Consider the following 57,671-nt stretch of genomic DNA (forward strand, 5'->3'; position numbering starts at 1 on the left):
GTCAAAAGTCGAAAGACTTTACAACTTTAAGACTTGTGACTTTAGACTAACAACCTTAAGGTGGTTATTGCGGCGGGGCTCACCTCTTCCCATCCCGAACAGAGTAGTTAAGCCCGCCTGCGCAGATGGTACTGCAGTATTGTGGGAGAGTATGTCGTCGCCTTTCTTTTGAAAACCCTGTTTCCAAGAAACGGGGTTTTTTATTCTAAATTTTACTTATTAGTTTAAGTAAATAAGGTACCTTAGCTCAGATGGTAGAGCAATGGACTGAAAATCCATGTGTCCCTGGTTCGATCCCTGGAGGTACCACATAATGCTCGGATGGTGAAATTGGTAGACACGCTGGACTTAAAATCCAGTGAACAGCAATGTTCGTGCGGGTTCAAGTCCCGCTCTGAGTACTAAAAACTTCAATTGGCTTTGCTAATTGAAGTTTTTTTTTGCCATAAAACGTATTTTAGTAGTAAATTTTATACTTTTACTTTAATGTTTTTACCTTATAATTAAACTATGCAAAATATTTTTCAAAGAGAAGACTGTGATCAATTTATAAGCCGCATTAATCAGCTTAAAATAGATTCACAACCACTTTGGGCTAAAATGTCTGTTGATCAAATGCTGGCGCATTGCAATGTAACGTATGAAATGGTTTATGACAATATTCATGCTAAACCAAATGTCTTTATAAGATTAATTCTAAAGTTATTAGCTAAAAATGCAATTGTAAGTGAAAAGCCTTATGCAAGAAATATTCATACAGCTCCACAATTTATTATTGCCGGAGATCGTGATTTTCAACTGGAAAAAAGCAGATTGATCTCTTATATTCTAAAAACACAGGAATTAGGTGAAAGTGAATTTCAGGGAAAAGAATCTCTTTCTTTAGGAAAATTAACTACAAAAGAATGGAATAATATGTTTGCGAAACATTTAGACCATCATTTATCTCAGTTTGGCGTTTAATTTAAAATTATGATATGAGAGTTTATTTTATTCTATTTTTTTTGCTTTTAGGATTATCATCCAATGCACAGAAACAAGAAGTTCAAAAAGCTATTGAAATATTCTTTGAAGGATTTCATCAAAAAGATTCTGTGAAAATAAAAACCGTTTGTGCGGATAAAATGATTTTGCAATCGATTAGTGAGAGTTCAGTAAAAGGAAACAAATTATCGAATGAAAGTGCAGATGAATTCTATAAATCTATTGCTATGATTCCGTCAACAATGAAATTTCAGGAGAAAATTTTGAATTATAATATTCAAATTGATGGTACTATGGCTCATGTTTGGGCACCGTATGAGTTTTATTTAAACGATAAATTGAGTCATACCGGAGTAAATACTTTCACATTATTTAAAGAAAAAGATTCCTGGAAAATCATTTACCTAATTGATACCCGAAGAAAATAATTTAGTTTTTAAGAACTACAGTGTTGTAATACAGACAGATATCTGTTAAAAGGCATTCTTCACATTTAGGTTTTGGTCTGCAGATTTCGCGTCCTAAAAAAGAAATCGCCATTCCAATTTCTGACCATATACTTTTTGGTAAAACTTCCATCAAGTCTTTTTCTGCTTTATTTCCGTCTTTGGCTTCTTTTATTATGCCAATTCTGGGCGCAACTCTTATTACGTGTAAATCAGCAATAATTCCTTCTGCAGGTTTATTTGTTTCTCTTAAAATCACATTTGCAGATTTTCTTCCAATGCCTTTCAAAGCAGTCAATTCGGACATTGTTAAAGGAATATCTTTATCATTTTGAATTGTTTTGGCTATTTCCAAAAGCCAATTAGCTTTAGTGGCATGATTACGAACCTTGCTTATATAAGGAATAAAAGTTTCGAAATCGGTTTTTGATAAACTTGTAAGAGTTGGATATTTTTCAAATAAAGCTGGAGCAATGTTATTAATATTGGCATCAGAATCCTGAGCAGATAAAACAACCATAACCAAAAGCTGATAAGTGTTTTGATAATCTAAAGGATGTTTTTTGTCTTTATATTTTTTTAAAATTGGTTTTAATTTAGTTTCCCAATCCATTGTTTCTCCAAATAAATCCATTTTTATTATTCTTTAGTGTTTGATATTGAAATAGTTATATATAAAGTTAACTATTTTTAATGAATTCTAAAGTTTTTTTAATAACAGTTTGATTTCCAAGTATCTTTCGGTGGCCTAATCGGTTAAAAATAAGGATCCGTTTTGAAGATTTTCATGAATATGAATTCCAGCTTTAACAGGAACTTCCGGATCATCGTTATCATGAATTACTAATACAGGAATTTCGATTTTTTTGGCAGCTTTATAAGCCGAAAAATCATCCATTTTTAATTGATATTTATCTTCAAAAAATAGTCTTAAACGATCGCTAAATTCCTTTTTAAGTTTTAATTTAAAAATAAATTCATCTAAAATATCCTGTACAATATCTCCGCTTCCAATTATAACGGCTTTATTTACTTGTAAACCATCTTTAATGGCATTTAATACAGACATTCCGCCTAATGAATGTCCAATTGCAAATTCAAAAGGACCAAATTCTTTTTCAATTTCCAGAATAGAAGCAATAAATTCAGACATTATGGTTGTTTTTCCTTCTGATTTTCCATGTGCAGGCGCATCAAAACTTACAGTGGAAAAACCATTTTTCAAAAGCTCATCGGCTATTTTAAATAACTGGGTTCCTCTGCCTGACCAGCCATGAACAAGTAAAACTTTACGTTCACTTTGGCCATATTGATAAGTCACAACATTTTATTAATAGCAGAAACGTGAACAACTTTTTGAATGCTTTTGTTGTCCATTTCAAGTTCACGTTTGGGAACCTTATGTTTTATAGGCGTTGTAAATAGCCTCGCTGCAAATTTAGTTGCTAACTTAGTGGATACAAATGCGCAAATTTTGGCAGATAGTATAATTATCTGTGGAATTTTTAATGATTTAGTAGGATTAATTGCCTTTTTTGCCATTTCAATAAATCTGATTTTTAAGCAGTACTTTGCCTATTTTTTTGCTAAATTTAAAAAAAGATAAAAATAGCATATTAATGATTGTTTCTTGAAAAATAATCACAAATTAATTTCTGAAATGGAGATATTTCATATTAGTGCAGAATGTTATCCAATGGCAAAAGTCGGCGGTTTGGCTGATGTAGTTGGTGCTTTACCCAAGTATCAGGAAAACGCAGGACATAACGTTAGAGTTGTTGTTCCCGCTTATGATACAAAATTTAGAAATGAAAATAATTTTGACTGTGTGCATTGGGGAACAGTTAAATTAGGAAATTTCAATTTCCCTTTTAGTGTTTTGAAAGAGAGCACAGATAAATTAGGCTACGAATTATATCTCATTGAAATCAATGAATTATTTAATCGTCCGAATGTATATGGTTATGAAGATGATATTGAACGTTTCTTATCTTTTCAAATTGCAGTTTTAGATTGGATTATCGCCCGAAATAAAATTCCGGATATAATTAATTGTCACGATCATCATACAGGATTAATTCCGTTTCTGCTTCAATTTGCTTATAAATATGAAACATTAAAGGACGTTAAAACTGTTATAACAATTCATAATGGTTTATATCAGGGCTGGTTTGGTTTTGATAAATTGTATTATCTGCCAGAATTTGATTTAAAACATGTTGGATTTTTAGAATGGAGTAATTCGATTAATTCATTGGCAGTTGCTGTAAAATGTGCGAACGCTGTAACAACAGTTTCTCCGAGCTATTTAAATGAAATTAATTATAGCGCAAATGGTTTAGAATCCTTGTTTCAATCTGTTAGAAATAAATCTAAAGGAATTTTAAACGGGATTGACATCGAAGTCTGGAATCCGTTAAAAGATCAAATGATTGCTGAAAATTATTCGATAGAAAACTTTGAAATTGGAAAACAGAAAAATAAAGAAAAATTATGCGACCAATTTGATTTAGATCCTTCAAAGCCATTATTTAGTTTTATAGGGCGTTTGTTTGAAGAAAAGGGAGGAGATTTACTACCTCAGGCTTCGGCACTTGCATTATCAGAACATTTTGAAGAGATCAATATTTTAATTTTAGGTTCGGGAAATGCTGAAATTGAATCGCAGTTAACCCAATTGCGTAATGATTATAAAGGAAATTACAATGTTTTTATTGGTTATAATGAAGAATTAGCGCATTTGATTTACGCAGGTTCAGATTATATTTTAATGCCTTCACGAGTAGAACCTTGTGGTTTAAACCAAATGTATGCCATGCGTTATGGAACAATTCCTATTGTTAGGAGAACCGGAGGTTTAAGAGATACAGTTATTGATTTTGGCGATGAAGGAAACGGAATCTGCCATGATCAGGCTTCCGTTGGGGATATTTGTTATTCTATAAATCGTGCGTTTAAATTGTACGATGACAAAATAAATTTTAATACCGTTTTAAGAAGAGGAATGGCTGCAGACCATTCCTGGGAAAGTGTTTGCCAAGAATATATCGAGATATACAACCTAATAATTGAGAAAAATGAAATTTAAAAAGAAAAATGTAGTTGCTATTATTTTAGGAGGAGGACAAGGATCGCGTTTGTTTCCATTAACAGAAACGAGATCAAAACCGGCTGTTCCAATTGGAGGAAAATATCGTTTGGTCGATATTCCAATTTCTAATTGTATCAATTCTGATATTTTTAAAATATTTGTTTTGACACAGTTCAACTCCGCATCTTTAAATGCGCATATCAAAAACACTTTCAATTTTAGTATTTTCAGTCAGTCATTTGTTGATATTTTAGCGGCAGAACAAACTCCGGATAATCCAACTTGGTTTCAGGGTACGGCAGATGCTGTTAGACAATGTATGTCACATTTTTTGAAACACGATTTTGATCACGCTTTAATTCTTTCGGGCGATCAATTGTATCAAATGGATTTTAATGAAATGCTCGAAGCACATATTGCTGCTGATGCGGAAATTTCGATTGCAACTTTACCTGTAAATGCTAAAGATGCACCAGAATTCGGGATTCTTAAAACTGATCATGAAAATAATATTCATGCTTTTATAGAAAAACCAAATGCTTCATTGTTGCCTGAATGGGAATCTGAAGTGAGCGAGCATATGCAGGAAAAAGGTAAAAAATACCTTGCTTCAATGGGAATTTATATTTTTAATAAACCATTGTTAGAAGAATTAATGGCGAATCAGGAGACAAAAGATTTTGGAAAAGAAATCATTCCGCAAGCCGTTGGAAAACATAAAATTCTGAGTTATCAATATGAAGGATATTGGACAGATATTGGAAACATCGAGTCATTTTTTGAAGCCAATATTGGTTTAACGGCTGATATTCCGGAGTTTAATTTGTTTGATAACGAAAACAAAATCTTTACAAGACCAAGATTATTACCGCCATCAAAATTTAGAAATTCAATTATTAATCAATCTTTGATTTCTGAAGGCTGTATCATTAATGCAAAAGAAATTAAAAGTTCGGTGATTGGAATTCGTTCAAGAGTAGGCGTTGGAACCGTATTAGAAAACTGTTATGTTATGGGGAACGATTTTTATCAGGATCTTGACGAAATGAATCATGAAAGCAGTATCAATAAAATTCATGTTGGTATTGGTGAAAATTGTTTTATCAAAAATGCCTTAGTGGATAAAAATGTTCGAATTGGAAATAATGTTCATATTAACGGCGGAAAACATTTAGACAATTTTACGAATGAATTATACAGTATAAAAGACGGAATTGTTGTGATTAAAAAAGGAGTTACATTATCGGATAACTTTAGAATTGAATAAAATTTGAAAAATTCCAATAAAAAAAAATCCAAATTCCAATTTTAAATTATTGCCTTAAAAACCAAATATGACTAAAGTAATCACACATTCTCTATTTACTGATTTTGATATAGATTTATTCAAAGCGGGAAAACACTTCAAATTATATGAAAAATTAGGAGCGCATTTAATTGAAGTTAATGGAGTTAAAGGTGTTTATTTTGCCGTTTGGGCACCTACAGCACATTCTGTTTCGGTTGTTGGCGATTTTAATTACTGGAATCAGGGAGAACACCTTTTAAATGTTCGCTGGGATTCTTCGGGAATTTGGGAAGGATTTATTCCAGATATTTCAAAAGGAGCTCTTTATAAATATAAAATTCAATCGAATATTGAAGGAATTGTAACCGAAAAAGCAGACCCTTTTGCTTTATATTGTGAAAAACCTCCACATACCGCTTCTGTAGTCTGGGATTTAGATTATAAATGGAAAGATGAAAACTGGATGCAGAACCGTAAGGATAATAATGCTTTAGACAAACCTTATTCTGTTTACGAAGTTCATTTGGGTTCCTGGAAACGAGCAGAACATAATCGCTTTTTAAGTTATTTAGAACTGGCAGATGATTTGGTGAAATACGTTAAAGAAACCGGTTTTACACACGTAGAATTTATGCCTATTATGGAATATCCTTATGATCCTTCATGGGGTTATCAGTTAACAGGATATTTTGCGCCGACTTCACGTTTTGGAAAACCTCAGGATTTTATGGTTTTGGTGGATAGACTGCATCAGGAAGGAATTGGCGTAATTTTAGACTGGGTTCCGTCGCATTTTCCAGATGATGCACATGGTTTAGGATATTTTGATGGATCACATTTATACGAACATCCGGATCGTAGAAAAGGATATCACCCGGATTGGAAAAGCTTGGTTTTTAATTATGGAAGAAATGAAGTCCGCGCTTTTTTAATTAGTAACGCTGTTTTTTGGCTCCAAAATTATCATGTTGACGGATTAAGAGTTGATGCTGTAGCTTCAATGTTATATCTCGATTATTCCAGAAAAGAAGGTGAATGGGAAGCTAATATTTTTGGCGGAAGAGAAAATTTAGACAGTATAAGTTTTCTTAAAGAATTTAATGAAGTTATCTATGCTAATTTTGATGGAGTTCAAACTATTGCAGAAGAGAGTACTTCGTTTCCGATGGTTTCAAGACCAACATTTACAGGCGGATTAGGTTTCGGAATGAAATGGATGATGGGCTGGATGCACGATACTTTAAAATATTTTCAAAAAGAAACCGTTTATCGAAAATACCATCAAAACGATTTGACCTTTTCGATGACGTATGCTTTTACGGAGAACTTTATGCTTCCGTTTTCTCATGATGAAGTAGTTTACGGCAAAAAATCCCTTATTTATAAAATGCCTGGCGATGAATGGCAGCGATTTGCCAATTTGAGATTATTATATGGATATATGTTTACGCATCCCGGAACTAAATTACTGTTTCAGGGAGCTGAATTTGGTCAAACTGGCGAATGGAATTTCGAACAAAGTTTAGACTGGCATTTATTGCAATTTGATTTTCATTCGGGAATAAAAAGATTAATTACAGATTTAAATCAATTGTATAAATCTCGTCCAGCATTGTATGAAAAGCAATTTACGGGAGAAGGTTTTGAATGGATAAATTATTCAGATCATCAAAATGCGGTTTTATCTTATATCCGAAAAGGAAATAATGCAGATGAAAATGTAATTGTAGTTTGTAATTTCACGCAAGTAGTACGGGAAAATTATAGAATTGGGATTCCGAAAAAAGGTCAGTTAGAAGAAATTTTTAATAGCGATGCTGTAATTTATGGCGGAGGCGGCGTTGGAAACGGGAAATCATTAAAAATTGAGTTAACGCCTTATGACGGAAGGGATTTTTCTGTCGAATTAATTTTACCGCCATTAAGCGTAACCGTTTATTCTTTCGTTTAAATAAAATCTGACAAATATTTTAAGCGGTATTGTTTTGTCATTTTATCGTTTTTAAATTATCGAATTGTTGGTTTTTTGAACTCTAATTTAAGACTCAGTCAGAAAAAACGTTTTCGTGAATAAACCTTTTATTCATAGCCCTTTACTAACTTTTTTTGTATGTTTGAAATAGAGATTATTGTTATAATTAATTCATTGGCGATATGATTACAAACACATCATTAGAATACAAAGGCGATTTATATCCATCAAAGATAGTTTCGTACGAGCATGAAGGAGATTCTATTTTTTTCAATACAGATAATAAAGTAATCTTAAAAGTCACTGTTCTTAGAGACAGTTTAATTCGATTTCGCTTTACTACAAAAGGATATTTCAGCAATGATTTTTCGTATGCAATAGACAAAAGCCAGCTTCACGGCTATAATTTTTTGGAACTTACAGAAGAAGAAACCTATTTCCAGATCAGAACCAGCAAAGTAAAATGTAAAATTCAAAAGGCAGATCTTCGTGTTTGGATTTACGATTTAAACGATTTCCTGATTCTGGAAGATGAACTTGGTTTTCATTGGGAAGAAAGCTATGAATATGGCGGAAATATTGTAAAAATGAGTAAATCTTCTAAAGACGGTGAATGTTTTTACGGTCTTGGAGATAAAGCCACTCAAATGAATTTAAAAGGCAAAAGAGTCGAAAATTTTGCTACAGATCAATACGCTTATCAAAAAGAACAAGATCCTCTTTATAAAGTAGTTCCATTTTATATTGGTTTACATAACAAACAATCTTACGGTATTTTCTTTGATAATACCTTTAGAACTTTTTTTGATTTTTGTCAGGAAAGAAGAAATGTAACGAGTTATTGGGCAGAAGGAGGAGAAATGAATTATTATTTCATTTACGGCCCTCAAATGCAGGATGTTGTAACAACTTATACTGATTTAACTGGAAAACCGGAATTACCGCCGCTTTGGGTTTTAGGATATCACCAATGTAAATGGAGTTATTATCCTGAAAGTAAAGTCAAAGAAATCACTTCAAAATTTAGAGAACTTAAAATTCCGTGTGATGCCATTTATCTGGACATTGATTATATGGAAGGATTTCGATGTTTTACCTGGAATAAAAACTATTTTCCAGACCCAAAAAGAATGGTCGCTGAATTAGCTGAAGATGGTTTTAAAACCGTTGTAATCATCGATCCGGGAATTAAAATCGATAAAGATTACTGGGTTTATAAAGAAGCTTTAGAAAAAGATTATTTCTGCAAAAGAGCCGACGGACCTTATATGAAAGGAAAAGTCTGGCCGGGAGAATGTAATTTTCCAGATTATACAAATCCCGCAGTTAGAGAATGGTGGGCTGGTTTATTTAAAGAATTAGTTTCAGAAATAGGAGTAAAAGGAGTTTGGAATGATATGAATGAACCTGCCGTAATGGAGGTTCCAAATAAAACTTTCCCGATGGATGTTCGTCACTTTTACGACGGAAATCCTTGCAGTCATAGAAAAGCGCATAATATTTATGGAACACAAATGGCAAGAGCCACATATCATGGCGTAAAACGATTTGCTTATCCAAAACGTCCTTTTGTTATTACAAGATCGGCTTATTCTGGTGCACAGCGTTATACATCTTCCTGGACAGGAGATAACGTAGCAACTTGGGAACATTTGTGGATTGCAAATATTCAGGTGCAAAGAATGTCAATTTCAGGAATGGGATTCACAGGTTCAGATATCGGCGGATTTGCAGAACAGCCAACAGGCGAATTATACGCACGCTGGATTCAGTTAGGTGTTTTTCATCCGTTTTGCAGAACGCATTCTTCTGGAGATCACGGAAACCAGGAACCTTGGGCTTTTGACGAAGAAGTAATTAATATTACGAGAAAATTTGTCAGCCTTCGTTATCAATTATTGCCTTACTTATATACCATGTTTTGGCAGTATATAGAAGAAGGACTTCCTATGTTGAAACCTTTGGTTTATTACGATCAAGAAGATACACAAACGCATTATCGTAATGATGAATTCATCTTTGGAAATCAAATTTTAGTATGTCCAATACTTGAACCTAATGCTGTAGGTAGACGTATGTATATTCCAAGAGGTGAGTGGTATAACTATTGGACAAATGAATTATTTATTGGTGGAAAAGAAATCTGGGTTGATACTAAATTTGATGAAATTCCGGTTTTCGTAAAAGCGGGTGCGATCATTCCAAAATATCCGGTGCAGCAATACGTTGGTGAATTAGAATTTGATGAATTAACGCTGGATGTTTACTATAAAAATGGTAAAGAACAATCTGGAGTTTATGAAGATGCTCAGGATGGTTACGATTATAAAAAAGGCCGTTACAGCCATTTATCATTAAGATCAATTGGAAAAGAAAAAGAATTAATTATTCAGCTTCATAAAGAAGGAAAATACGATACGCCATACAGCAAGTATAAAATTAATTTAATTGGACTTCCTTTTAAAGTAACGGAGATTGAAATCGACAACGAAAAAATAGAATTTGATAAAATTAGCTTCGAATCAAACAATTTTTTAATTGTTGATAAAGAGTTTAATGAGCTTCATATTATAGGTGAATAAGTAAAATTCTGATAGCAATTGAAATAATTGTGTAAGATTTTAAGTAATATTAATTGTATTTTTGTGTATGTTTAAATCTTTAAAATCATGAAAAAACATTTAATTTCAGGCCTTTTTGCAGTTGTTTTGGTATGCAGCTGTGCAACGAATCCTATAACTGGAAAACAAAATTTAAATTTTGTTTCAAATAGTGAATTATTTCCATCTTCTTTTCAGCAATACAGCCAGTTTTTATCTGAAAATAAAGTAATAACAGGAACTGCAGACGCAAAACGCGTAGAAACTGTTGGATTTAAAATAAAAGCTGCGGCCGAAAAATATTTAGCCTATTTAGGACAATCACAATATCTAAAAGATTATCGCTGGGAATACAAACTTGTTGATAATAAAGAAGTCAATGCCTGGTGTTTACCTGGAGGAAAAATTGTAGTTTATTCAGGAATATTACCAGTGACACAAAACGAATCTGGTTTAGCAACGGTAATGGGGCATGAAGTTTCACACGCATTAGCTAATCATGGAGCGCAAAGAATGTCGGCGGCGCAATTACAGCAAATTGGCGGCGCGGCTTTAGGAGCAGCAACAAGCGGAAAATCTGAAGCAACACAGCAAATTTTTGCACAAGCTTATGGAATTGGATCCGAAGTAGGAGTAATGCTGCCATTTAGCAGAAGTAACGAAAGCGAAGCTGATAAAATAGGATTAACTTTAATGGCTATTGCCGGATATAATCCAGATGATGCTGTTGCGTTCTGGACCAGAATGTCGGCTAAATCAGGAGGTTCAGGAATACCGGAATTTATGAGCACGCACCCGTCTGATGCTACGAGAATTGCCAATATAAAATCATTAATTCCCGAAGCTAAAGCGATTGCACTTAAAGTTGGTACAATTAAATAAGATACTATTTCAAAAAATATAAAGATAGGCTGCTCAAAAGTTGGAGCAGCCTTTTTTATTTTATATATTTCTCTGTTCCATAGCAACATTTCATCGGTAGAGAATTATATTATTATCATTGTTTACGTTCCGTAGGAACGTTTGATTTTGAAATCGTTTTTTAATAATCAAATAATCAAATGTTCCAATGGAACATATATACAGCGGATCATTATTTTTTCTACCAATGAAACATTCCTAACGGAATGAACAAAATAATTATAGTAAATGAGTTTCCTTTGACTTTTAAGACAACTTTTTTTATGCTCTAAATTCTTTATAATTTAATAATGCATGAATTCGATAATTTATATTTGATTATCATAAAAATTGGATAAATTCGTAGCGCAATAACAAAACCATTTCTATGAAAAACCTACAAAAAGGAGATAAGAAATTATTAAATGCCTGGGCATTTTATGATTGGGCAAATTCAGTTTATACACTTACGATTGCATCGGCAGTATTTCCAATTTTTTACGAAGCTTTATTTGCGAAAACAAACAATCATTATATTGATGTTTTCGGACTTCATTTAAAAAACTCTGCCCTAATTAGCTTTATAACTGCTGCGGCATTTTTAGTCGTTTCTTTTATTTCACCATTATTATCAGGAATTGCTGATTATGTGGGGAATAAAAAATCCTTTATGAAATTTTTCTGTTATTTAGGAGCGCTTTCGTGTATGGGATTATATTGGTTTGATCTCGCAAATATTTATGTTGGATTGGCTTTTTATTTTCTTGGATTATTAGGGTATTGGGGAAGTTTGGTTTTCTATAATTCATATCTTCCGGATATTGCTTTTGAAGAACAGCAGGACAGAATTAGCGCAAAAGGATATTCTTTAGGATATATAGGAAGCGTTATTTTGCTGATTATCAATTTAGCAATGATAATGAAACCAGACTGGTTTAATATTTCTGGTCCAGAACCGGCAATGAAAGCAATGCGCTATTCTTTTATAATGGTAGGAGTTTGGTGGATTTTATTTAGCCAATACACGTATTATTATTTGCCAAAAGGAAGTAAAGAAACAACTCAAAAATTAACTAAAGATGTTTTCTTTAATGGATTCAAAGAACTTAAAAAGGTTTGGGCTTCCTTGCAGAATATTATTGCTTTAAAACGTTATTTAGGTGGCTTTTTTGTTTCTAGTATGGCAGTACAGACTGTGATGCTGGTTGCAACTTATTTTGGAGCTCAGGAAATTCAATGGTCATCGCCTGAAGAAAGTCAAAAAGGATTGATTATCTGTATTTTGCTAATTCAATTAGTTGCCGTTGTTGGTGCTGTTTTAACTTCAAGAGCTTCTGAAAAATTTGGAAATATACCAACATTGATTTTTATTAATGCAATTTGGGCAGTATTTTGTGCTTTGGCTTATTTCATCACATTGCCAGTTCATTTTTATGTTATGGCTACAGTTGCCGGATTTGTAATGGGTGGAATTCAGGCTTTATCACGTTCTACGTATTCAAAATTATTGCCTGAAACAGAAGATACAGCATCATTCTTTAGCTTTTATGATGTTGCAGAAAAAATAGGAATTGTAATAGGAATGTGTGTATACGGAATTATCGATCAAATAACAGGAAGTCCGCGTGCGGCAATTGTTATTTTGGCAGTATTCTTTGTTACTTCTATTTTTCTATTAAGAAGGGTTCCAAAAAAGACAGTTTAAAAAAGTTTTTTAAAATTATATTTAAAAGCCGGACATTGATTTTAAATCATTTGTCCGGCTTTTTTATTTTATAAGATTAAGTCTAATTTTTGATAATAAATAAAAGCTCAATAATAAACAAGAAGCTGTTCTGTTATTTGATAGATGATAAAAGTAAATTTATTATTGAGCTTTTCTATAAAAATTAGGCTTTAGTAATGTTTCCTGAGCCCGAAACTTTTACATCGCGTTTTTCAGGATTTCCTGCATATTTAATGTTTCCAGAACCTGAAACTCTTGCAGTTAATTTTTCATTGCAGGTAACTTTACTATTTCCTGAGCCCGAAACATTTACATCTACATTTTTAGATTTCAAACTTCCTGCATCAATATCTCCAGAACCTGAAAGTTTTGTTGTGAAATTGTCGGCAGTTCCTTTTAGGTTTACATTTCCTGAACCGCTCAAATTAAGTTCGAATTCATTTGAATCAATTGCTAAATTAAAGTTTCCTGACCCAGATAGTTTAGCTTGAAGTTTGTCACTTTTAATAGCATCTTTAGACTGAATATTTCCTGATCCTGACAATGCTATGTTAGAGATTTTTTCAAACGGAACGGTGATTTGTATGTATTTTCCGCTGCTTGGTCGAATGTTTTTGAATGATTCAATATAAATTTTTAAAGTATTGTCTTCTACTTCTACTTTAATGGATGACAGTAAGTTTTCTTCTCCTTTAATGGTAATTTTCCCTTCTTTTCCGGCAACAAGGTTTACATCAAAAAAGCCCGAAATTTTAATACCGTCATAATCTCCTGTAGTTCTGGTTTCAGTTACAACTTTACCGTTTCCTTTAATTTTATTTTGAGCGTTTGCATTAAAACTCAAAAGAAATACTGCACAAACAAATAATAGAATTGATTTTTTCATAGTCTTGATTTTTTTAGATGATTAATTTTTTAATACTGACACGCTGCCGTAATTTGTAGTGATGTTGATTTTATTTTGTCCTTTTTTCTTGTAAAAACCGCTTATTCTTTTGGTATTGCTTTTAATTTCAGAAACCGAAATATCTAAAGCACTGTCAGGTTTAATATTGCTGTATCGTCCAGATATATCAAAATCAAAGGCATAGTTGGGATCAAATCCAAGTGATACATCTGTATATCCTGAATTTATGCTCACATTTCCAGCTTTTTCACTAATGTTTTTTACACTGATTTTGCTGTAATTGGTATCGAAATTAAAACTGCTTGAAATTTCTCCAATCAAAATGGTTAAATAATTTCCGGAACCTGATAATGAATTGATTTTCTGAAATTTAAAAGTACCGTAATTACAGCTGTATTTAATATTCTGACCATCATTTAAGGTAACATCAGTATAATTGGCATCAAGGTTAAGATTTCCCGAATCATTAATTTTTAGACCCGAATATCTGGCATCAATATTTCCGTTTTTAATATACTCAATACTTGAATTTTGACAGTATGCAATTTCAATTCGGTTGCTTGAACCGTTTAATCTCCCTAATATTGTTTTTCCGTATTTACAGCTAATATCCGTTGTCGATTCTAAATTAAGCGTTGTAATGTTTCCATATTTGTTAACCAGCTTTACTGAACCATTTTTAGGAATTTTAATAACATAATTAATTTCAAAACTGTTATTGCTTCCTTTACTTTTAAAAGTCGAGTTTCCAATATTAGTTATCGCAGTTACTAAGCTTTTCAGCGCTGTAATTTCAATGTCAATACTGTTTAGTTTTTCGTTTACCCAGTTTTCGTTTGTACCGTTAACTTTAATGGTAATGTCAAGATCAATTTTATCTTCATCCCAGGTCGATACTGTGATGTTTCCATATTTGTTATCAATATCAATTCCTGCATTAGAGTTGACGATATAGGTTTTTTTGATACTTTTTTCTTTGGTAATAAAAGTATCATCATTTGAAAATCCTAAAAAAGGAATAAACAGCAATAGGATTAGTAAATTATAATGTTTTTTCATTAGATGTGTTTTTTAAATTTTCGTTTTCTTCAATTCGCTTTAAAACCGTTTGCAAAAAGGAAATTCTCGTTTGCAGGTTGCTTATCATCGCGTAAATAATTTGTTTGTTTTCCCCGTTTTTCTGAACCTCTTTAATGATTTTTTCATAATCGGCATCAAACACTTTCATTTGTTTTAATGCATCATTTATAATCTGTTCATTTTCCGGTGAATTCTTTTCCTTTAATTTAACTAGCTCATTCTCGATCAAAATATTAAAGATAGAATCAGTGCGTTTGGTTTCCTGCGATGCAAATTTAAGTTCCTTTGGTTTTTCATTATTATTGTAAAATAGTGACACACCCAAAAGCACAGCAATTGATGCAGCAATGGCCCAGCCGGCATAATTCTTTTTTCGTGGCTTTTTGTTATTCAATTTGTCTAAAAAATCAATTTGATGATCCGGATTCATTTCATGAATATCCCATTGATTTTCAAACTTGTTAAATAATTGATCTAAATCGTCATTTTCCTTTTTCATATCTCCTCTAATTTTTTTCGTAAACTTTCTTTGGCGCGGCTTAAAGTGGTTCTGCAGTTGGCGTAGCTGATATTCAATATTTCGCAGATTTCTTCCTGATCATAGCCTTCAATATAAAAGAGCGTCAAAACCATTCTGTAATTGTCTTTCAGGCCCGAAATGGTATCTAAAACCTGTTTCACTTTAAGTGAATTCAAGTCAATACTTTCAGACAATATAGAATCGTTTTCTTCTATTTTAAAAAGCGTTTTGTTCAGGTCTTCCATCTGGAAAGCATTGTTTTTCTTATAAAAATCAATACTATAATTAATGATGATTTTTTTAAGCCACGCACCAAACGCAACTTCCTGCTTATAATCGTTAATTTTTGTAAAAGCTTTCAAAAAACCTTCCTGCATGACGTCTTGTGCAAAATGCTCGTCTTTTACAATTCTGTAAGCCACGTTGTACATAGCTTTACAATAACGATTGTAAACTTCGAATTGAGCCTTTTGGTTATTGTTTTTACAAAGCGCGATTAATTCTTCGATATTTTGATTTGTTATACTCAAGTAATGGTTGCTAGTTTTTTATAATGACTTTGCTTTTTTTAATATGTTACACTTTTTATAAAATTAATTTTAATTTTTTTAGAAATAGATGAAATTAAGGGCTAAAACTAAATTTCAAACGTCACTATTTTGCATTTGGCATAATGATTGTCTATTTTTATGGCCTATCTTGTAAATGAAACACTTAATTGAAACAGCAGCTTTTAAGGCCGTGTTTACAAATAGTATTAAACTTTTAATGACAAAACGACTTATATATTATTATGTCAAATCATAAAATACTCACTATTGACAATCTGTCACTACAAGAATTTGATTCAGAAGCAGAATTAATTCCATTATTAACTCCAGAGGACGAAGAGGAAATGAACAATGAAGAACTTCCTGTTTCTCTGCCAATTTTACCTTTACGAAATACAGTATTATTCCCGGGAGTTGTGATTCCAATTTCTGCAGGACGAGATAAATCAATCAAATTAATTAATGATGCCAATGCCGGCGGAAAAATTATTGGAGTTGTTTCTCAAATTAATGAAGAAGACGAAGATCCGTCAAAAGACGATATTCATAAAATAGGAACGGTTGCACGTATTTTACGTGTTTTAAAAATGCCTGACGGAAATGTAACCGTTATTTTACAAGGAAAAAAACGTTTTGAAATTGACGAAGTTGTTTCAGAAGATCCTTATATGACGGCTACTATTAAAGAAGTGTCAGAAGAACGTCCTGATGAAAATGACAGTGAATTTACGGCTATTTTAGATTCTGTAAAAGAACTGGCAATCCAGATTATTAAAGAAAGTCCAAACATTCCATCTGAAGCAACATTTGCCATTAAAAATATTGAAAGCCAATCGTTTTTGATCAATTTTGTTTCTTCAAACATGAATTTATCCGTAAAAGAAAAACAAGGTCTTTTATCGATAAATGGCTTAAAAGAGCGTGCTTTAGAAACTTTACGTTATATGAATGTTGAACTTCAAAAATTAGAATTGAAGAATGACATTCAGTCAAAAGTTCGTTTTGATTTAGACCAGCAGCAGCGTGAATATTTCCTTCACCAGCAAATGAAAACCATTCAGGAAGAATTGGGAGGTGTTTCGCAAGAGGAAGAAATGGACGAAATGGGAATAAAAGCGAAAACCAAAAAATGGGACGAAAAAACGCAGAAACATTTCGAAAAAGAATTATCTAAAATGCGCAGAATGAATCCGCAGTCGCCAGATTTTGGAATTCAGCGTAATTATTTAGAGTTATTTTTAGAATTGCCTTGGGGCGAATATTCTAAAGATAAATTTGATTTAAAATTTGCTCAAAAAATATTAGATAAAGATCACTTTGGTCTTGATGAAGTTAAGAAAAGAATGATTGAACATTTGGCAGTTTTAAAATTGCGAAATGACATGAAATCACCAATTATATGTTTAACAGGACCTCCGGGAGTTGGTAAAACTTCTATTGGTCGTTCTGTAGCCGAAGCTTTAGGCCGTGAATATGTACGTATTTCTTTAGGAGGATTACGTGATGAAGCAGAGATTCGCGGACATAGAAAAACGTATATCGGAGCTATGCCGGGACGTATTATTCAAAGTTTAAAGAAAGCAGGAACTTCAAATCCGGTTTTTATTTTAGATGAGATTGATAAATTATCAAACGGAAACAGCGGTGATCCATCTTCTGCATTATTAGAAGTTTTAGATCCGGAGCAAAACAATGCTTTTTACGATAATTTCCTTGAAATGGGTTATGATTTATCTAAAGTAATGTTTATTGCGACTTCAAACAATATGGCGGCGATTCAGCCTGCTTTGCGTGACAGAATGGAAGTAATCAAAATGTCAGGCTATACTATTGAAGAAAAAGTAGAAATTGCTAAAAGACACCTTTTTCCAAAGCAATTAGAAGCACACGGATTAACTGCCAAAGATTTGACTATTGGAAAAAAACAGTTAGAAAAAATTGTTGAAGGATATACAAGAGAATCTGGAGTTCGTAATTTAGAAACAAAAATTGCTCAGGTAATTCGTAATGTTGCAAAAGCCGTTGCGATGGAAGAGGAGTATAATAAAAAAGTTACTGACGAAGATATCGTAAAAGTTTTAGGAGTTCCAAGATTGGAGCGTGATAAATACGAAAACAATGATGTTGCCGGAGTTGTTACAGGTTTAGCCTGGACAAGTGTTGGAGGGGATATCTTATTTATAGAATCATTAATTTCTGAAGGAAAAGGTTCTTTAACTATTACCGGAAACCTTGGAAACGTAATGAAAGAATCGGCTACAATTGCTTTAGAATACATTAAAGCAAATGCTAAAAAGCTAGGTTTAGGAATTGAATTGTTCCAAAAATATAACATTCACCTGCACGTTCCGGAAGGAGCAACGCCAAAAGACGGGCCAAGCGCAGGTATTGCAATGCTTACTTCTTTAGTTTCGTTATTGACACAAAAGAAGGTGAAGAAAAGCCTTGCTATGACTGGAGAGATTACTTTACGTGGAAAAGTTTTGCCTGTTGGCGGAATTAAAGAAAAAATCCTTGCTGCAAAAAGAGCAGGAATTAAAGAAATCATTCTTTGTCATGAAAACAAAAGCGATATCGACGAAATTAAAGCAGAATATTTAGAAGGTCTTACTTTTCATTATGTAAAAGAAATGAGTGAAGTTCTGGCTTTAGCCTTAACAGATCAAAATGTAAAAAATGCTAAAACGTTGAAATAAACTCACGTTTTAAATTCCAATTTTTTAAAACCCAAATTCCAAATTTCAAACTATAACAAGGTTTGGAATTTGGAATTTTTTTATTGGAATTTATTTAAGCTATAATTTTATTTTTGGCGTTATATAATTTTATATTTGTATTTGCGTTATTCCCATATAGGAACGCCACAAAAACAAATGCCAAAACACTATGTTTTATTTTTAATGTTATTACTTTGTTCGGTTTCGTTCGGGCAGGTTGGAGGGCGTTACACCTATCAATTTCTAAATTTAACAGCATCTCCGCGTCAGGCAGCGCTGGGTGGAAAAATGATTACGATATATGACGAAGATGTTAACCAGGCTATGTCCAATCCAGCCGTTTTAAACGCAGATATGGACAACCATTTAGCCTTGAATTATGGAAATTATTACGGAGAAGCTTCTTATGGAAGTGCTTCTTATGCTTATACTTATGACCGCCACGTACAGACTTTCTACGCCGGAGTTAATTACATAAACTACGGATCTTTTGAAGGTTATGACGAAAACGGTCAGACTACATCAGATTTTACAGGAAGTGAAGGTGCATTGTCATTTGGATATGCTTATAATGTTCCTTTTACAGATCTTCATATTGGAGCTAGTGCGAAGTTAATAACTTCAACTTTAGAAAGTTATAATTCGATTGGAGGCGCAGTAGATGTAGGTTTATTATATATTGATGAAAAAAATGATTTAAATTATGCACTGGTATTTCGCAATATAGGTACACAATTTAGAACATATTCAGGAATACAGGAAAATTTACCTTTTGAAATCACTGCCGGAATTTCGCAGGAATTAGAACATGTTCCTATTCGCTGGCATCTTACTTTAGAGAATTTGCAGCAATGGAATATTTCTTTTTCGAATCCCGTTCGCGGAGAAACCAATATTGATGGTTCAACAAGTAGTGAAAAAGTTTCATTTGTAAATAATGCTTTGAGGCATGTCCTTTTTGGTATTGAACTCTTCCCTAAAAAAGCAGTAAACCTGCGTTTAGGCTATAATTTTAGAAGAGGAGAAGAATTACGTGTAGAAGATCAACGTAATTTTTCAGGAATTTCATTAGGTTTTGGATTAAAGATGAATAAGTTAAAGTTTAACTATTCGTACTCTAGATATACATTGGCAGGAAATACAAGTCTTTTTGGTTTAATTCTAAATCTTCAGTAATTTATATGAAATTATTCAGTTTACTTTTGTTTATGACTGTAGGCGTTTTTACGGGATCAAAACACTACTTCAAAGAAGAAGCTTCTATTACTAGTGAGGAAATCGAAAGAATTAACAACAGGGTAGATGAAATTAGAGACATGATTAACATCGATCACAGATACAATACTAAAATTGCATTTTTGGTTGACATGAAAGTGCCTTCAGGAAAAAATCGTTTTTTTGTTTACGATTTAGAGAAAAATGAAATTATTGATCAAGGCCTTGTAGCGCACGGTTCTGGCTCTGAAACGGGTATTAACGGAATGCTTAAATTTAGTAATGAGCCTAATTCTAATTGCACAGCTCTTGGCAGATATGTAATAGGTAAAAATTATAAAGGCATCTTTGGGAAAGCATATCGATTAATGGGTTTAGATGAATCTAATAATAATGCTTTGAAAAGAGCAATAGTATTACATTCTTATTCTGCAGTTCCTGCCGAAGAACAAAATTATTACATCAGCCGCAGCAAAGGATGCCCGATGGTTAGCGAACAATTTTTTAAACGTATAGAAAAGATAATTGATAGTTCTAAGTCGAACATTCTTTTAGATATTTATTATTAAAAGATATTATTTAGAAGCAACTCAACAATACGCTATTATTACAGAAAGCAATATAACTTTTTGTAATAATAGTTTTTTTTTTGAACAAGATAACAGATATTGAAAACGTTACAATTTGATATCGTTATTGCTGTTTGAAGCATTCAACTTACAGAGAAAGATGTTACATTTGCAGTTGTATTTTTTGACTGTTTGATAGTCACATATCGTATTATTTAGAGAATAAAAATTAAAACATAAAAAATTGAAAAAAATTACAATTGCTATCGACGGGTTTTCATCAACAGGGAAAAGCACTTTGGCAAAACAATTGGCAAAAGAACTTGAATATGTATATGTTGATACTGGAGCAATGTATCGCGCCGTGGCCTATTTTGCCATGCAGAACAAGTTTATTGGAACTGATTTTTTTGATAAAGAAACTTTGATTCAGGCACTACCAAACATTCAGTTAGAGTTTAGATTTAATGCTGATTTAGGTTTTGCCGAAATGTATTTGAATGGTGAAAATGTTGAAAAACAAATTAGAACAATTGAGGTTTCTAATTTTGTGAGCAAAGTAGCTGAAATTTCTGAAGTGCGTGCCAAATTGGTGGAACAGCAGCAGGAAATGGGAACAAATAAAGCTATTGTAATGGACGGCAGAGATATTGGAACGGTAGTTTTTCCAAATGCTGAACTTAAAATATTCATGACTGCCAGCGCCGAAACCCGCGCGCAAAGACGTTTTGATGAATTGCAGCAAAAAGGCGATAATGTCTCTTATGAAGATGTTTTAAAAAATGTTATGGAGAGAGATTATATAGATACACACCGCGAAGATTCTCCTCTTATAATTGCAGATGATGCGATTGAGATCGATAATTCTTACTTAAATAAAGAAGAACAATTTGCAGCTGTTTTAGAATTAGTAAATGATGTTGTTAAAATAGATTAATTTTTTGTAGATATTATTTTAAATGGTAGTTTTACGACTTCATTTTTACTAAAAAGACAATTTCATTATATGGGAATTAAAAACAGGTTAATCTTAATGAGCTTTCTTCAATTTTTTGTTTGGGGAGCCTGGCTTATTACAATTGGAAATTATTGGTTTGGAACCAAAAATTGGGAAGGAACTCAATTTGGTTTAGTATTTGGAACCATGGGAATTGCTTCTTTATTCATGCCTACATTAACCGGAATTATTGCCGACAGATGGGTAAATGCTGAAAAACTTTATGGAATTTTACATATTGTTTATGCAGTTGTTTTATTTGGAATTGCTCAAGTAACTACTCCGGATAATTTTATTCTTGTAATGCTTTTAGCAATGTGCTGCTACATGCCAACAATCGCTTTAAGTAACTCTATTTCTTATACTTCATTAAAATTAAACAATAAAAACATCGTAAAAGATTTTCCGCCAATTCGTGTTTGGGGAACTATCGGTTTTATTGTTGCGATGTGGATTACGAATTTAAGTGGAAGTAAAGCGACAGAATATCAGTTTTATATTGCTGGAATTGGAGCTTTAATTTTGGGAATCTATGCTTTTACATTGCCTAAATGTGAGCCGCAGCGTTTAATTAAAGAAAATGCTACCTGGACAGAAACTTTAGGTTTAGAGTCTTTTAAATTATTTGGAAACTATAAAATGGCTTTGTTCTTTGTTTTTTCTATGTTTTTAGGAGGAGCGCTTCAGTTAACAAATGCTTATGGAGATGTGTTTTTAGATGAGTTTAAACATTTTCCAAAATATGCAGATTCTTTCGTAATTAAATATTCGACTATTATTATGTCGATTTCTCAGGTTTCTGAAACGTTATTTATCTTGGCGATTCCGTTTTTCTTAAGACGTTTCGGAATCAAACAAGTAATGCTTATCAGTATGTTGGCTTGGGTTTTACGTTTTGGATTATTTGCTTTTGGAGATCCTGTAAATGGTTTATGGATGATTATCCTTTCTTGTATTGTATACGGAATGGCATTTGATTTCTTTAATATTTCTGGTTCATTATTCGTAGAAAGCAATACCGATTCTAAAATTCGTTCGTCTGCACAAGGATTGTTTATGATGATGACTAACGGAGTTGGAGCAGTTTTAGGAAGTTTAACTTCTGGCTGGGCTATTGATCGTTTCTTTACAAAATCATTTAATACAACTACAGAATTAGCTGGATTTTTACAAACAGATGCATCTAATGAAAAAATGGCTGCATTTGTAAAAAGTCAAGGAAATTCTATTTCTGCAGATGGTGCTTTTTCAAATCCAATTTTAATGAAAGACTGGCATACGATCTGGCTTTCTTTTGCATTGTATGCTTTAGTTATTGCAATTGCTTTTGCATTATTATTTAAACACAAACATGATCCGAAGGAAATTGAGAATTTGAGTCATTAAAACATTATAATCTTTGTCAAAGTTTAAAACTTTGACAAAGATAGTTACATATAGTAAACCCGACAGGTTTTTAAAACCTGTCGGGTTTCTTGTTTTTAAAAGTATTACGATTGAAATAAAAACAATAACTTAGTAATTCATTTTTAAGACTTTAATGATGCTGAAACTAAAATTATTTGTTTTGCTTTTGATTGGAACTTTTGGATTTGCTCAAACCAAGGCATTGTATGAGAGAAGTGTAGAAGCTTATAAAAGCAAAGATTATGTTCAGTTTTTAAAATTGACCAAACAATTGGACAGTATTAGGCCGGCACATCCCACCTTTACTTATAATTTGGCATCGGCTTATGCTTTAAATGATGAAAAAGAAGAAGCTTTATTAGTTTTAAAAAGAATGATTTTAGCAAATAATACAGTTCCTTTTGAAAACGATTCTGATTTTGAATCCATTAAAAATGATAATGGTTTTAAGGAATTATTACAGTTGAAGGTTTTTCAATCTAAAACAATTAAAAATTCAATTGAAAAACTCCGGCTTTCAGAGAAAGATCTTCATCCGGAAGGATTATTTTATCTGGAGAAACAAAAGCTTTGGCTGTCATCGAGTATTCGGAATAAAAAGATCGTTTCTTTTGATGCGTCTGGTAAATGCTCTGATTGGTTTACAGATTGTTTGTATTCGGTTTTTGCTTTAAAAGCAGATCATGATCAAAAATATCTTTGGGTTGTTTGTTCTGCAATTCCTGAAATGAACGGTTTTACAAAAGTACTGGATGGAAAAAGTGAGATTTTAAAAATTGATATTTCCTCTAAAAAACTGATTAAGCGATATACAATCGAGGGAAATCATGTTTTTGGAGATATTGCTGTAGCAAAAAATAATGATGTTTTTATTTCAGATAGTGCTGAACCGATTATTTATAAAATTGAAAATGACAATTTAATTTTATGGAAAGATTTAAGAAATCAAGCTTTTAATCTGCAGGGAATTACATTTAATAAAAACGAATCAAAATTGTTTATAGCCGATTATTTAAAAGGGATTTGTGTATTAGATATAAAAACTAAAAAAGAACATTGGCTGGAATTCCCGAATGAGGTTTCTAAAAAAGGAATTGACGGATTGGTTTTTTATAAAAATTCATTAATCGCAATTGAAAATGGAGTAGTGCCCATTAGAATTATGCGTTACAAGCTAAATGATTCCGAAACTAAAATAATTGATTTTACAGTTTTAGATAATAATAGGGAAGAATTTAATGAACCTGCTTTAGCGGCTTTAGTTCATGATAAATTATATTTCTTTGCTAATTCGCCCTGGAAATTTTATGACAAAAATTTTCAACTTGACGAAAGTAAGTTTGAAAACCCAAAGCTGTTTGAACTTGATTTAGAAAAACCTTTGTCAAAGTTTTAAACTTTTAGGAAGATAATTGCGTATAGTAAACCCGACAGGTTTTTAAAACCTGTCGGGTTTACTATTGTGAAAACCATTGTCAGGCTGAGCGAAGTCGAAGCCTTTATCGGTAACAATGGGCTTCGACTTCGCTCAGCCTGACAAAAAGATCTTAAAAGTTGCTAAACGTCTCATTTAGCCCCGATAGAGCGGTTATCCTTTTTCTGGTCTCGTTTTTAGAACGAGATCAGAAAAAGATAGGAGCGAAAGCGGGACTAGAGGTCTTGAATACAAGTGATTTTCTGCTTCTAATAAAAATCAGAAATTATTTAAATCAATTTTTGAAGTCAAAATTTCACTAATAATATCGTTAAAAAATTAGTAAGAATGTTTTTAATAATAATTTTAAAGTGTGCTTAAAAACATTATCTTGCAGACTTTTTTTAATAAACCAGCAAACACTTAAATCGTAAAAAAACTATGGAGAAATATTATAAGCCATCGGGTAAATTTTCATCAATTTTTATCTTGTACTTTTTGTTGGCCACCATTATAGCATTCCCAATCCTGGGATTAATATATGCTTATTGTATATGGTATATTCCTTTTGTATATATAAATCTTTTTATAACAATGGGGTTTGGTTTTCTCGTTGGGTTTGTAATTGCTCATTTTGTTATAAAAAAAGGAAAAGTCAGAAATCCACTTTTAGGGTGTATTATTGGATTGGCAGGAGCTCTTTTGGCATTGTATTTTCACTGGGCAATTTGGATTGATTTGGTTATTAATGCTGGTGAAAGCTACGGATCTAGCAGAGTTGGTATTACGGTAAGCAATATTGATTTTTTACAAGTTTTTTCATTAATATTCCGACCTGATTTAGTTTTTGAATACATTGGTCAGGTTAATGAATATGGTACATGGGGAATTCGGGGAGCAACGGTTAGTGGAACATTTCTTTGGATTATCTGGATAATAGAATTTATTATCGTGATTGCGATTTCGGGTTTTCTGCCTTATTTAGAAGCAAAAAAGCCTTTTTCCGAATCTACTAATTCTTGGTATGAAGAAGTCATACTGCCTGCATTTAGTTATATAGAAAACAAACAGCAAGTTATCGCATCGATAGCGCAAAGCAATCATGCTGATTTTGATTTCTTAAGTAAAGATATTAACAGCGAGACAGATGATCACAGTATATTTACTCTTTATAAATCTAAATCTGGAAAGAACTATTTATCAATAGATAACAAGACATCAAAGACAGATGATAAAGGCAATATTTCATTTGATAATGATCAAATTGTAGAATATATTGCTATTAACAGCGAATTTTCAAAAATATTACTTAATAAATAATAAGTGACTTATCTATTTGTAATTACAAATATTTGTAGTAATTTTGCAGTCCTTTTGGCGAAGAAGAGTTTCCTTTAGGTATCAACTATTTATGTAAAACAACTTCTGTATTTTCTACTGCTTTATGAAACTCGAGAAAAACAGAATACAAATTTTTTTATCAGCATGTCTGAACAAACAAAATCACAAGAAGAGTTTTTAGCGAATTTTAACTGGCATAACTTCCAAGAAGGAATTGATGCTGTTGACGAGAAAAACTTACAAGAATTCGAAGAACTAGTATCTAAAACTTTTATCGCTACAGATCAAGAAGAAGTAGTTGAAGGTGTAGTTGTTAGAATTACAGATAGAGACGTTATCGTTGATATCAACGCAAAATCGGAAGGTGTTATTTCTTTAAACGAATTCCGTTACAACCCAAACTTAAAAGTGGGTGACAAAGTAGAAGTATTAATCGACATCCGTGAGGATAAAACAGGTCAATTAGTATTATCTCACAGAAAAGCTCGTACTATTAAATCATGGGATAGAGTTATCGCAGCAAACGAAACAGGTGAAATCGTTAATGGTTTTGTAAAATGCAGAACTAAAGGTGGTATGATCGTTGACGTTTTTGGTATCGAAGCTTTCTTACCTGGTTCTCAAATTGATGTTAAGCCAATTAGAGACTACGATGTATATGTAAACAAAATGATGGAATTCAAAGTGGTAAAAATTAACCACGAATTCAAAAACGTTGTTGTATCTCATAAAGCGCTTATCGAAGCTGATATCGAAGTACAGAAAAAAGAAATCATCGGTCAATTACAAAAAGGACAAGTATTAGAAGGTGTTGTTAAAAATATTACTTCTTATGGTGTGTTCATTGACTTAGGTGGTGTTGACGGATTAATTCACATTACTGACCTTTCTTGGAGCAGAATCAATCACCCAAGTGAAGTTCTTGAATTAGACCAAAAATTAAACGTTGTAATCCTTGATTTCGATGATGAGAAAACAAGAATTCAATTAGGATTGAAACAATTAAACGCTCACCCATGGGACGCTTTAGATGCTAATTTAACTATTGGTGATAAAGTAAAAGGTAAAGTAGTTGTAATCGCTGATTACGGTGCATTTATCGAAGTTGCTGAAGGTGTTGAAGGTTTAATCCACGTTTCTGAAATGTCATGGTCAACTCACTTACGTTCTGCTCAGGACTTCGTGAAAGTTGGAGATGTTGTTGAGGCTGTTATCTTAACTTTAGATAGAGATGACCGTAAAATGTCATTAGGTATCAAACAATTGACTCAAGATCCATGGACTGACATTACTTCTAAATACCCAGTAGGTTCTAAACATACAGGTATCGTTAGAAACTTTACAAACTTTGGTATTTTCGTAGAATTAGAAGAAGGAATTGATGGATTAATTTACATCTCTGACTTATCTTGGACTAAGAAAATCAAACACCCATCTGAATTTGTAAATGTTGGTGAAAAACTTGATGTAGTTGTATTAGAATTAGATGTTGAAGGACGTAAATTATCTTTAGGTCACAAACAAACTACTGCTAATCCTTGGGATCAATACGAAGATTCTTTCGCTGTAGGAACTATCCACAATGGTGAAATTTCTGAAATCGTTGACAAAGGAGCTACTGTAGAATTCGGAGATGATATCGTTGCTTTCATTCCTACTCGTCACCTTGAAAAAGAAGACGGAAAGAAATTGAAAAAAGGTGATACTGCTGATTTCAAAGTAATCGAATTCAACAAAGAATTCAAAAGAGTAGTTGCTTCTCACACTGCTATCTTCCGTGAAGAAGAAGAGAAAAACGTGAAAGCTGCAACTGAAAATACTTCATCTGCTTCTACTACAAATGCACCAGCTGCAACTTTAGGAGATAACAATGATGTATTAGCTGCATTAAAAGCTAAAATGGAAAAAACTGAGAAAAAATAATTCTTAGTTTTCTTAAATAGAAAGTCCCACAGAAATGTGGGACTTTTTTTTTGTTTCAAGTCTTCTTTGTTTTTTGATCTGTTTTTCAACATAGCCCCCGGTTTCAACCGTGGGAAACGTGTTGTGATTCCTTTGCTTTCCAATGGTTAAAACCATTGGCTATGTTTGTTATTTTGAGGCTAATAAATTTGTTTCTTCCGGAGTATAATAATCAACAATAGAATAAGAGTTTATACCAGTAATTTTCATTTCATCTAAAATATCAACCAAATTACCATAATTAGATTTTTTACTTGGTTTTATAATTACAGTAATTCCTCTGCCAGGTTTTCCTCGTTGTGCTGAATATTCTAAAACTTTTCTATTTCGTTCTAATAGCTCTTTTCTGATTCCATTTTTTCCGTATTGTATTGCTTTTGGTGCTTCAATTGGAAAAAATAATAATCCTGAATAAGTAATTATTTTGTTATTATCATCAAGTAAAAGTGTTAAAACACGGTTTTCATCATGGAGCACACAACCTGTAAAACGCCATTCGTCATCATCATAATTTGGTAAATTGTATTCCATAACTTTTGGCTTAGATAATTCACCAACAAGCATGAAAAATATAATCAACAAAAATGAAACACTGACCATTGCAGTCAAATCAACTCTTGAGCTCAATTTTTTACTTCTTACTTTTTGAGGCAGATTTTTCATAGATTTAGATTTAAGTTAATTAAGAAATTATTTTGAAGCCAATAAATTAGATTCTTCAGTAGTAAATTCATCGACAATTGAAAAAGTATTGATATTTGCTATTCTCATTTCATCTAAAATCTCGACCAAATTTTTAAAATTACTTTTTGGACTTGGTTTTATAACTACGATTACACCATTTCTTGGTTTTCCTACCGATATCATGTAATCACTTACTTCTTTCTTTTTTTGAAATACTTCCTTACGAATTGCATCCTTTCCAAATTCAACTTTTTTCACCGTATTCTGGTCAAATTCTAATATACCCGAATAAGTTATTATTTTATCATTTTGGTCAAGCAAAATTGTATATAAACGATTTCCTCTAATACAGCCAGGACAGCCATGGCCGCATTCTTTGTCCGGAAGACTTAAATCCATAACTTTTGCTTTTGATAATTCACCAACAAGCATGAAAAATATGATTAGTAAAAACGAAACACTGACCATTGCAGTCAAATCAACTCTTGAACTCAATTTTTTACTTCTTACTCTTTGAGGCAGGTTTTTCATAGATTTAGATTTGAGTTAAAAAGAATTAATTTGAAGCTAATAATTCAGATTCTTGTGGCGTAAATTCAGGAATGATTGCATAGGTTTGAATATTAACAATTGCCATTTCATCTAAAATATCAACCAAATTTTTAAAATTAGATTTTTTGCTAGGCTTTATAATTATAGTGATTCCTCTTCCGGGTTTTCCTAAAGCGGCTGAATATTCAAGCATACTTTTATTTCTTTTTAGCAATTCCTGACGAATTCCTTCTTTACCGTATTTAATTTCTTTCGGTGCAATTATCGGAGAACTCAAAATCCCCATGTAATAGATCAATTTATTATTTTCACCCAACATTACGGTTATTGATCTATTTTCTCCATAATGAGGAGGAGGGCAGTCACAGCAACCTCTATCTCGTCCCGTATCATATACTAAAACTTTTGGTTTAGACAATTCACCAACAAGCATAAAAAATATAATCAACAAAAACGAAACACTGACCATTGCAGTTAAATCGACTCTTGAACTTAACTTTTTACTTCTTACTTTTTTATGTAGATTTTGCATAATAGATATGTTTTGAATCTAAATTTAGTGATAAAAAGAAAGCAAAATTCATCATGATCTTAAAAAATAATGAAAAATAATTTTAAGATTAAAGGCTTGTTTTTCAGTGGTTGTTGCGGATTTTTCAATGATTTTTTTAATTATTTTAATTTTTCGTAAAACCAAAACAAATATATCCCCGTAAATGAACATATAACTTAAAATAATAATTATGAAAACTAGAAATTTTTTAGCCGCAGCAATTTTAACATTATCATTCGGATTTACATCATTTGCTCAAAAAACAGTAATGGTTGGTGGAGCAGCAATGTATCCTAACAAAAATATTATTGAGAATGCCGTTAATTCAAAAGATCACACAACGCTTGTTGCCGCAGTAAAAGCTGCCGATTTAGTTGAAACCTTACAAGGCAAAGGACCATTCACTGTTTTTGCTCCAACAAATGCGGCATTTGATAAATTACCAGCAGGAACTGTGGAAACATTATTGAAACCGGAAAATAAAAAAATGCTGCAAACGATCTTGACCTATCATGTTGCTGTAGGAAAATGGAATGCATCTGATATTGCAAAAGCAATAAAAGCAGGTAAAGGAAAAGCTACTATTAAAACAGTTAGCGGTGGAACTCTTACGGCTTGGATGAAAGGAAAAGACTTATATATCAGCGATGAAAATGGTGGTGAAGCAAAAGTAACAATTGCAGATGTGAACCAGTCAAATGGTGTAATTCATGTAGTTGATGCAGTATTATTGCCTAAAAAATAATTAAGACCTCCAAAAATTGAATGCCTACAATGAAGAAGCCTTGCAGTTATATGCAGGGCTTTTTTTATTTCTTTGCGGTCAAAGTACTTCCCGCAGACGCAATTACAACACACAATACAGCCAAAATTTCGTAAAAGCTTAAGTTTTCCTGTAGAAAGATAAATCCGCAAATAGAAGCAGCTGCAGGCTCTAAACTCATTAAAATACTAAACGTACGCGGAGGAAGCTGACCTAAAGCTTTCATTTCTAAAGTAAACGGAATCGCACTAGATAAAAGCGCAAGAGCAATTCCCATTCCGAAGAGTTTTGGAGTAAGATTAGCTAATCCGTTTTCAAGGAATCCGAAAGGCAAAATTAAGATTGCAGCAAATAACATTCCGGTTGAAACAGCTTGACCGCCATTCATTATTTTTGAAATTTTTCCGCCTAAAACGATATAAGCTGCCCAAAGTGCACCAGCTAAAAGAGCAAATACAACTCCTAAAATATCCAAGCGATCATTTGTCCACGGCGCAATTAAAACAATTCCCATTGCGGCGAGTAAAACCCAGCAATAATCTATCAAACGTTTTGAGCCTATAATAGCAACTAATAATGGTCCCATAAACTCTAAAGTCACAGCCAGACCAATTGGAATTCTTTCTATAGCAAAATAAAAAATCAAATTCATTGCCCCCAATGACAAACCATACGGAATTACAATTTTCCATTGCGCCGGTGTAATCGCTTTTAAATTTGGCCTGTAAGCCAATAATAAAATCAATGCCGAAACACCAATACGTATAGATGCCGTTCCTGCTGCACCAATTGCAGGGAAAAGCGTTTTTGCAATCGCAGCGCCGCATTGTACACTTATAATTGCCAATAAAACTGCCGGAACAGGAGGAAGGTTGAATTCTCTATTTTTCATAAATATGATATTGCAGAAAATAAAATCAATTATTTCTGCTGTCTGAAACAAAAGTATTTTTTAATTGATTATCCTAAAGCTCGTTTAGTAACATATGCACGATAGCCAATGATCGCCATTTGCCATTTTTTTGCTTTAGAAATATCCAGACCTTGCTTAGTAAAACTAGGCAGTAGCATTTTATTTAGTTTGGCTAAAATTTTATACATGGCAGATTTGTTTTTTCAAAGATATAAAAAAAGACTTTGTTACTCACAAAGTCTTTTTTAGCTTCAAAATAAATTGATTTTTTATAGATTGAAATAATGTTTAGGATTTTTTACTGTTTTCTTTTTCCCATTTTTTCAATTCCTTTTCACGTTGTTTCATATCTTTTTCAAACTGCTTCATATCTTTTTCATGTTGTTTCATGTCAAGCTGATGCTGTTTCATGTCATTTTCATATTGCTTTATGCTTCTTTGATATTCTTGAGAATCTCTGCCGTATTTGATTTCCACATCCTGGCTGAATTTATCCATATCAAAATTGAATTTTTGCATGGCAACTTCATATTTCTCCATTTGTTTTTCAAAAATGGCTTCACGCTGTGTCATCATAGCATCAATTTGTTTTTCGTAAGCAGAAAGATCTGGTTCAAAAGCTTCCATCTTTTTCTCAAACTCAGCCATTTCTTTTTCAAATTTAGCCCAAGCTACTTTATCTTTTGGGCTTGCCGGAGCAACTGGCGGTTTTGGCATTTTAGACATGTCAATAACTGGTGCAGGCGGCATTGGTCCAATAGGGAAAACCGGAGCAATTGGCGCAACAGGCGGAGCAGGAGGAACTGGTGAAGAACGATCTTCCGGAGTAACATCAGAATCAAAGTTTCTTACTACAACATCATGATTCTGAGCCAGTGCAGGATTACCTATTTCATCGTCAGTAACTAAGGTTACATTTTTAGTGCCGTCTTCATCTTTATCGATTACAATACTGCAGTCTTTTAAGGCTTTAGTACTATTCATATCAATAACATGTACTTTACCGCTTTCCTTAACAACTCTAATTTTAATAGCTATTAGTTCATTATCACTGTTTCTCTTTACATTAGAAATTTCTAAATCAACATTATGTTCTGATTTTAATTTTGCCGTTAAATCTTTTAATTCCTGATCTGTAGTCGATTTTGTGATTTTATAAACTTCACCATCCTGAATTATAGAGGCCAAAGCTGCTTTTTCGGTCTTTTCTTTAAGTTCTTTTTTCTCCTGCGCAATTGTTTTAATTTGGAACAAGAGAACAAACGCTCCAAGTGCCGGAATTATGGCAGAATATTTCCAGTAATTCCATTTTTTTGATTGATTTTTGTTTAACATAACAATTCGTTTTTTGATTAATGATTGATAAAAATGATTGGTGATGGCAACACAGGTTTCATGCGTTGTAATTTTTAAAAGCGTGTATTGATATGCTTTTTTGTCTGATATTTTTTTAGCCGCTTCATTATCTGCAATGAATTCTAAATTTTGAAGAATTGCTTTTTTGTAAAGCCAGATAATCGGGTTAAACCAAAACAGGATGCAGAAAATCCTCGAAATAATCACATCAACGGTATGATGTTGATCGCTGTGCACTTTTTCATGCTCTAAAATACTTTCTAATTCAGATTCGCTGTACATTGATGAATTGTAAACGATATAATCAAAATAAGAAAATGGAGCAATGTTTTCTTCAACATCTACAAATTTGAAATCGGCCTGCTGTTCTACTTTTTTTCCTTTTAAAACAGAATTCAAACTGTAGAAATCAATTCCGAATTTTATCATAAAAGCAGCAAATCCAAGTGCGTAAATGCCTAATGAAACCAGATTCCAGTTTATTTCAAAAGATTCTTCTTGAGCAATTTGCGGATGATAATTTGGAGTATAATGATAGTTCACAACTGGCGCATAATCAACCGGAACCGGAACTGGATCAATCCAGACTACTTTTGTGTAAACGACAAATGGTAAAACAATTGATGTTATTAAACCGGCTAATAAAAACCATCTGCTGCTATTGAAGAAAGTTTCTTTTCGCAGTAAAAAAAAGTATGCAAAATAAAACAAAGCGATTAAGCCACTTGATTTGATGATGAAAATGAAAAGTGCTTCCATAATGATTATTTTACTTCGTTTATTTTTTTTCGTTTGGATTTTCGATCATAGCCAGGATTTCGCGTAATTCATCTGCCGAGATTTTTTCTTCTTTGGCAAAAAACGAAACCATATTTTTATAAGAGCTGTTGAAATAATTATCAATGGCCGTACTCATATACTTTTTACTGTAAGCTTCAAGAGTTACAGCCGGATAATATTGATGTGTGTTTCCAAAAGCATTATGCGCCACAAAACCTTTTTCCTCCAGATTTCGAACTATAGTCGAAAGCGTATTATAATGCGGCTGATCTTCTGTAATTTCTGCCTGAATTTCTTTTACGAATGCCTTTTTAAGCTTCCATAAAATGTGCATTATTTCTTCTTCTTTATTGGTTAGTTTTTGCATTTTCAGATTTTTAAAAAATTACCAGCTTCTTAATGCTTTGTTTCTATCTCAATTACACCATTTGAGCCTTTATCTCCGTATTTAGTTACTGCATTTATTCCTTTGTAAACATTTACAGATTTAATATCTTTTGCATCAATATCTTCAATATCAAAACCAGCAGGCATTTCCTTTCCGTCAACAATTACAAGACTTTCTAATACTTTACCGTTGACTTTTGTATCATTAGAAATGGCAATAACAGAACCATTTGTGGTCGTAATAACTTTAGTATTAGTCTTATTATCTGTGTCAATAGTTACAGTAGTGCTAGTATTTGTGTTAGCATTACTATTAGTTTTTGTACTAGTATTAGTATTATCGTTAACATTGGTATCAATTTTAGTGATTAGTGTTTTGCTGGTGGTAGTTTTCGCATTATCAGGTTCAGAGGCATCAATAAGGCTGACTTTTTTACTAATGGCAACTTTAGTTTTCGCATCGTCATCAGTTTGAATACCAACGTTTTTTTGACCTTTTTCATCTGTAGTAACAATTACTCCAAAATCTTTAATCGCTTTATCGCCGTTAACCTGAATAGATTGTGCTTGCTGCTTTCCGTTTTTAATAGCAACTTTAAGTGAAGTTAAATAGTTCTCAGAATTTCTTTTTACATCAGAAACTTCAAAATCAACATTGTGAAGTTTTTTTAAATTCTCTTTGATTTTTTCCAAATCCGCATCTGTTGAGCTTTTCTTGATTTTGTAAACATCTACAGATTTAATTTCTCCCGAAACTTCTTTTACAATTTGTTGTCTTTCTTTTGCAACTACTTCAATTTGAAACAATAATACAAATGCTGCAAGTGCAGGAATTACAACATAATACTTCCAGGAATTTCTTTTTTTTGATTGATTTTTGTTTAACATGACAATTCGTTTTTTGATTAATGATTGATAAAAATGATTGGTAATGGCAACACAGCTTTCGTGTGTTGTTATTTTTAAAAGCGTGTATTGATACGCCTTTTTGTCTGATAATTTTTTAGCGGCTTCTTTATCGGCGATAAATTCTAAATTCTGAATAATTGCCTTTTTATAAAGCCATATAATAGGATTGAACCAAAAAAGCATACAAAAAGCTCGTGATATCAAAACATCAATAGTATGATTTTGATCGCTGTGCACTTTTTCATGTTCAATAATATTTTCTAATTCTGCAGGTGTATACATTGATGAGTTGTATACGATATATTCAAAATAAGAAAAAGGAGGAATATTTTCGTGTGTATCAATAAATTTAAAATCAGCCTGCTGATGTACTTTTTTTCCTTTTAAAATAGAATTCAAACTGTAAAAATCCATTGCAAATTTTATCAGAAAAACTAAAAGACCAATACAATAAATAGATAACATAACGTAGATCCAGTTTATTTCAAAGGCTTTGTTTTCAGTATTTTGAATAAGATTTGTACCAGAAAAATTTAAATTTGGAATAGGAGTAGGATTTACCCAAACAACTTTAGTATAAACTATTAATGGAAGCACAACTGAAGTAATTAAACCAGTAAGTAAAAACCATCTGTTACTAGTAAAGAAAGTTTCTTTTCGAAGTAAAAAATAATAAGCACAGTAAAATAATGCCACTAAGCCAGCCGATTTTGCGATATAAACAAATATTGATTCCATAACTATCGTTTTTCTTCGTTTATTTTACTGTTATTTATTGTCTTTTGGATTTTCGATCATAGCCAGAATTTCGCGCAATTCATCTGCAGAAATTTTTTCTTCTTTGGCAAAAAACGAAACCATATTTTTATAGGAACTGTTGAAATAATTGTCAATAGCCGTTTTCATATATTTTTTGCTATACGCTTCAAGAGTTACTGTTGGATAATATTGATGAGTATTTCCAAAAGCATTATGCGCCACAAAACCTTTTTCTTCCAGATTTCTAACAATTGTCGAAAGTGTATTATAATGCGGCTGGTCTTCCGTTATCTCTGCCTGAATTTCTTTTACAAATGCTTTTTTAAGCTTCCATAAAATCTGCATTATCTCTTCTTCTTTGTTGGTTAACTTTTGCATGTTTTCTAATTTTAATTCAAACCTACAACTATTTTTTTAGTTACGCAACTATAAATATAGTTATTTAACTAAAAATTTCGTTTAAAGCTGAATTAAAAGCATAGAAAAGTTATTCAAAATCAAATTTAATGAATTGAATTATAATGATTTATGTGTAAAGGTTGAATTTATTTATTTTTCTCCAGAAGTAAAGCTTTTCTAATCCAAAGACAGCAAAGAGTAGCCAGGATTCCGATGGAAGCCATAAAAAGCCAGTTTTGTTGATAACCAAAATGGTCAGCAATTCCAAAACCTAGCATAGTGCTAAAAATATGTGCTAAACTAAAACTCATGGTATATAAAGCCATATAACGCCCTTCCTGACCACGAGGCGCACGGCTTAAAGCAAATGCATTCGAAAAAGGGAAGGTTAGAATTTCTCCAATCGAAATACAAATCATACTGATAACCAGGATTCCGGCCCAAACATTAATTAATAATAAAAAGAAACTCAATGCCATTACAAATGATCCTATAATGATGATTTTGATTTTTGGAAAACCTTTTCTTTCCATAAAACCAACCGTTGGCATTTCTAAAGCAAAAATCAAAAGTCCGTTTAAAGTCATTAAAAGTCCGGTTTGAAACTCGTTTAAACCATATTGTTTATGATGATATAAAGGTAAAGTGGTGAAAAGCTGAAAGAAAATAATAGCCGTAATAAAACTCACAAATAAGAAAACCCAGAATATTTTATCATGAAATACTGATTTTACATTTGTTACGCTTTCGGTTTTATCATCATGATCGACTTTCTTCTTTTCTTTAACTAATAATGCAAAAATAGATATGGAAACAATACATGAAGCTCCGTCAATCCAAAATAAACCTGAATATCCCATTCCTATAATGATTAAACCTCCAAGTGCCGGCCCTGCTGCAAAACCTAAGTTTACTGCAAGACGAACAAGAGTCAAGGCACGTGTTCTGTTTTCTGGTTTTGCATAAGCGCCAAGTGAAACAAACATGGCAGGACGAAACATATCGGCAATTGTCATTAATACAAACATTGCAATGCAGAGTCCCCAGAAAGAAGTGATATATTGAATAAAGAAAAGTGATACTCCGCTCGTAAACAGACTAAAAACCATGATTTTGTAAAACCCAATTTTATCAGAAAGCTTTCCCCCAAGCCAGGAACCAAGCATAGATCCCAAACCAAAAGAAACCATAATCCAGGTTACCTGATCTAAAGAAAATTTTAAATCTTCATTTAAATATTTTGATAAAAAAGGCAGTACCATTGTACCCGCACGATTTATGAAAGTAATTAATGTAAGTATCCAAATTTCTCTTGTAAATCCCCTAAAATTGTTGAAATAATGGTTTGCGGCAGTTTTGAGCATTATAATTATTGTATTTGCCACAAAGTTAGGAAACTTTGTCACGTACAACGGTTGTTGCTTTGTTACTTTTAAACTATTTTTGCATAAAATTTCCAAAGATGAAAAATTCTATTGCCCTTATTTTGCTTGTAGCTTTTAATTTTGGCTTCAGCCAAAGTAAATTTAGCAAGACTGAAGCTGAAAAATTCCAAAAGCAAATAAACTCAGAATATGCTGACGCTAAGACAAGTCCGTTAATGGAAGAAGATTTAAAGACTTTTAAAACTTTAGATTTTTATCCAATTGATGGAAAGTATTTTGTGAACGCAAAATTTGAAAAAGCTACGAATGAAAAAGTTTTCGAGATGAAAACTACCGGAACAAGAACGCCGCAATATATAAAATACGGTACTTTATCCTTTACTATAAATGGAGTTCCAATGAAGTTGAATGTTTACAGAAACATTGAACTATCTAAACAAAAAGAATACAAAGACCATTTATTTCTTCCTTTTTCTGATTTGACCTGTGGAAAAGAAAGCTACATTGGCGGAAGATATATCGACTTAAAAATCCCAAAAGGAAAAACAATTGCAGTCGATTTCAATCAGGCATACAATCCTTATTGTGCTTACAATCATAAATATTCATGTCCGCTTGTTCCGTTAGAGAATGATTTAAAAGTAGAAATCAAAGCCGGAGTGAAAACATTTCATTAATGGAATTCTTTAATTTTCATACCCATCAATTTACAAATCAATCTAATATAGTAGAATTGGTGAATCAATATCCGCAGGAATTTGATGCATCGATTCCGTTTTATTCTATCGGAATTCATCCGTGGCATATTACGGAAAGTGAAATTGATTTAGAATTGAAAATTATAGAAGAAAAACTGCAAACCGAAAATTGTCTGGCAATAGGCGAATGCGGTTTAGACAAACGAATCGAAATTCCGTTAGAACTGCAGATTGTAGTTTTTGAAAAACAATTGGCTTTAGCCGAAAAATATAAAAAACCAGTCGTGATTCATTGCGTTGCTGCTTTTCAGGAAGTGACCGCAATTAAAAAGAAATTAAAAATTTCTGTTCCGATGATTATTCACGGTTTTTCAAAAAATAAACAGCTGGCAGAACAATTAATTAAAGACGGATTTTATATTTCTTTCGGGAAATATTTATTGAGAAATCCTGATTTAAAAACTGTTTTTCAGAATATTCCAAACGATCGTTTTTTTCTGGAAACCGATACAATTGAAGAGAATATTCAGCAGGTTTATGATTTAGCATCGGAATATAAAAATATTACAATCAAAGAATTACAAGGTATTATCTCAAGTAATTTTAAAAGTGTATTTAGTAAAAAGTAAATAGTAAAAAGTGAAATAAGTTTGTCACCCTGAGCGAAGTCGAAGGGCGTTCCAATAGGACGTGGGGCTTCGACTTCGCTCAGCCTGACAGCGGTGAACTTGAAACAAATAAATAAAAGTAAAATAAGTTTGTCACCCTGAGCGAAGTCGAAGGGCGCTCCAATTGGACGCTGGCTTCGACTTCGCTCAGCCTGATAGCAGAGAACTTGAAACTTGAAACAAAAAAGATAAAAACTAAAAAAACAAAATAGAATATATGGCAGAGTGGACAGAAAGAGCCGAGCTTTTATTTACAAAGGAAGGATTAGAAAATTTGCGTAATGCAAATGTATTAGTAGTAGGTTTAGGCGGTGTTGGATCGTTTGCAGCTGAATTTTTAGCAAGAGCAGGAGTAGGAAGCATGACAATTGTTGATGGTGACGTTGTGGATATTACAAACATTAACAGACAATTACCTGCTTTGCATTCTACAGTGGGAGAAGCAAAAATTAAAATTGTAGGCGATAGATTAATGGATATTAATCCAGAATTGAAATTAACACGAGTTCAGGAATTTTTATCTCCGGAAAGAGCTTTTGAAATCGTTTCTCCAGAATTTGATTATGTTTTAGACTGTATTGATAGTATTACTCCAAAACTAAATTTAATTATTGCAGCAAAACGTAAAAGAGTAAAAATCATTAGTAGTATGGGAGCAGGAGGAAAGATGCTGGCTTCTAAAGTAAAAGTGGGCGATATCTCTAAAACTATAAATTGCTATTTCTCAAAAGCAATTCGTAAGAGATTAAAAGCGGTAAATATCAACAAATTAAAAGTTGTTTTTTCATCTGAAATCCAAAACGAAAAAAGCTTAAAATTAACCGACGGAAAAAACTTTAAAAAATCTTTCTACGGAACAAACAGTTATATGCCAGGATTATTCGGTCTTCACGCTGCTGAAACGGTTATTCGCTACTTATTAAAGAAAGAGTAGGAAGTCGCAGTTTTCAGTCTCAGTTCACAGAAAAGAAACCTTTGAACCTTTGTCCCTCAGAACCTTAGTACCTTAAAAAAATGATTAAAACAGTAATTTTTGATATGGACGGCGTAATTGTCGATACAGAACCCGTTCATCGTTATGCCTACTACAAACAGTTTTCAGAATTAAATATTGAAGTTCCTGAGGAAATGTACACTTCATTTACCGGATTTTCGACAAGAAATACTTTTCAGAGTTTAAAAGGTTTTTTTCCGACAATTGAGCATGAAGTAGAAGATTTGATTCAAAGGAAAAGAAATATTTTTAATGATGCTTTTGACACCAAAGAAGATTTATATCTTTTAGATGGAGTTGAAGATTTGATTAAGGATATTTATGCAAACGGAATTCAGCTGATTTTAGCTTCGTCGGCTTCAAAAGTTACAATTGAACGCGTATTTACAAGATTTAATCTGCATCAGTATTTTTCTCATATTGTGAGTGGTGAAGATTTTCCGCAGTCTAAACCAAATCCTGCTATTTTTAATCACGCCGCTTCATTGTCAATTGCCCCAAAAGAAGAGTGTATTATTATTGAAGACAGTACAAATGGTATAAAAGCCGCAAAAGCTGCCGGAATTTATTGTGTAGGTTATAACAGTGTTCATTCTAACCTGCAGGATTTATCAGAAGCTGATATTGTTATCAATCATTTTAGTGAATTGAATGCGCAAAAAATATCACAGCTTAAGGCCTGAATTATGTAAAATTTAACATTTCTTAGGTAATTGAATTCGTAAATTTGAAAAAAACAAACAAACACTTAATAATGAAAAAAATACTTATTGCATTAGCCATCATTTTGGCACCTTTTGCAGCTGAAGCACAAGTAAGAACGCCGCAAGCGAGTCCAAAAGCTTATATCAAACAAACAGTGGGTTTAACCGATGTTGAAGTTACGTATTCAAGACCGGGAGCGAGAGGAAGAGCTGTTTTTGGAAACTTAGTTCCGTTTGGTAAACTTTGGAGAACCGGAGCAAATGAAAATACTGTTATTAATTTTAGTGACGATGTTGTAATTGACGGTAAAACTTTGAAAAAAGGAAAATATGCAATTTATACCATTCCTAAAATTGAAAGCTGGGAAGTTATTTTTTACCTTTCTACAGACAACTGGGGATTACCTGAAAACTGGAACGAGTCGTATGTTGTATTAAAAACTACAGTTAAAGAAAATGCACTGCCAACTCCGATTGAAACTTTTACAATTGGAATTAACGGTTTAGACCAAAACTTTGCTTATTTAGAAATGGCTTGGGAAAACTCTCATGTTGCTTTAAAATTTGAAGTTCCAACGGCTAAAAATGCAATTGCAAGTATCGAAAAAACATTGGCTGGACCAACTTGGAATGATTATTATGCAGCGTCTCAATATTTATTTTCTTCAAACGGAAATTTAGATACTGCAAAAATCTATGTTGATAAAGCATTAGATATGAGTACTGATAAACCTTATTATGTTTCAAGATTAAAATCATTAATCCAGGCAAAACAAGGTGACAAAAAAGGTGCTGTTGAAACAGCTAAACTTTCATTGGCTGCTGCAGAAGCTGCAAACAACCAAGATTACGTAAAAATGAATAAAGATAGTATCGCTGAATGGAGCAGATAATTTCTTGAAAATTTCTATATAAAATTCCAAAATCCAAAGCTCTATGAGTTTTGGATTTTTTTTGGAATAAATACAGACAGACTTGTCTGTATATTAAAATAATATTTATATTTGTATATCAAATTATTGAAGATGCAGCCCAGAGAAAGAATTTTAGAAAAGACTTTTATTTTATTCCATAAGCAAGGTTATAATGCTACGGGAATCAATCAGATTATTGAGGAATCTAAAGTGGCGAAAGCTAGTTTTTACCAGCATTTTAAATCTAAAGAAGATTTGTGTGTGGCATTTTTAGAGCAGCGTCATGCCTTTTGGTTTAACGAATTACTAAAATTCACAAATAATGTGGAAGATTCAAATTCTAAAGTTTTAGTCTCCTTTGAATTTTTGATTTACATGAATGAAAAAGAAAATTTTCGAGGCTGTAGTTTTCTAAATATACTTTCAGAAATTCCGCCAGATAATGTTAAGATTCTCAGCGTTATTCAAAGCCATAAAAGTGATTTGCGTAATTTTTTCAGGGATATTTTAAAAGATGAACTAATATCAGATCATGTTTATTTATTATTTGAAAGCTGTATAATTGAAAGTCAGTTATTTAAATCAAACGAGTTAATAGAACAATCAAAAAAAATAATTCAAACTTTAATTTTAAAATAATGGAACAAAAGTTACCGCTGCCACCTTTCACTTTAGAAACGGCAAAAGAAAAAATTCAGCTGGCAGAAGACGCATGGAACAGCCAGGATCCGGAAAGAGTTTCAAAAGCGTATACTATTGACAGCGAATGGAGAAACAGAGATAAATTCGTAAACGGACGCGATGAAATTGTTGCTTTTTTAACGGAAAAATGGAAGAAAGAAAGAAATTACAAATTAAAAAAAGAATACTGGGCGCATACCGAAAATAGAATTGCAGTACGGTTTGAGTATGAATATCAGGATTTTAATGGAAACTGGTTTAGAACCTACGGAAATGAAAACTGGGAATTTGATGCTAATGGTTTAATGCAAAAGAGATTTGCCAGTATAAATGATCTTCAAATTAAAGAAGAAGACAGGAAATTTAAATAAAACTAGTTCATACTAGGCGGTTCAGGAATTTTGATCTTTCTTTTGATTTTCTTTACAATTAAAAGATAAAAAGTAATTCCGCCTAAAATTATAAGTAAAGCAATTTGAAGCTGGCCTAAACTATTGTTTTTGCTGTACATTGCATTTGCATTTGCCAGCTTTGCTTTTCCTTCTTTAATTTGAATTTGAGATAACGATTCTAAAGTTTTTAAGGCTTGCGCGCTCGAATAAGCAATTTTATTCCAGTTTTTGTTTTCAACTTGTTTGTTGATTTCCTTGCAAGAACCCAGAAAAGCGTCAAAATGCCGTTTTTCGTTATTGGTCAAAACTGTTTTAGCGTACAAATCATCAATATTGTGAATAATATCTAAAGTATGAATGATTTCATTTTTTTTAATATTATCGCTTAAATCCAGTTTTTCAGCTTCAGCTTTTATGAAATGAAGCTGTTTCGAATATTGAAAAATATAATGCGCAACAACTAATCGATCTTTATAAATGGCGTTGATATTGTCGTTGACATTTTTAGAATTTCGAAGCGTATTGAAATTTCCCAATAAAATTATCAGCATTACAATCAGCAATATAAAAGCTGCTTTGGTTTTATTGCTGTATTTTTTATGGTCTTTCATAACGCTCTATTTGAGAAGTGGGTTACTCAAAGATAGAGATTTTTAGATTAAGTTTGTCATTCCGAGGAACGAGGAATCGCACTCGTAACTCGACAAAGATTGGGTCTTTTCTTTGCGTAATTTCTAGTGCGATTCCTCGTTCCTCGGAATGACAAGATTGTGTTTTTTTTTGATTTAAAAGAAAATTTATTTCAATCTAAATTTTTTCCCTTCTTTATAACCAATGGGAAAAGTTGGGCCTTTTACTCCAAATGGCCCTGAACCATTGTCATTGTAATAATATTCTTCTTTATTATCAGTATATCTTCCGGCACATAAAAGATTGAAAGTGGTGCTTTTTCTACTTGATTTAAGAACATTTATATCAATCCAGACAGGTATTTTATTTTTTCGATAAAGTAGTTCAACAACTTCTTTATCTGTCAAATTCAATCTTATAATTCCCTCATCTTCTGGATAAATATCAAATTGATCCATATTTCCGATGACATTTGGCGGGGTAAAAATTATATTATACTTGAAATCAGTAGTCAATTTATCTTTGACATAATTTTCGGCAAATTTCAGAGCTACAAAACTTGCACCGTTTAAATGAAATAAAAACTCCTCTTTTGTCATTTTATGTCTAGAATTTTCAAACTAACACTCTCATTTAATAATAGTTTAATTTGTTCTTGTATTTCAGGATATTGATTTGTTTTCTCTAAATCTACTATGATAGGTTTTATTTCAGTTGAATAAAGTTCTTTAGTCATATTAGCACATTTAGACTCTCCAAATCGTAAATATTGAAAAACTTTACTTAATCGGTTTTCATTATTAGATTTTAATGCTTCTTTAATGGCAGAAATTCGATTCCACTTTTTATGATTTTCTTTCCACCATTTCTCTGCGTTATTTGAAAGTATTTTTCGATATTCTATTTTCTTTTGGTCTGAAGTTTTCTCCTTCCAATCTACTTCATAATTTCCTTTCTGAATATATTCATTATAATTTCCCTTCATTAATTTCAGTAAAGTTTCATCATTAATTTCAGAATTCTTATAACCAAAATCTTGAAATGTAACCTCTTCGAGAAGCCAGCCAGATCTAACAGAAATCCAATCGAGATCATATGGAATAAAATATCCATGACCATAAAAAACGGTAGTTCCTGGGTAGATTAAATCGGCAGTATCCGTTAATTTTACAAAACTTGTGTCTTTTAAAAGCTTAATTAATTCAGGAATAATAGTTTGCTGATATTTTTTAAGTTCTTCCTTAGCTGGATTTATACTTCCGTAAAATGATTTTTTCTGAAATTCGATAAGCAAACTATCAATTTTTTTTGCTTGTGTATTTTGTGAATATGAGTTTAGGAATATAGCTCCAAAAAGTATTGTTAGATAAAATTTAAGTTTCATTTTTAAATAACGAGTTTAATTAAATAAAATCATAATCTATCCACATAATCCAACCATTTCCTAATCCCCAAACTTCTATCATTGTAGTTTTAGAATGATAACCTATTTTCGATCTATCGAAATTACAGTTGTTTTTTACTAAATACAATGTAGCATTTTTTGTCCAATTAAGTATAAATTCAACTTCTATATCTTTTTTACAATTGGCTTTATATATAGTAAAAGATTCAATGCCGAGTTTTTCAAGATCATTTTTAATCTCAGGGTCAATTTTGTTTTCAGGTATACGACGACCAGTTCTTTTGGTTAATTCTTTATCAGCATAAATTTTTTCAGCTACTTTTTCAAAGGCAATTTTATTGCTGTAAAATTTATCAATATAGCCCTCTGTGTCTGATTTTGAAACTTCGCAACTAAATAATGCCAAGCTGATTAAAACTGTTAATATTTTAGCAGTTATTTTCATTAACTTATTCTTCTAAAATCAAATCACTATTATCCTTTTTATCTCCTTTAAAAAACAAAAGCTGCAAAATCAAAGCCAAGCCTATAGTCAAAATAGCTCCAATAAAATTCAGCCATAAATAACCCAATTTTTCTTGTTTGTAAACCATAAAGTAATAAATGATTATAATTACAAACTGACTTATACAGGCACTAATAAACATAGATTTTGCCTGAACACGTTTTATATAAAAACCAACAAGGAAAATTCCCAAAACGGTTCCGTAAAAGATCGAACCAATAATATTTACAAGCTGAATCAAGTTTTCAAACAAAGTTCCTACGCAGGCAAAAAGGATTGCAATAACTCCCCAAAACAGTGTAAAAAATTTAGTTGCATTAAGATAATGTTTCTCTGATTTTTCGGTTTTGATATTTCTTTTATAAATATCAATCGCCGTTGTCGAAGCTAAAGCATTCAATCCTGAAGCCGTTGAAGACATTGCTGCCGAAAGAATAACGGCAAGTAATAAACCTATTAAACCTTTTGGTAAATAATGCAGGATAAAATGGAAAAAAACATAATCTTTATCGTTGGTTTCGCTATTACTGTCGGCTCTGGAAATAATTTCTTTGGCACGATCACGTAAATCTTTTTCCTTATTCGATAAATTGACTAATTCTTTACGAAGAATCGGATTGTCATAATCCTGATTCAACTGATCGATATATAGTAAGTTGATTACTTTTTTATCTTCAGATAATTTGTCCAGCTTTTTTTCAAGAACATGATATTCTTCTTTATACGCCGATTTTTCAATTACAATTTTATTATTCGGATTGAAATTTAAAGGAACGGGATTGAATTGGAAAAATACAAAAACCATTACTCCGGTTAACAGAATAAAAAACTGCATCGGCACTTTTAAAAGTCCGTTCATGATTAATCCCATTTGGCTTTCTTTCACAGATTTACCGGATAAATATCTTCCAACCTGAGATTGATCTGTACCAAAATAGGCGAGTGCTAAAAAGAATCCGCCTGTAATTCCACTCCAAATCGTATATTTTTCTTCCGGATCAAAAGAAAAATCTACAATATTCATTTTATCATTTGCTCCGGCAATATGCAGCGCGCTTGTAAAAGTCATATCGTTTGGTAAGTAATGCAAAATCAGGAAAAATGTGATAAACATTCCCGACATAATCACAAACATTTGCTGTTTCTGCGTTACGTTTACGGCTTTAGTTCCTCCAGAAAAAGTATAAATAATTACCAGAACTCCAATTATAATATTCATTCCGGTTAAGTTCCAGCCTAAAAGTGCCGATAAAATAATGGCAGGAGCATAAATCGTCAATCCTGTACCTAAACCTCTTTGAATTAAAAATAAAATAGCGGCAAGAGAACGAGTTTGAACGTCAAATCGTTTTTCAAGGAATTCGTAAGCGGTAAATACCTTATTTTTATGATAAAGCGGAATAAAGGTCAAACAAATAACAACCATTGCAATTGGCAGTCCAAAATAGAACTGTACAAAACCCATTCCGTCATGATAAGCCTGTCCGGGAGTAGATAAAAATGTAATTGCGCTGGCCTGAGTTGCCATTACTGAAAGTCCAACGGTGTACCAGGGCGTTTCGTTGTTTCCTAAAATAAAATCTTCAACGTTTTTACTTCCTTTGGTTTTCCAGGAACCGTAACCAACAATGAATAAAAGTGTTACAATAAGTACGATCCAGTCAAATAGCTGCATAGGTTATGAATAAAATTGCATGATTAAGAAAAAAATCACAATGTAAATGAGGTTAGCAACTAAAACATAGGTGTAGCTTTTTTTCCATTTTTTTGTTTTTTTTGCTTCCATATTTTTGAAATTATTGCTTTAAATCCTGTTTAGGAGCTTCAAGAGGTTGTTTTAGCGAAATAATATTCGACAGTAATCTGTAAGCGCCCGCAACACCTTCCGGCAGTTCTCTAAAAAAGCTTAGACCAGTGTAAATGTAATATCCTTTTCCATATGGAGCGACTAATAAAGCGCCATTTTTAGCAGATTCTCCTTTGTCGTGTGAAGAAATAATAGGAGTGAAGGCAGGATCATATTCATCTGGATAATATAAACCCTGTTCTTGTGTCCAGCCTTCAAAATCTTTTGAAGTAATTTTATTTGGCGTATTTAAAACCGGGTGATTTGGAGCAAGGAAAGTCACTTTAGCATTTTCCTCGGTCACGCGGTCGTTTGATAATTTTAATGGATAAGGTGCAATTTTATCGGTTACTAATTTGCTGCCGTATGTATTGTACTGCACAATCATATTTTTACCGCTTTTTACAAAATTAAATAAGATATTTTGTTTGTTTGCCAAAGCGTTTACAGTGTTGTAAGCACGGATTCCTGTAATAACGGTGCTGAAAGAATCCAGTTTTTCAGGTGTAATTTCTTCTGGTTTTAAAATAGAAACTTTGTATCCCATTTGGGTTAAACTTTCCGGAACTTCGTCGCCGGCACCCATAATGTAAGCGATAGCATCTCCAGAAGTTTTCAAATCAATTCTAATACATTTTGATTCAGCTGGTTTTAAAACCATTTGTTTGGTAATATGATTGAAATCTATAATAGTCTGGTCTCTGTCAAAACGTTTGTTATCTACAATTGCAATACTTTTTGCTACAACTTCTTCCGGATTTACAGGTGGTGTAACTTCAAAATAAAAAATTTGTTCTGTTCCTTTTTTATCTAAAGTAAATGCGATTTGTTTTGGAGAAACATTCCAGCTTTTTGGCAAATCTAATTGCAGATTTCCTTTTACATCATCTTTTCCGGCACGAACTTTTACCGGAACCATTTTGCTTTTTGTATCTCTAAAAATCAAAACTTTTTCTAAAATAGAAGTCGTAACTTCTGGAACTATATCCAGGAAATTATACATTTCGCCTTTTACGCCGTCATTGTATTTGTAAACAACGGTTCGCTCAAATGGAATTTCTACATTATTGATTTTGATATTAAAAATTACTTTTACTTCTCTAATAATATCGGGAATACCAATATTTTGCTGATTTGAAACGGTGTACATTCCAACTGTTGCTTTTTCTTTTAACCAATATGGCTGCGTGTATTCAATATTATCAGGAAGCTGTAATTGCAGACTGATTTTTTGATCGTTATTGTCTCTTAAAACGCTGTTTTGAGCTGTTGTTTTATTGTCTGGCAATGTTGTAACGCTTGTCAATTGCATTTCAACAGCACATCTGTTAATAGCTTCTAAACTCAAACGAATACTGCTTCCCGGAGTTGCTTCTTGTTCACTGGAAACGGCTTCAAGATATAAACCGGAACATGAAGCAATGATATTTTTTATGGCTGTTGATTTTAGATTTTTCCAATGTGTATCGTCTAAAGCCTGAATCATAGTGTAAGCTTTCACTAAATCCGGAATACTTTCTGACGGATTGCTGAAATTATATTTTTCAATAATTGAAGTAATTAAATCTCCAACAGGTTTTCCGTTTTTAACACGGTTCCAGCTAGTATCGATTCCGTCAAATAAATTATCGCGGTCTTTTGGCGTATCTCCATTAATAAGTTCAAGATATTCTGTTTCTAAACCACGAACTCCGGTACTTCCAAAACCTTGTGATTGGTGACGGCTTCGGCTTAAAGCAGCAATTTCCTGATTCGATTTTCCAATTCCGGTATAATATACACCCGTTTCTAACTTCGTAAATTTAGATTTATTGGCGGCATCAAATTTTTCCTGACTTCCGTAAAACCACCATGAAGGATTGAAAAACTGACGTTTTACCTGCCAAGGCGAAACAAATTTCAACTGCTCCGGATAAACTTTTGGGTCATTTGTTAGTTTAAAACTCTCGACACTCAACATTGCAGACGATGTATGATGTCCGTGTGTAGTTCCCGGCGAACGGTGATCAAAACGGTTTATGATGATATCCGGTTGAAAATTTCTGATTGTCCACACCACATCGGCAAGGACTTTATCTTTATCCCAAATTTCTAACGTTTCGTTTGGATTTTTAGAGAAACCAAAATCATTTGCTCTTGAAAAAAATTGTTCTCCGCCGTCTATTTTTCGGGCTTCAATTAATTCCTGAGTTCTAATTACACCAAGTAATTCACGCAATTGCGGACCAATTAAGTTTTGACCGCCGTCACCGCGTGTTAAGGATAAATAACCGGTTCTCGCATTTACTTCATTTGCTAAATACGAAATCATTCGGGTATTTTCGTCATCAGGATGTGCTGCAACGTACAATACAGAACCTAAAAAGTTTAGTTTTTTAATTTGATTGTAAATTTCGACTGCGTTAGGTTTTTGCGGCTGTTGTGCAAATAAGGTTTGAAAACTTATAAAAAATAGAAGAAGTATTTGAACTTGTATTTTTCGCATGGTGTAGTGAAATGGTTTTGAAATGTGTTCCAAAAATACTAATTAAATCTTGGAACAAAATTTAAATGAAATGTTAATGGTAATTTTTGGATATTATTTAGCTGATTTTTAAAATAGAAAAAGAGCGTATTAAAACTTAATACGCTCTTAAATATTTAGATATTATCTTCTTCCGTGGCCATGACCATGACCGTGATCATCATCATCATGTCTATCATGCCCGTGGTGTTTGTCATGCTTGTCGTGTTTATCATAATGTCTGTGATCTCTGTGCTCATAATGACGCTCGTTGTAACCATAAACCGGTCTTGGTCTGTAAGGTCTTTGCGGTGCACCGTGATATCCTTTATAATATTTTACTCTGTGACGATCGAAGTATGTATAAGGAGTTCTTCCGTGATAATCTGTTAAAACAACTTTATAGCCTCCGTATAAATCATAATTTCTGTATTGTCTTGGTAAATAAGTTGCTCTAACCCATCTTCCTCCTCCAAAATAAATGAACTGCGATGCACGTACATCATAATAAGCTTCAATATCTGGAAGATAATAATATTCCATTTCAGCATATCCGGCTGGTCCCCAAGCTGGAGGTGTTCCTATATTAACGTTAACTGATACCTGAGCTTGTGTGGCATTTGCAACCAAAAGAAATAATCCGGCGATTGCTATTTTAATTGTTTTCATTTTTTCTAAAGTTTAATGTTAATCTTTGTTTAAAGATTTTCATATATCGTGCCAAAAATAAAAATACAATTGTATTTCATCGGAGAAAATATGCTTTTTGACGATTAAACTGATGTTAAATATTCTGTAAAATATTGATTTTTAAAGTGTTTTGCAGAATGAAAAATTTCTAAAAAAAATCTAAATATTTTTTCATTATCGATAATCAACAATTCTTGGTTTGGCAAGTTCAAAACTCTGTAAACCATAATCGGTTGTTTCAAATGTATTGGTTTTGAAAACACTATCACCCTGATAAGGAATACTTGGGTAATATGACAGTGACAGCTGGAAATTACTAAAAACCAAATAGTCATTGCTTATTAATAAGCCTAATGTAATTTTTGAATACGGTTTGCTGTCGAACATGGCATTTTTTGGACTTCCTAAAAATGCTATCGTATAATTAAAAAACGGATTTAAACGAAATCCCCAAAGCGCATAAGGAGAATACGTTTGTGTCTGCAGGGATAAAAGGGTTTTACTAGTTCCATATAAAGCGGCGTTGAATCCCGCGAGACCATTTCGTTCGTTTATATTAAGTTCATCGCCAATAATTTCCTCCCGATTTGCACCAATTACAACTCTTGGGTTTACGAATTGTCGCAGTTTCCAGGTTCCCAAATTAAAGAGTTTTGTAAAATAATTTGATTCAAATAAATATGCGGTTTGATACGTTTTGGATTGATGAAAATAGGTTCCGGCTTCAAAATTCATACTTAAAAAACCTAATCGGTAATAATTTCCAAAAGAAAACTGCGCACCGGCATAAGGTCTCCAAATCTGATTTTTATATTGATATCCAAAGGTAATTCCGTAAATACGCCCAATTGGAACGTCTTCGGTCTGGCCATTTCTAAAAATATAATTGTCTTTAATAAATTTTCGTCTGTTTAATCCAATGCCCATTAAAAGCAGTTTTTCATCCGAATAAAAATTAGTTGGATCATATAAGGAATCTGGAGATTCGCTGTAATTCACATTTAAAAAACGTGCCGATGTAATTAAATTGGTAATGGCTTCATTATCATCTTCATAAACTTTTGTGGCTTTACCCACCCAAAAATCCTGAAAATTATTCTTAAAACTCTGAAATGCATAACTCATATCAGGAGCCTGTAGGGAATCTCTTCTAAAGTTCTGTCCAACAAAAACACCTCCTGCCCATTTAGTTAAAGGCGAATAGAAATCTCTTTCAATATCAATACTTTTAGTATAATTATTGTCTAAATCCATGTTGTAATGGAGCGTAGTTCCTATATAGGTGTTTTTTATATTGGGAACCGTATACGTAATATCATTGCCATTTGCACCATCATCAAACCGATTGGTGAAACGATATTCTAACTGTTGTCCTGTACCAAAAAAATCTTTTTCTTTAAATCCCACACCAACTCTGCTGCTCGATATTGAAAACCTCGGAATAGTACTCCAGGAATCTAAAACCCGAATCGTAACATCAACAGAATCTGATGCCGGACTGGCTAATTCATTAGAAATCCTAACTGCCGTAACATATCTCTGTGAACGAATTAAACGTTCTGTTTCTTGTATTTTATAAGAATCATAAGGAGTATTTCTTTTAAACAAAAGAAGATTGTAAATTGCTATTTTTTTTGTTTTTAAGTGCAGTTTATTTCCGGTTCGTTCTCCCCAGTTTTTTGGCTGCACGGTAGTATCTGTAATAGAATGCCCAAAAGGATCAAGCGTTACAATATTTATTTTTCGAATGATTTTTCCGTTGAAACTTTGAGTGTCACTAGGCTCAATAACTTCTCTTTTTTTAGCTTTTTTTGATCGAAAAAGAAGTTTATGTAAGGTTTGGGTGAACTTATTTTTCTTCGAATAGTTTTTTATTTTAGTATAAATCTCTATACTGTCCTTTTTGGGAGGATTGTCTTTCTTAGTTTTATCTGTCTGAGCACAAATACTTTGAAAACAAAAGCATAAGAAAATAAAAATAACTATTTTTTTACTTGATAACATTCAGATGGATTTAAACTTATTTTAAAGGCTATTATTCTATGAATTTAAGATAAATAACACGATTTTTTTTAAAATCAACAGATTATTTACTCTTGTACTTTTGCTTTGCGAATTCTCCAGGCAAATTTTCTCGGAATATGATTTCCCATTAAATAACCCCAGGGTTCCAGCGATTCTATTCGGTCAAATATAATTTTCAAAATGGCTAAAAGCGGAATTGCCAGAAACATACCCGAAATTCCAGCCGCCGCACCGCCCACAATAATTCCCATAATGGAAACAAAAGCGTTTATTTCTACTTTTGAATTGATAATTAAAGGCACAAGAAGATTATTGTCAATTAACTGAACAATTACATTGACAATTAAAATCCCCACAATTACTGATGTTTCTCCTGAACCTGTCAATGAAGCCAAAACGGTAATAACTCCTGCAACTAAAATTCCGATGTAAGGAACCAGATTTAAAATTCCCGTTATCAATCCTAATAAAATGAAATATTTAATGCCAATAATCCAAAGTCCTAAACTGGTCAAGACAGAAACTATAATCATTTCCAATATCAAACTCACGATATAATTGTTTATCGAAACTTTGATTTGTGATAGAATATCTTTTAAAGCAGCATGATTTTCTTTGTTTATTAATTTGGCCAAAAACAGTTTGAAATGTTCTTTATATATCAAAAACAAAAACGTATAAATTACAATAATAGTGCTGTCTAGCAGAAGGTCGCTTATAGATATTATGGCTGAGCCTAAAGTAGCATTTCCGTTTTTTACAGAGTCTTTTGTAACGGTGTCAAGATATTTTTTCTGTTCGCCAATACTTATTTGAAAATTTTCTCTGATAAACTTATGAATTTCAATTATAAAGGAGTTTGCATTTTTCTTAATTGTATCAAAATCACTTGCCATATTAGTAACCTGATAAGAGATAAAAATAAGAATCCCGCCAATGAATGCCAGAAAAATTAAAACACAAATTATAGCCGCAAGATGTCTTGGAAACTTAAATTTTGTGTTTAAAAAGGTGAAAATTGGCAATAGTAAAACCGCAAATAAAAAGGCTAACAAAACGGGCGTAAGAATATCTTTGGTAATGCAAAAAATATAAGCAAATGAAATTAAACTTACTAAGATACACGCAAGTTTTGCATAAAACGGCAACTTTATGGGATGGATCATTTTTGATGAAATTTTTAGATAATGTATAATTGGTTAAGCAAATATTATAATTTCTTTAAATTATAGCGTTTTAGCTTTTTAGTTATACGTTATAAAATTCCCATTCAAAAATTAATCAAAAAATTCTTTCTCTTCGTAGTGTGCCGGCATGATTGAAATTCCCTTTTGCAAAAGCAGATTGTTAGGGAAAATAATCTTTTCGCCTTCTTTTGTTCTCAGGCTGATATGAAAGGTATTAATGTCTTCAATTTCAGCTTCAATAGGGAAATCTTTATCGTGAATTTTTATGGTGTCGCCAATTCTGAAAGGAAAGGAGAAGAACAAAATCATTCCCGAAGTAATATTACTCAAAATCGACCATTGCGCAAACATCGCAACGCCAATAACGGTTGCAATAGAGGAAACAGTTAAAAAAATATCCTCAGTATTAACGCCCCAAATCACAATTAAACTAAGCGTTACCAAAATATTCATAAAAATATGAGTGTATTTGATAACCAGATTAGTACGATGTTCTAATAAATGACTTGTAGAAGCAAAACGTCGAATTAATTTAGCAACAATCATTCTTAAAGCAATTAAAGCAATGATAAGAATGAAGGTGGCAAATAATTCCTGAGTATATTCTTTAAAAGAAAACATAAATAAATTTTTACACTAAAGTACTCAAATATTCGTAAACTTTAGCCGTTGGAAGCCCCATAACATTGGTATAAGAACCTTCGACTTTTGTAACTGCCATAAAACCAAACCATTCCTGAATCCCGTAAGCTCCGGCTTTATCATAAGGTTTATAATTTTCGATATAAAACAAAATTGCTTCATCAGATAAATCTTTGAAAGTAACTTTTGTAATATCGTGCAAAAGGGTAGAAGCAGTATTAGTTTGAAAACAAACAGACGTAATAACTTCATGCGTTGTACCCGACATTGATTTGATCATTTCAAAAGCATCTTCGGCACTTTTGGGTTTCCCTAAAGCTTTATTCTGATGCCAGACAATGGTGTCGCTTGTTACTAATATTTCGTTTTCTTTTAATTCGTCTTTAAACGCATCGGCTTTTAGCTGAGCCAAAAAATCAGTGATTTCAACTGCTTTTAATTCTGGCGGATAAATTTCTTCCACATCTTTTAAGCGAATTTCAAAATCAAGATCTAAATCCTTAAAAAACTGCTGACGACGCGGCGATCCAGATGCCAGAATGATTTTATATTTTTTGAGTTTTTCTTTAAGCATGATTTTGAAGGTATTGATGATTTAAGCTGATAATAAGGATAGATAAAATTCCGAAGAATAAAATTAATTTTAAAACCGTACTTAAATGGTGAAAATCCTTTTTTGTTTTGGCACTAAATATTTTTACTATAAAATATAATAAAGGTGCCAAAACAAAAACGAATGTATAAAACGTAACGATCAAGAGATTATTTTCAAAGAAATATTTATTGATGTAAAGCAGACATAAAATAAACGGAATTATAGCAAATCCCAATGCAATTTTTGCAGCACGGTTTTTTCCAATGGCAATTGGTAAAGTATTCATTCCTTGATTATAATCGCCATCCATGTCTTCAATATCTTTAACTATCTCGCGTACAAAATTGATCATAAAAGCAAAAAGCGCATAATCTGTCAAAATAGAAAAGAAACTCGCCATTTGTGCCTTATTTTCTAAAGTCGTAGCCGGAAAAAGGTCAAAAACACCAATTATTAAAACGCTTATGGCAAGTAAAGCCGCCACTACAAAATTCCCCAAAATCATAATCGATTTTAAAGTTGTAGCATAAAAATAAAGCAGTGAAGCAATCAGAATAAAAAGCGAGGCAAATGTTGGTCTTAAAATTATATTGGCCAAAACAAAACCAATTGCAACACCAGTAACATTAAGTCCAATGTAAATATTAAAGGCCGCTGTTTCAGAAATTCCTTTGCCAATTACAACATTCTGAGGTTTGTTAATAGTATCTGTTGCAACATCATAAATATTGTTAATGACATAACCCGCTGCTGCCAGTAAAACGGTGCTTAAAACTAAAAGTCCGTATTGCCAGTCTGCTAAAGCCAGCGGAATATCCTGCTGTTTTAAAAAAGCATAACGAAATAAAACCTGCATAAAAGCAAGCATAAGTAGATTTTTATATCGAATTAGTTTTAGGTATTTCATTTTTTTTGAAGTTGCTAAGGTTCTGAGATGCTGAGATTCTAAGTTTTTTTAAGGTTCAAAGGGGCAAAGAGACAGAGGTTCAAAGTTTTTTTAGATCACTCACTGTAAACTGAGACTGCGACTGAACACTAAAAACTGAACACTAATCATGCTGTCCATTAAAATGTTCCATCCATTTTCCCTGTACTTTCATTACTTGCTCGATCACGTCGCGTGCAGCGCCTTTTCCGCCTTTTACGTGCGAAATATAACGGCAGATATTTTTGATTTCCGGGACTGCGTCTTGCGGGCAGGCTGGTAAACTTACTAATTTCATTACATGATAATCCGGAATATCGTCGCCCATATATAAAACCTGTTCTGGTTTAATATTGTAAGTTTTAGTATATTCTTCGAACGTTTTTACTTTATCAGGAGTTCCTAAATGGATGTCTTTGATTCCTAAATTTTTAAGTCTTACGCGAACGCCTTCGTTGCTTCCGCCAGAAATAATGCAGACATGGTAACCGCTTTCTACAGCCGCTTTCATAGCGTAACCGTCACGAATATTCATCGTACGAAGAATTTCTCCTTCTGTGGTTACAAAAACCGAACTGTCTGTAAGTACGCCATCAACATCAAAAATAAATGTTGTAATGTCGTTCATCATTTCTTTATAACTTTTTGCCATTATGCTGTATAGATTGTGTTAGTATTTTATAAATGTTTTTTTGATTTTCGTTTGTGATAAAATTCAGGTGCGCATCGGTTGTGACAGAATCGTGGCGCTTTGCCGGACCGGTTTGAGCGTCAATTGGATCTAGGGTTTTTATTTTTTCGGCAGTTTCCTGAATCAAAGGTTTTAAAACTTCAAAAGGAACTTGATGTTCTTCGCAAATTTCCTGCCCAATTTGATATAAATGATTCGTAAAGTTATTGACAAAAACGGCTGCAACGTGCAAAGCTTTTCGCTGTTCTGAACTTATGGAAAAAACCGCATTTGAAATGCTTTTCGCCGTTTCTTCTAAAATTTTATAATCATCCTGATTCTCCGTTTCCAAACAAATCGGAATTACTGAAAAATCAACATCTTTAGTTTTAGAAAATGTTTGTAATGGATAAAAAACCCCTTTTCTGTTTTTTGAATCTAAAACATCGATAGAAGTTGTGCCGGAAGTATGAACAACTAATTGGTTTTCAAATGGCAATTGACTTGAAACTTCAGCAATAGCATTATCGGAAACTGAAATGATATATAAATCTGATTCTTTTAAATCTGTAAATTCGGTTACGATTTTATCTGAATCGAGAAGATGACTCAAAGCTTCTTTTTTTCTCGAAAAAGCCTGCACAATTTCAACAAGCGAACTTGCAGAAAAAGCTTTTATTAAATGCTGTGCGACGTTTCCGGAACCAATAATCGTTATTCGAATCATAATCGCAAAATTAACATTATTTTTTCTAAAGAAAATATGGTGGAAGAAAGTTTGCCCACAGATTACACAGATTAAACTGATTTGTACGGATTTATGTTTTATTTATTGGCAAAAAATAAAAGAAATCTAAAAAATAATCCGTTTAATTTGTGTAATCTGTTGCCCAAAACACAATCCTATTATTTGGTTTTTATTAACAAATAACATTTACCTCAAATCAACATTTTTAAGTATTTTTGTGCCACTTTTATACAATGTAATTCCTTAAAAATGGATAAAAAAATATTCTCTTTTTTGTTTTCTACACGATTAATGGCCGTTCTTTTTTTGACATTCGCAATTGCAATGGGTGTTGGAACTTTTATCGAAAGTAAATACAATACCGATACAGCCAGAATTTTAATATACAATACATGGTGGTTTGAAGCCATAATGTTCATTTTCATGATTAATTTCTTTGGAAACATTAAACGTTATCAGTTATTGAAAAAAGAAAAATGGGCAACATTTTTACTGCACATTGCCTTTGTTTTTATCATTTTAGGAGCTTTTATTACACGTTATATCAGTTATGAAGGAATGATGCCAATTCGCGAAGGCGCATCAGAAAATCAGATTTATTCAGATAAAACATTCATCACCATTTTTGTTGATGGTGAATATAAAGGAGAAATGAAACGCAGGGTTTTCGAAAAAAGCCTTTTACTTTCTCCCGTTACTAATAATGATTTCTCTGTTTCAGGAAAATTTGACGAGACTCCGTTTGAAGTTTCCTATTCAAAATATATAATGGGAGCAAAGGAAGTGGTTAAACCAGATCCTAACGGAACTTTATATCTTAAATTAGTTGAAGCAGGTGCTGGCGGACGCGAAGAACATTTCCTGAAAGAAGGTGAAGTTCAAAACATTCACAATGTTTTATTTGCTTTAAATAAACCAACGCAAGGTGCTATTAATATTAATACAACTGGCGAAAAATACACGATTCAAACTCCTTTTGAAGGTGAATTTATGCGAATGGCAGATCAGTTAAAAGGAAAGGTTACTAAAGATAATGTTCAGCCTTTAATGATGCGTTCTTTATATAGCATTGGAGATATTAGAATCGTTTTCCCGGATTCTGCAATGAAAGGAAAAGTGGAT

General features: G+C 32.4%; 54 protein-coding genes, 2 tRNA genes, 1 rRNA gene and 1 pseudogene (1 of these 58 running past the window's edge). 28 read left to right on the forward strand and 30 right to left on the reverse strand.

Annotated elements, in window-relative coordinates:
- Nucleotides 1-56 precede the first annotated feature (56 nt).
- The 5 genes from rrf (at nucleotide 57) to APR43_RS15785 (ending at nucleotide 1,412) form a co-directional block, all read left to right on the forward strand.
- Nucleotides 57-166: ribosomal RNA gene (rrf, locus tag APR43_RS15765) — 5S ribosomal RNA — on the forward strand.
- A 70-nt stretch (nucleotides 167-236) separates the two neighbouring features.
- A tRNA-Phe gene (locus APR43_RS15770) sits at nucleotides 237-309 on the forward strand.
- Between the two features lie 6 nt (nucleotides 310-315).
- A tRNA-Leu gene (locus tag APR43_RS15775) sits at nucleotides 316-401 on the forward strand.
- 109 nt (nucleotides 402-510) lie between these two features.
- On the forward strand, nucleotides 511-963 hold the full coding sequence (locus APR43_RS15780; protein ID WP_053474209.1) for a DUF1569 domain-containing protein: 453 nt from the start codon (nucleotides 511-513) through the stop codon (nucleotides 961-963).
- A gap of 14 nt (nucleotides 964-977) precedes the next feature.
- Nucleotides 978-1,412 (forward strand): nuclear transport factor 2 family protein, encoded by a 435-nt coding sequence (locus APR43_RS15785; RefSeq protein WP_053474208.1) that lies wholly within the window; start codon nucleotides 978-980, stop codon nucleotides 1,410-1,412.
- Between the two features lies 1 nt (nucleotide 1,413).
- Here the strand turns inward: APR43_RS15785 and APR43_RS15790 are convergent, their stop codons facing one another.
- Nucleotides 1,414-2,064, reverse strand: coding sequence for an endonuclease III domain-containing protein (locus tag APR43_RS15790; RefSeq protein WP_053474207.1), 651 nt, complete (start codon nucleotides 2,062-2,064; stop codon nucleotides 1,414-1,416).
- Nucleotides 2,065-2,110: 46 nt separating this feature from the next.
- Nucleotides 2,111-2,972 (reverse strand): annotated as a pseudogene (locus APR43_RS15795) (alpha/beta hydrolase).
- Nucleotides 2,973-3,090: 118 nt separating this feature from the next.
- Between APR43_RS15795 and APR43_RS15800 the strand changes: the two are divergent.
- From APR43_RS15800 to APR43_RS15825, 6 genes are all read left to right on the forward strand, one after another.
- Nucleotides 3,091-4,518, forward strand: coding sequence for a glycogen synthase (locus APR43_RS15800; protein WP_053474211.1), 1,428 nt, complete (start codon nucleotides 3,091-3,093; stop codon nucleotides 4,516-4,518).
- On the forward strand, nucleotides 4,508-5,788 hold the full coding sequence (locus APR43_RS15805; RefSeq protein WP_053474210.1) for a glucose-1-phosphate adenylyltransferase: 1,281 nt from the start codon (nucleotides 4,508-4,510) through the stop codon (nucleotides 5,786-5,788). The genes APR43_RS15800 and APR43_RS15805 overlap by 11 nt, the downstream gene beginning before the upstream one ends.
- 67 nt (nucleotides 5,789-5,855) lie before the next feature.
- Nucleotides 5,856-7,760, forward strand: coding sequence for a 1,4-alpha-glucan branching protein GlgB (gene glgB, locus APR43_RS15810; protein WP_053474206.1), 1,905 nt, complete (start codon nucleotides 5,856-5,858; stop codon nucleotides 7,758-7,760).
- Between the two features lie 203 nt (nucleotides 7,761-7,963).
- The gene (locus APR43_RS15815) at nucleotides 7,964-10,363 is read left to right on the forward strand and encodes a glycoside hydrolase family 31 protein (RefSeq protein ID WP_053474205.1); all 2,400 of its coding nucleotides are present in this window, start codon (nucleotides 7,964-7,966) and stop codon (nucleotides 10,361-10,363) included.
- Between the two features lie 87 nt (nucleotides 10,364-10,450).
- Nucleotides 10,451-11,263, forward strand: a complete 813-nt coding sequence (locus tag APR43_RS15820) for a M48 family metallopeptidase (protein WP_053474204.1) — start codon at nucleotides 10,451-10,453, stop codon at nucleotides 11,261-11,263.
- 406 nt (nucleotides 11,264-11,669) lie between these two features.
- Nucleotides 11,670-12,986 (forward strand): MFS transporter, encoded by a 1,317-nt coding sequence (locus APR43_RS15825; RefSeq protein WP_053474203.1) that lies wholly within the window; start codon nucleotides 11,670-11,672, stop codon nucleotides 12,984-12,986.
- 184 nt (nucleotides 12,987-13,170) lie between these two features.
- On the opposite strand, the gene APR43_RS15830 is transcribed toward APR43_RS15825, so the two are convergent.
- The 4 genes from APR43_RS15830 to APR43_RS15845 are packed head-to-tail and all read right to left on the reverse strand — an operon-like array spanning nucleotide 13,171 to nucleotide 16,044.
- Nucleotides 13,171-13,893: a head GIN domain-containing protein gene (locus APR43_RS15830; protein ID WP_053474202.1), complete on the reverse strand. Its 723-nt coding sequence runs from the start codon at nucleotides 13,891-13,893 to the stop codon at nucleotides 13,171-13,173.
- A gap of 21 nt (nucleotides 13,894-13,914) precedes the next feature.
- Nucleotides 13,915-14,973 carry a hypothetical protein gene (locus tag APR43_RS15835; RefSeq protein ID WP_053474201.1) on the reverse strand — a complete coding sequence of 353 codons (1,059 nt, stop codon included), beginning with the start codon at nucleotides 14,971-14,973 and terminating at the stop codon, nucleotides 13,915-13,917.
- The gene (locus tag APR43_RS15840) at nucleotides 14,957-15,493 is read right to left on the reverse strand and encodes a hypothetical protein (RefSeq protein WP_053474200.1); all 537 of its coding nucleotides are present in this window, start codon (nucleotides 15,491-15,493) and stop codon (nucleotides 14,957-14,959) included. The genes APR43_RS15835 and APR43_RS15840 overlap by 17 nt, the downstream gene beginning before the upstream one ends.
- Nucleotides 15,490-16,044, reverse strand: coding sequence for an RNA polymerase sigma factor (locus tag APR43_RS15845; protein WP_053474199.1), 555 nt, complete (start codon nucleotides 16,042-16,044; stop codon nucleotides 15,490-15,492). The genes APR43_RS15840 and APR43_RS15845 overlap by 4 nt, the downstream gene beginning before the upstream one ends.
- 263 nt (nucleotides 16,045-16,307) lie before the next feature.
- Here APR43_RS15845 and lon point away from each other — a divergent pair, with 263 nt between their 5' ends.
- The 8 genes from lon (at nucleotide 16,308) to rpsA (ending at nucleotide 27,648) form a co-directional block, all read left to right on the forward strand.
- Nucleotides 16,308-18,761 (forward strand): endopeptidase La, encoded by a 2,454-nt coding sequence (lon, locus tag APR43_RS15850; RefSeq protein WP_053474198.1) that lies wholly within the window; start codon nucleotides 16,308-16,310, stop codon nucleotides 18,759-18,761.
- A gap of 177 nt (nucleotides 18,762-18,938) precedes the next feature.
- A complete protein-coding gene (gene porQ / locus APR43_RS15855; RefSeq protein ID WP_053474197.1) occupies nucleotides 18,939-19,958 on the forward strand; it encodes a type IX secretion system protein PorQ in 1,020 nt (339 codons plus the stop codon).
- Between the two features lie 5 nt (nucleotides 19,959-19,963).
- Complete coding sequence (locus tag APR43_RS15860) at nucleotides 19,964-20,566, forward strand: murein L,D-transpeptidase catalytic domain-containing protein (RefSeq protein ID WP_053474196.1); 603 nt, start codon at nucleotides 19,964-19,966, stop codon at nucleotides 20,564-20,566.
- Between the two features lie 244 nt (nucleotides 20,567-20,810).
- The gene (gene cmk, locus APR43_RS15865; protein WP_053474195.1) at nucleotides 20,811-21,503 is read left to right on the forward strand and encodes a (d)CMP kinase; all 693 of its coding nucleotides are present in this window, start codon (nucleotides 20,811-20,813) and stop codon (nucleotides 21,501-21,503) included.
- Nucleotides 21,504-21,572: 69 nt separating this feature from the next.
- Nucleotides 21,573-22,949 (forward strand): nucleoside permease, encoded by a 1,377-nt coding sequence (locus APR43_RS15870; protein ID WP_053474194.1) that lies wholly within the window; start codon nucleotides 21,573-21,575, stop codon nucleotides 22,947-22,949.
- A 154-nt stretch (nucleotides 22,950-23,103) separates the two neighbouring features.
- Complete coding sequence (locus APR43_RS15875; protein ID WP_123959154.1) at nucleotides 23,104-24,366, forward strand: tetratricopeptide repeat protein; 1,263 nt, start codon at nucleotides 23,104-23,106, stop codon at nucleotides 24,364-24,366.
- 459 nt (nucleotides 24,367-24,825) lie between these two features.
- The gene (locus tag APR43_RS15880) at nucleotides 24,826-25,704 is read left to right on the forward strand and encodes a hypothetical protein (protein WP_123924589.1); all 879 of its coding nucleotides are present in this window, start codon (nucleotides 24,826-24,828) and stop codon (nucleotides 25,702-25,704) included.
- A gap of 165 nt (nucleotides 25,705-25,869) precedes the next feature.
- Nucleotides 25,870-27,648, forward strand: a complete 1,779-nt coding sequence (rpsA, locus tag APR43_RS15885) for a 30S ribosomal protein S1 (protein WP_053474191.1) — start codon at nucleotides 25,870-25,872, stop codon at nucleotides 27,646-27,648.
- Nucleotides 27,649-27,816: 168 nt separating this feature from the next.
- On the opposite strand, the gene APR43_RS15890 is transcribed toward rpsA, so the two are convergent.
- From APR43_RS15890 to APR43_RS15900, 3 genes are read right to left on the reverse strand one after another with little or no spacing between them, the layout of a single operon-like run.
- Nucleotides 27,817-28,350: an ExbD/TolR family protein gene (locus APR43_RS15890; RefSeq protein ID WP_053474190.1), complete on the reverse strand. Its 534-nt coding sequence runs from the start codon at nucleotides 28,348-28,350 to the stop codon at nucleotides 27,817-27,819.
- Nucleotides 28,351-28,377: 27 nt separating this feature from the next.
- Nucleotides 28,378-28,902, reverse strand: coding sequence for an ExbD/TolR family protein (locus APR43_RS15895; protein ID WP_053474189.1), 525 nt, complete (start codon nucleotides 28,900-28,902; stop codon nucleotides 28,378-28,380).
- 25 nt (nucleotides 28,903-28,927) lie between these two features.
- On the reverse strand, nucleotides 28,928-29,455 hold the full coding sequence (locus APR43_RS15900; RefSeq protein WP_053474188.1) for an ExbD/TolR family protein: 528 nt from the start codon (nucleotides 29,453-29,455) through the stop codon (nucleotides 28,928-28,930).
- A 211-nt stretch (nucleotides 29,456-29,666) separates the two neighbouring features.
- Between APR43_RS15900 and APR43_RS15905 the strand changes: the two genes are divergently transcribed.
- Complete coding sequence (locus tag APR43_RS15905; protein WP_053474187.1) at nucleotides 29,667-30,221, forward strand: fasciclin domain-containing protein; 555 nt, start codon at nucleotides 29,667-29,669, stop codon at nucleotides 30,219-30,221.
- A gap of 64 nt (nucleotides 30,222-30,285) precedes the next feature.
- Here the strand turns inward: APR43_RS15905 and APR43_RS15910 are convergent, their stop codons facing one another.
- The 7 genes from APR43_RS15910 to APR43_RS15940 form a co-directional block, all read right to left on the reverse strand.
- Nucleotides 30,286-31,131: an EamA family transporter gene (locus APR43_RS15910; RefSeq protein ID WP_053474186.1), complete on the reverse strand. Its 846-nt coding sequence runs from the start codon at nucleotides 31,129-31,131 to the stop codon at nucleotides 30,286-30,288.
- 68 nt (nucleotides 31,132-31,199) lie between these two features.
- Complete coding sequence (locus APR43_RS15915; protein ID WP_053474185.1) at nucleotides 31,200-31,340, reverse strand: hypothetical protein; 141 nt, start codon at nucleotides 31,338-31,340, stop codon at nucleotides 31,200-31,202.
- A gap of 100 nt (nucleotides 31,341-31,440) precedes the next feature.
- Nucleotides 31,441-33,267 (reverse strand): M56 family metallopeptidase, encoded by a 1,827-nt coding sequence (locus APR43_RS15920; RefSeq protein WP_053474184.1) that lies wholly within the window; start codon nucleotides 33,265-33,267, stop codon nucleotides 31,441-31,443.
- Nucleotides 33,268-33,286: 19 nt separating this feature from the next.
- Nucleotides 33,287-33,655, reverse strand: coding sequence for a BlaI/MecI/CopY family transcriptional regulator (locus tag APR43_RS15925; protein WP_053474183.1), 369 nt, complete (start codon nucleotides 33,653-33,655; stop codon nucleotides 33,287-33,289).
- Nucleotides 33,656-33,684: 29 nt separating this feature from the next.
- A complete protein-coding gene (locus APR43_RS15930; protein ID WP_053474182.1) occupies nucleotides 33,685-35,322 on the reverse strand; it encodes a M56 family metallopeptidase in 1,638 nt (545 codons plus the stop codon).
- Nucleotides 35,323-35,352: 30 nt separating this feature from the next.
- Nucleotides 35,353-35,721 (reverse strand): BlaI/MecI/CopY family transcriptional regulator, encoded by a 369-nt coding sequence (locus tag APR43_RS15935; RefSeq protein WP_053474181.1) that lies wholly within the window; start codon nucleotides 35,719-35,721, stop codon nucleotides 35,353-35,355.
- Nucleotides 35,722-35,888: 167 nt separating this feature from the next.
- Nucleotides 35,889-37,106, reverse strand: a complete 1,218-nt coding sequence (locus tag APR43_RS15940; protein WP_053474180.1) for an MDR family MFS transporter — start codon at nucleotides 37,104-37,106, stop codon at nucleotides 35,889-35,891.
- A 98-nt stretch (nucleotides 37,107-37,204) separates the two neighbouring features.
- Here APR43_RS15940 and APR43_RS15945 point away from each other — a divergent pair, with 98 nt between their 5' ends.
- The 7 genes from APR43_RS15945 to APR43_RS15975 all read left to right on the forward strand — a co-directional run bounded on the left by APR43_RS15945 (nucleotide 37,205) and on the right by APR43_RS15975 (nucleotide 42,157).
- A complete protein-coding gene (locus tag APR43_RS15945; RefSeq protein ID WP_053474179.1) occupies nucleotides 37,205-37,804 on the forward strand; it encodes a DUF1684 domain-containing protein in 600 nt (199 codons plus the stop codon).
- Nucleotides 37,804-38,454, forward strand: coding sequence for a TatD family hydrolase (locus APR43_RS15950; protein ID WP_053474178.1), 651 nt, complete (start codon nucleotides 37,804-37,806; stop codon nucleotides 38,452-38,454). The genes APR43_RS15945 and APR43_RS15950 overlap by 1 nt, the downstream gene beginning before the upstream one ends.
- 256 nt (nucleotides 38,455-38,710) lie before the next feature.
- On the forward strand, nucleotides 38,711-39,427 hold the full coding sequence (locus APR43_RS15955; protein ID WP_053474177.1) for a ThiF family adenylyltransferase: 717 nt from the start codon (nucleotides 38,711-38,713) through the stop codon (nucleotides 39,425-39,427).
- Nucleotides 39,428-39,507: 80 nt separating this feature from the next.
- Complete coding sequence (locus APR43_RS15960) at nucleotides 39,508-40,170, forward strand: HAD family hydrolase (protein WP_053474176.1); 663 nt, start codon at nucleotides 39,508-39,510, stop codon at nucleotides 40,168-40,170.
- Nucleotides 40,171-40,241: 71 nt separating this feature from the next.
- Nucleotides 40,242-41,084 carry a DUF2911 domain-containing protein gene (locus APR43_RS15965; RefSeq protein ID WP_053474175.1) on the forward strand — a complete coding sequence of 281 codons (843 nt, stop codon included), beginning with the start codon at nucleotides 40,242-40,244 and terminating at the stop codon, nucleotides 41,082-41,084.
- A 132-nt stretch (nucleotides 41,085-41,216) separates the two neighbouring features.
- Entirely contained in the window at nucleotides 41,217-41,744 is a 528-nt protein-coding gene (locus tag APR43_RS15970) for a TetR/AcrR family transcriptional regulator (protein WP_053474174.1), read from the forward strand.
- Nucleotides 41,744-42,157, forward strand: coding sequence for a nuclear transport factor 2 family protein (locus APR43_RS15975; RefSeq protein ID WP_053474173.1), 414 nt, complete (start codon nucleotides 41,744-41,746; stop codon nucleotides 42,155-42,157). Before APR43_RS15970 ends, APR43_RS15975 begins: the two co-directional genes overlap by 1 nt.
- Before the next feature lie 2 nt (nucleotides 42,158-42,159).
- Here the strand turns inward: APR43_RS15975 and APR43_RS15980 are convergent, their stop codons facing one another.
- The 14 genes from APR43_RS15980 to APR43_RS16045 all read right to left on the reverse strand — a co-directional run bounded on the left by APR43_RS15980 (nucleotide 42,160) and on the right by APR43_RS16045 (nucleotide 56,528).
- Complete coding sequence (locus tag APR43_RS15980) at nucleotides 42,160-42,789, reverse strand: MCP four helix bundle domain-containing protein (protein WP_053474172.1); 630 nt, start codon at nucleotides 42,787-42,789, stop codon at nucleotides 42,160-42,162.
- A 186-nt stretch (nucleotides 42,790-42,975) separates the two neighbouring features.
- Complete coding sequence (locus APR43_RS15985; RefSeq protein WP_053474171.1) at nucleotides 42,976-43,407, reverse strand: hypothetical protein; 432 nt, start codon at nucleotides 43,405-43,407, stop codon at nucleotides 42,976-42,978.
- Entirely contained in the window at nucleotides 43,404-44,192 is a 789-nt protein-coding gene (locus APR43_RS15990; RefSeq protein WP_053474170.1) for a hypothetical protein, read from the reverse strand. Before APR43_RS15990 ends, APR43_RS15985 begins: the two co-directional genes overlap by 4 nt.
- 19 nt (nucleotides 44,193-44,211) lie before the next feature.
- Nucleotides 44,212-44,658, reverse strand: coding sequence for a hypothetical protein (locus APR43_RS15995; RefSeq protein WP_053474169.1), 447 nt, complete (start codon nucleotides 44,656-44,658; stop codon nucleotides 44,212-44,214).
- Nucleotides 44,659-44,662: 4 nt separating this feature from the next.
- Nucleotides 44,663-46,393: a sodium:solute symporter gene (locus tag APR43_RS16000; protein ID WP_053474168.1), complete on the reverse strand. Its 1,731-nt coding sequence runs from the start codon at nucleotides 46,391-46,393 to the stop codon at nucleotides 44,663-44,665.
- Between the two features lie 121 nt (nucleotides 46,394-46,514).
- A complete protein-coding gene (locus APR43_RS16005; RefSeq protein WP_053474167.1) occupies nucleotides 46,515-49,049 on the reverse strand; it encodes a PIG-L family deacetylase in 2,535 nt (844 codons plus the stop codon).
- 162 nt (nucleotides 49,050-49,211) lie between these two features.
- Nucleotides 49,212-49,736: a hypothetical protein gene (locus tag APR43_RS16010; RefSeq protein ID WP_053474166.1), complete on the reverse strand. Its 525-nt coding sequence runs from the start codon at nucleotides 49,734-49,736 to the stop codon at nucleotides 49,212-49,214.
- Nucleotides 49,737-49,931: 195 nt separating this feature from the next.
- Entirely contained in the window at nucleotides 49,932-51,761 is a 1,830-nt protein-coding gene (locus APR43_RS16015) for a hypothetical protein (RefSeq protein WP_053474165.1), read from the reverse strand.
- An 86-nt stretch (nucleotides 51,762-51,847) separates the two neighbouring features.
- Nucleotides 51,848-52,948, reverse strand: a complete 1,101-nt coding sequence (locus tag APR43_RS16020) for an AI-2E family transporter (RefSeq protein WP_053474164.1) — start codon at nucleotides 52,946-52,948, stop codon at nucleotides 51,848-51,850.
- Nucleotides 52,949-53,059: 111 nt separating this feature from the next.
- Nucleotides 53,060-53,590: a mechanosensitive ion channel domain-containing protein gene (locus APR43_RS16025; RefSeq protein WP_053474163.1), complete on the reverse strand. Its 531-nt coding sequence runs from the start codon at nucleotides 53,588-53,590 to the stop codon at nucleotides 53,060-53,062.
- A gap of 10 nt (nucleotides 53,591-53,600) precedes the next feature.
- Nucleotides 53,601-54,185 (reverse strand): Maf-like protein, encoded by a 585-nt coding sequence (locus tag APR43_RS16030; protein WP_053474162.1) that lies wholly within the window; start codon nucleotides 54,183-54,185, stop codon nucleotides 53,601-53,603.
- Nucleotides 54,178-55,113, reverse strand: a complete 936-nt coding sequence (locus tag APR43_RS16035; protein WP_082356484.1) for a geranylgeranylglycerol-phosphate geranylgeranyltransferase — start codon at nucleotides 55,111-55,113, stop codon at nucleotides 54,178-54,180. The genes APR43_RS16030 and APR43_RS16035 overlap by 8 nt, the downstream gene beginning before the upstream one ends.
- A gap of 142 nt (nucleotides 55,114-55,255) precedes the next feature.
- Complete coding sequence (locus tag APR43_RS16040) at nucleotides 55,256-55,783, reverse strand: KdsC family phosphatase (protein WP_053474160.1); 528 nt, start codon at nucleotides 55,781-55,783, stop codon at nucleotides 55,256-55,258.
- Nucleotides 55,767-56,528, reverse strand: coding sequence for a Rossmann-like and DUF2520 domain-containing protein (locus APR43_RS16045; RefSeq protein ID WP_053474159.1), 762 nt, complete (start codon nucleotides 56,526-56,528; stop codon nucleotides 55,767-55,769). The genes APR43_RS16040 and APR43_RS16045 overlap by 17 nt, the downstream gene beginning before the upstream one ends.
- Before the next feature lie 270 nt (nucleotides 56,529-56,798).
- Here APR43_RS16045 and ccsA point away from each other — a divergent pair, with 270 nt between their 5' ends.
- Nucleotides 56,799-57,671, forward strand: partial view of a cytochrome c biogenesis protein CcsA gene (ccsA, locus tag APR43_RS16050; RefSeq protein ID WP_053474158.1) — the 5' portion only. Its footprint extends 2,337 nt past the window's final position; only the first 873 of its 3,210 coding nucleotides appear in the window; its start codon is at nucleotides 56,799-56,801; its stop codon lies off the right edge, out of view.

The sequence above is a fragment of the Flavobacterium sp. NLM genome (assembly GCF_002210235.1).
In the GTDB taxonomy this organism is placed as follows: domain Bacteria; phylum Bacteroidota; class Bacteroidia; order Flavobacteriales; family Flavobacteriaceae; genus Flavobacterium; species Flavobacterium panici.

Coding starts and splice junctions, on each gene's coding strand:
- APR43_RS15895 (WP_053474189.1), bottom strand. CDS start 28,902: ATGAAAAACCTGCCTCAAAGAGTAAGAAGTAAAAAATTGAGTTCAAGA.
- APR43_RS15900 (WP_053474188.1), bottom strand. CDS start 29,455: ATGCAAAATCTACATAAAAAAGTAAGAAGTAAAAAGTTAAGTTCAAGA.
- APR43_RS15800 (WP_053474211.1), top strand. CDS start 3,091: ATGGAGATATTTCATATTAGTGCAGAATGTTATCCAATGGCAAAAGTC.
- APR43_RS15920 (WP_053474184.1), bottom strand. CDS start 33,267: ATGGAAGCACTTTTCATTTTCATCATCAAATCAAGTGGCTTAATCGCT.
- APR43_RS15820 (WP_053474204.1), top strand. CDS start 10,451: ATGAAAAAACATTTAATTTCAGGCCTTTTTGCAGTTGTTTTGGTATGC.
- APR43_RS15915 (WP_053474185.1), bottom strand. CDS start 31,340: ATGTATAAAATTTTAGCCAAACTAAATAAAATGCTACTGCCTAGTTTT.
- APR43_RS15860 (WP_053474196.1), top strand. CDS start 19,964: ATGAAATTATTCAGTTTACTTTTGTTTATGACTGTAGGCGTTTTTACG.
- APR43_RS16015 (WP_053474165.1), bottom strand. CDS start 51,761: ATGTTATCAAGTAAAAAAATAGTTATTTTTATTTTCTTATGCTTTTGT.
- APR43_RS15815 (WP_053474205.1), top strand. CDS start 7,964: ATGATTACAAACACATCATTAGAATACAAAGGCGATTTATATCCATCA.
- APR43_RS16005 (WP_053474167.1), bottom strand. CDS start 49,049: ATGCGAAAAATACAAGTTCAAATACTTCTTCTATTTTTTATAAGTTTT.
- APR43_RS15905 (WP_053474187.1), top strand. CDS start 29,667: ATGAAAACTAGAAATTTTTTAGCCGCAGCAATTTTAACATTATCATTC.
- APR43_RS15925 (WP_053474183.1), bottom strand. CDS start 33,655: ATGCAAAAACTAACCAATAAAGAAGAAGAAATAATGCACATTTTATGG.
- glgB (WP_053474206.1), top strand. CDS start 5,856: ATGACTAAAGTAATCACACATTCTCTATTTACTGATTTTGATATAGAT.
- APR43_RS15870 (WP_053474194.1), top strand. CDS start 21,573: ATGGGAATTAAAAACAGGTTAATCTTAATGAGCTTTCTTCAATTTTTT.
- APR43_RS16040 (WP_053474160.1), bottom strand. CDS start 55,783: ATGGCAAAAAGTTATAAAGAAATGATGAACGACATTACAACATTTATT.
- APR43_RS15955 (WP_053474177.1), top strand. CDS start 38,711: ATGGCAGAGTGGACAGAAAGAGCCGAGCTTTTATTTACAAAGGAAGGA.
- APR43_RS16025 (WP_053474163.1), bottom strand. CDS start 53,590: ATGTTTTCTTTTAAAGAATATACTCAGGAATTATTTGCCACCTTCATT.
- APR43_RS15825 (WP_053474203.1), top strand. CDS start 11,670: ATGAAAAACCTACAAAAAGGAGATAAGAAATTATTAAATGCCTGGGCA.
- APR43_RS15985 (WP_053474171.1), bottom strand. CDS start 43,407: ATGACAAAAGAGGAGTTTTTATTTCATTTAAACGGTGCAAGTTTTGTA.
- APR43_RS15785 (WP_053474208.1), top strand. CDS start 978: ATGAGAGTTTATTTTATTCTATTTTTTTTGCTTTTAGGATTATCATCC.
- APR43_RS15835 (WP_053474201.1), bottom strand. CDS start 14,973: ATGAAAAAACATTATAATTTACTAATCCTATTGCTGTTTATTCCTTTT.
- APR43_RS15790 (WP_053474207.1), bottom strand. CDS start 2,064: ATGGATTTATTTGGAGAAACAATGGATTGGGAAACTAAATTAAAACCA.
- APR43_RS15960 (WP_053474176.1), top strand. CDS start 39,508: ATGATTAAAACAGTAATTTTTGATATGGACGGCGTAATTGTCGATACA.
- APR43_RS15805 (WP_053474210.1), top strand. CDS start 4,508: ATGAAATTTAAAAAGAAAAATGTAGTTGCTATTATTTTAGGAGGAGGA.
- APR43_RS15970 (WP_053474174.1), top strand. CDS start 41,217: ATGCAGCCCAGAGAAAGAATTTTAGAAAAGACTTTTATTTTATTCCAT.
- APR43_RS15930 (WP_053474182.1), bottom strand. CDS start 35,322: ATGGAATCAATATTTGTTTATATCGCAAAATCGGCTGGCTTAGTGGCA.
- APR43_RS15940 (WP_053474180.1), bottom strand. CDS start 37,106: ATGCTCAAAACTGCCGCAAACCATTATTTCAACAATTTTAGGGGATTT.
- lon (WP_053474198.1), top strand. CDS start 16,308: ATGTCAAATCATAAAATACTCACTATTGACAATCTGTCACTACAAGAA.
- APR43_RS15875 (WP_123959154.1), top strand. CDS start 23,104: ATGATGCTGAAACTAAAATTATTTGTTTTGCTTTTGATTGGAACTTTT.
- APR43_RS16000 (WP_053474168.1), bottom strand. CDS start 46,393: ATGCAGCTATTTGACTGGATCGTACTTATTGTAACACTTTTATTCATT.
- APR43_RS15830 (WP_053474202.1), bottom strand. CDS start 13,893: ATGAAAAAATCAATTCTATTATTTGTTTGTGCAGTATTTCTTTTGAGT.
- APR43_RS15975 (WP_053474173.1), top strand. CDS start 41,744: ATGGAACAAAAGTTACCGCTGCCACCTTTCACTTTAGAAACGGCAAAA.
- APR43_RS15995 (WP_053474169.1), bottom strand. CDS start 44,658: ATGAAAATAACTGCTAAAATATTAACAGTTTTAATCAGCTTGGCATTA.
- APR43_RS15945 (WP_053474179.1), top strand. CDS start 37,205: ATGAAAAATTCTATTGCCCTTATTTTGCTTGTAGCTTTTAATTTTGGC.
- porQ (WP_053474197.1), top strand. CDS start 18,939: ATGCCAAAACACTATGTTTTATTTTTAATGTTATTACTTTGTTCGGTT.
- APR43_RS15880 (WP_123924589.1), top strand. CDS start 24,826: ATGGAGAAATATTATAAGCCATCGGGTAAATTTTCATCAATTTTTATC.
- APR43_RS15890 (WP_053474190.1), bottom strand. CDS start 28,350: ATGAAAAATCTGCCTCAAAAAGTAAGAAGTAAAAAATTGAGCTCAAGA.
- APR43_RS15780 (WP_053474209.1), top strand. CDS start 511: ATGCAAAATATTTTTCAAAGAGAAGACTGTGATCAATTTATAAGCCGC.
- rpsA (WP_053474191.1), top strand. CDS start 25,870: ATGTCTGAACAAACAAAATCACAAGAAGAGTTTTTAGCGAATTTTAAC.
- APR43_RS15990 (WP_053474170.1), bottom strand. CDS start 44,192: ATGAAACTTAAATTTTATCTAACAATACTTTTTGGAGCTATATTCCTA.
- APR43_RS15935 (WP_053474181.1), bottom strand. CDS start 35,721: ATGCAAAAGTTAACCAACAAAGAAGAAGAGATAATGCAGATTTTATGG.
- APR43_RS16020 (WP_053474164.1), bottom strand. CDS start 52,948: ATGATCCATCCCATAAAGTTGCCGTTTTATGCAAAACTTGCGTGTATC.
- APR43_RS16045 (WP_053474159.1), bottom strand. CDS start 56,528: ATGATTCGAATAACGATTATTGGTTCCGGAAACGTCGCACAGCATTTA.
- APR43_RS15840 (WP_053474200.1), bottom strand. CDS start 15,493: ATGAAAAAGGAAAATGACGATTTAGATCAATTATTTAACAAGTTTGAA.
- APR43_RS16030 (WP_053474162.1), bottom strand. CDS start 54,185: ATGCTTAAAGAAAAACTCAAAAAATATAAAATCATTCTGGCATCTGGA.
- APR43_RS15910 (WP_053474186.1), bottom strand. CDS start 31,131: ATGAAAAATAGAGAATTCAACCTTCCTCCTGTTCCGGCAGTTTTATTG.
- APR43_RS15950 (WP_053474178.1), top strand. CDS start 37,804: ATGGAATTCTTTAATTTTCATACCCATCAATTTACAAATCAATCTAAT.
- APR43_RS16010 (WP_053474166.1), bottom strand. CDS start 49,736: ATGAAAACAATTAAAATAGCAATCGCCGGATTATTTCTTTTGGTTGCA.
- APR43_RS15980 (WP_053474172.1), bottom strand. CDS start 42,789: ATGAAAGACCATAAAAAATACAGCAATAAAACCAAAGCAGCTTTTATA.
- APR43_RS15965 (WP_053474175.1), top strand. CDS start 40,242: ATGAAAAAAATACTTATTGCATTAGCCATCATTTTGGCACCTTTTGCA.
- APR43_RS16035 (WP_082356484.1), bottom strand. CDS start 55,113: ATGAAATACCTAAAACTAATTCGATATAAAAATCTACTTATGCTTGCT.